Origin of the sequence: Aeromonas sp. ASNIH7, from assembly GCF_002903485.1 — a bacterium.
In the GTDB taxonomy this organism is placed as follows: Bacteria; Pseudomonadota; Gammaproteobacteria; order Enterobacterales; family Aeromonadaceae; genus Aeromonas; species Aeromonas caviae.
In genome coordinates this window covers 2,207,501-2,264,148 of sequence record NZ_CP026226.1, presented here as the reverse complement: position 1 = coordinate 2,264,148, position 56,648 = coordinate 2,207,501, and the positions used below count along the sequence as shown (strand labels likewise).

Here is a 56,648-nt window from a genome sequence, read left to right as displayed (position 1 = left end):
GCCGCGCTTCTTGAGGGCCTTGGACATGGCATCCGACTCTGGTGAGGTCGCCGGAATGTCGCCGTTGCCCTGACGCTGGTTGACGATGGGGGCGCCGCCCACGAAGCCCCACAGATAATCGACGAAGTCGATGCCTTCCGCCTCCAGCGCCAGATAGGCGCGGGCATTTTTGATGATCGATTGCACCTTGAGCCGGTTGCGGATGATGCCGGTATCCTGCATCAGCCGTTCCACATCCTGCTCGTCGAACTGCACGATGCGCACCGGATCAAAATCCGCATAGGCGCGATGGTAGCTCTCGGTGCGCTTGAGGATGGTGATCCACGACAGCCCCGCCTGTTGACCATCGAGGCAGAGCTTGGCAAACAACTCGCGGGCGTCATACACCGGCCTGCCCCACTGCTTGTCATGGTATTCGATGTATTCCGGGTCTCTGGTCACCCAGGCGCAGCGCAGTTCCATTTCCTCTCCCCTGTTTTTCATCGGCCATCGGCAGGCCGCTTGCGTCGGTGACATCATAGGGCAAGCGGCAACATAGCCCCACTAATCCCCTGTAATTTCGCCTATTATCCGACCATGCCAGACGGTATACTCCCTCGGTTCACATTCAGCAAATCTTGCTCTGATTTCATTTCGCGCGAAAAACACTATGCAAAAATTCGATGTCAAAACCTTTCAGGGCCTGATCCTGCAGTTGCAGGACTATTGGTCCCGCCAGGGCTGTACCATCATTCAGCCGCTGGATATGGAAGTGGGTGCCGGTACCTCCCACCCCATGACCTGCCTGCGCGCCCTGGGCCCGGAGCCCATCGCCTGCGCCTACGTACAACCGTCCCGCCGTCCGACTGACGGCCGCTACGGTGAGAACCCGAACCGCCTGCAGCACTACTACCAGTTCCAGGTGATCATCAAGCCCTCCCCAGACAACATTCAGGAACTCTATCTGGGCTCCCTGAAAGAGCTGGGCATGGATCCCGAGATCCACGACATCCGCTTCGTGGAAGACAACTGGGAAAACCCGACGCTGGGTGCCTGGGGCCTGGGTTGGGAAGTGTGGCTGAACGGCATGGAAGTGACCCAGTTCACCTACTTCCAGCAGGTTGGCGGCCTCGAGTGCAAGCCGGTCACCGGCGAGATCACCTACGGTCTCGAGCGTCTGGCCATGTACATCCAGGGTGTGGACAGCGTCTACGACCTGGTCTGGTCTGACGGCCCGCTGGGCAAGACCACCTACGGCGACGTGTTCCACCAGAACGAAGTGGAGCAATCCACCTACAACTTCGAACACGCCGACGTGGAGTTCCTGTTCCACTGCTTCGAGCAGTACGAGAAGGAAGCCCAGAATCTGCTGGCACTGGAAAAACCGCTGCCGCTGCCTGCCTACGAGCGCATCCTCAAGGCCGCTCACTCCTTCAACCTGCTGGATGCCCGCAAGGCCATCTCGGTCACCGAGCGTCAGCGCTACATCCTGCGCATTCGCACCCTGACCAAGGCCGTGGCAGAGGCATACTACGCCTCCCGCGAAGCGCTGGGTTTCCCCATGTGTCAGCGCACAGAGAACAAGCAAGGTTAAGGAACGGACATGGCACAACATACATTTCTGGTAGAGATCGGTACTGCTGAGCTGCCGCCCAAAGCCCTGCGCTCCCTGGCCGAAGCCTTTGCCGACAACTTCAAAGCCGAACTGACCAAGGCCGATCTGGCCTTCGGCGACGTCGAGTGGTTTGCTTCACCGCGCCGTCTGGCGCTGAAGGTAAGCGAGCTGGCTGGCGAACAGCCGAGCAAGAGCGTCGAGAAGCGCGGCCCGGCCGTCTCCCAGGCGTTCGATGCCGAAGGCAAGCCGACCAAGGCTGCCGAAGGCTGGGCCCGTGGCAACGGCATCACCGTTGAGCAGGCCGAGCGTCTGGTCACCGACAAGGGCGAGTGGCTGGTTCACACCGCCAAGGTCGAAGGCCGTCCGGCCGTCGATCTGCTGGGCGAACTGGTTAGCCAGGCACTGGCCAAACTGCCGATCCCGAAGATGATGCGCTGGGGCGACAAGACCATCCAGTTCGTGCGTCCGGTCTTCACCGTGACCCTGCTGCTGGATGGGGATCTGGTTCCCGCTCACATTCTGGGTATCGACTCTGCCCGCACCATCCGCGGCCACCGCTTTATGGGCGAGAGCGAGTTCACCATCGACAACGCCAGCCAGTACCCGCAGATCCTGCAGGAGCGCGGCATGGTGATTGCCGACTTTATGGCGCGCAAGGCCAAGATCAAGGCTGACGCCGAAGCGGCCGCTGCCGCCTTCGGTGGCGTAGCCGATCTGGATGACGCCCTGCTGGAAGAAGTCACCGCACTGGTCGAGTGGCCGGTGGTGCTGACCGCCAACTTCGAAGAGAAGTTCCTGGCCGTTCCGGCTGAAGCGCTGGTTCACACCATGAAGGGTGACCAGAAGTACTTCCCGGTCTACGACAAGAACGGCAAGCTGCTGCCGAAGTTCATCTTCGTCACCAACATCGAGTCCAAAGACCCGAGCCAGATCATCAGCGGCAACGAGAAGGTGGTTCGCCCCCGTCTCTCTGACGCCGAGTTCTTCTTCAAGACCGACCTCAAGCAGACCCTGGCCTCCCGCCTGCCGCGCCTTGAAACCGTGCTGTTCCAGCAACAGCTGGGCACCGTCAAGGCCAAGGTCGAGCGCATCGAGACCGTCGCCGGCTTTATCGCCGAGCGTATCGGCGCCGATGTGGCTCAGGCCAAGCGTGCCGGTCTGCTCTCCAAGTGTGATCTGATGACCAACATGGTCGGCGAGTTCACCGACACCCAGGGTGTCATGGGGATGCACTACGCCCGTCACGATGGCGAAGACGAAGCGGTTGCAGTGGCCCTCAACGAGCAGTACATGCCGCGCTTTGCCGGCGATGCCCTGCCGTCCGGTCTGGTTGCCTGCGCCGTCGCGCTGGCCGACAAGTTCGACACCCTGGCCGGTATCTTCGGCATCGGCATGCTGCCCAAGGGTGACAAGGACCCGTTCGCCCTGCGTCGCGCCGCTCTCGGCATTATCCGCATTATTGTGGAGAAAGAGCTCAAACTAGACCTGCATGAAGTGATCTCTAAAGCGCTATCACTTTATGACGGAAAAGTTGAGCAGTGTGCAGACCAAATTCAGACCTTTATTCTTGAACGCTTGCGCCCTTGGTACCAAGGACAGGGGTTCAGCCCTGATGTAATTCAAGCTGTTCTGGCTGGCAGAGGGGTTGATGACGCACATATCGTTATCTATACCAACCTGTTAGATGTAGACCGTCGAATCAAAGCCGTCAGCCACTTCCGCACGCTGGATGCCGCACTGGCACTGGCTGCCGCCAACAAGCGCGTGAGCAACATTCTGGCCAAGGTCGAGGTTCCACTGCCCACAACCGTCAAACCGGAACTGCTGGTCGATGCCGCCGAGAAGGCACTGGCCACCCAGGTTGCCGGACTGCAAGCCGAACTGGCCCCGCTGTTCGCTGCCGGTGACTATCAGGCTGCCCTCACCCGTCTGGCCGCCCTGCGCGAGCCGGTCGACACCTTCTTCAACGAGGTGATGGTGATGGCCGACGACGAAGCCCTCAAGGCCAACCGTCTGGCACTGCTGAACAACCTGCGCAACCTGTTCCTGCAAGTCGCGGATATCTCCCTGCTGCAGTGATTGAGGTTTGTTGGCTAGATCAAAAAACGGCGCCGAAAGGCGCCGTTTTTATAAAACAAACGGAGATGAACAAAAAAACATTTTAACTCCATCTACCCCATATGAAGTTAATAATATCAATCAAACTTTATAATACTAGCTATCTATTGGTCGATAAGTACATTGACTGAGATCAGCAAGTTCTTTCTTCGTACTTTGTGGCGTTGGATTAAAACTGGCCATCATTTTGTCATTTACATATATATCGAAGTTACTTGCAGTGTTAATGACATGGATAAATTGCTCCCATGCAATGTCTCCACTTCTGAACCCAACGCCTTCTGGGATAAGGTATGAATTCCCATCAACAACAATTTCCACTTTATTGTTAGATGATGGAGATAAATCATTTCCATTTCCTAGTCTAAAGCTAGCCGATGTTTTTTCACCTGTTTCTGTATAACCAAGATCACACATAATGGTGAACTCATCCCCTGATTCATTATTAATGTTAAGCGCTAAAAAGCCCTGTCCAAATTCGCCTTTCCATATATTAGGAACTGCATATGCAGGGGAAATAATCAAACTTGCGGTCATTAAAAGCACTGAAAACCGAACCATTACATAGCTCCTTCTAAAATGGTTAACTCTAATAGCTGCAGATGAGGTATCATCTATTGCTATTAAACACGGAAAGACAAAAAGATCAATTATATGATTAAAAAACATTGAACTGACCCACACTAACTCGTAGGTTAAATTAGTAGCCGAGCGTAATATGACGTTTGCGTTGTCGTAATCATGAAAAAGTAAATTCTTGATCAAGAACACATTAAAGCTATATTAGCCTTCCTTTTTACAAAGCCAGCAGTAAAATGTTTTTCTAGCGACTAAAAATACATGCTGCTTAAGTGAAATTAAAAATTAACTAGCGAGGGTTATTTTCATGGCAAGATATTTTGACTTTATCAAGTGATGAATATGAATTTTACAGTTTGGGGGAGTTAAGAGAAATCTGGCAAAAACTTCCTAACCAAGATGCAATAAATGCCGTTGCAGAAGCACATCAATACTATGATTTTCTAAATGATATGATCGTTGGAAGAGTTCAAAGTTGGTCACACCCATTAGCCCAAAGAGAAACTTGGTTCACCCCATCTAAACTAGTATTGTCTGCACGAGCAGGAGCCATTTCCAGTTGTATTTCGGTTGGTTCATCAATTATTGAATGCGCAATGAGATCGCATGCTGAGAATAGAAAAATCAGGTCTTTAATGAAAAAAGACCCCAAACATAGAACCTTCGGCAAAGTTGTTCACTCGTGGAAAAACCATGGTGTTTTCTCAAATGAAATTTCTGGTGTAGTGGCAGATTTAGACCGTCTCCTAGTAAAAAGAAATAACATTCACCTTTACGCAAGTTTTGGTGAGTCATGGGAAGATAAAGTTAATCAGGAGACCCAAATTCTTGATTCAATTGAAAGGCTATTCAACTTCTTCCAAAATCTGGATCCTGTTAATCCGTAATTATTTATTAGCCGGTAGACGTAATTGGATGTTTGCATAAATTAATTATCCAGCCATAACGACCAGCCGCATTTCTCCCTCCGGCTGACCGCTCCTGTTGCACGGCAACAACCACTATCAACACCTCTCGTTCGTCCGATGACGCTGCGCTAATCGAACCTACGGGGCGACGGAGGCCTACGGGGTATGCTGCTTGGTATTGATCGGTCATTGTCGAATCCATCATGGCCCCGACTTTGCCACACAATCCTCTACCCGATACCCGCCAGCTCCAATGAATAACCTCTGCCGGCGAGATATGAGCTGTTATCCTTTGAGGCAATCTCTCGCGACCCCACGCCTTGAAAGGAACGTCATGGACATACCTGCCGCCCCGTCCTCCCCCCTCTGCCAGCAGTGTCATGAGCAGGTGGATCTCGACTTCGATTTCACCATGGCCTTCCAGCCCATCGTCGATTGCAGCCAGCGCACCCTCTTCGGCTACGAGGCGCTGGTGCGGGGGCTCAACAACGAGCCAGCGCAGAGCGTGATTGATCGGGTCAACGACGACAACCGCTACCGCTTCGATCAGCTGTGCCGGATCAAGGCCATCGCGCTGGCCGCCCGCCTCGATATGCGGGGCATGCTGAGCATCAACTTCCTGCCCAATGCGGTCTATCGCCCGGAGCGCTGCATCCGCACCACATTGCAGGCGGCGCGCGAGCATCTCTTTCCCATCGAACAGATCATGTTCGAGTTCACCGAGGTGGAGCAGGTGCAGGACAACCGCCATATTCGCGGCATCGTGGATCACTATCAGGCCCTTGGCTTCAAGACGGCGATCGACGACTTTGGCGCCGGTTACTCGGGCCTGAGCCTGCTGGCCGATTTTCGCCCCGACATCATCAAACTCGATATGCACCTGCTGCGCGGCATCGATCAGGACCCGATCCGTCAGGCCATCGTTCGCCACTGTCTGGCGCTGTTCACGGAGTTGCAGATCACCCCGCTGGCGGAAGGGGTCGAGACCCGCGACGAGATGGCCTGCCTGCGGGAGATGGGCGTCAGCCTGATGCAGGGCTATCTGTTTGCCCGCCCCGGCTTCGAAACCCTGCCCGAAGTGGATTTCGCCAGCCTGTGAGCGACGCTGGCTATCTCCCTTGGTTGGCGTTCATTCGGGCAAGGCGGGACGGGAGGCGGCCCGGAGGGTATCCACGGGCGGGCGGCAGAAAGCGCTGGACCGGGCAACCCCCTGGGCTAGGATAGGACTGTCACCCTTTGCAACCACCGCTCTGACAGGGACACCATGGCGCAGGTTTCAGGATACCGCTTCTTCGCTCTTTCACTGCTCTTGCTGCTGGCCTTCCAGGTATGGGGGGCGCAAGGCAGGGGCAACATCACACTGGTGAGCTCCCTTGAAACCAGGGAGTCCCCCTATGGTCGCTGGCTCGATCTCATCTATCGGGATGCGTTCGCCCGCCTGGGCTATGCATTCCAGTACCAGGGCTACCCCGGGGGACGGGCCCCCCTGCTGGCAGAGCAGGGACAGGTCGATGGCGAGATCCACCGCGCCGCCAGCTACCAGCAGCAGACCCGCACCCTCCAGCGCGTGCCCGAGCCCCATTTCGCCGTCTCCTATCAGGCCTATGCCCACCAGCCCGGGATCCAGCTGCAGGGGTGGCACAGCCTGCAGGGCACCGGTTATCGGGTCGAGTTTCGCCGTGGCGCCAAGCTGCCGGAGATGATGCTGGGCAAGGTGGTGGCACCGGACCGGCTCTTTGCCATCGCCACCGCCGAGCAGGGGATGGGCAAGCTGCTCAAGGGGCGCAGTGACCTCTATGTGGAGCAGACCCTGATTGCCAGCCAGACCCTGGCCGCCCTGACGCGCCAGGACCCGGGCTATGCCGGCATCTACTCCGCCGGGGTGATGGAGCTGGCCGATTCTTACGTCTATCTGCACGAACGGCATCAGGATCTGCTGGCCCCCCTTGCCGGCGTGATCCGGCAAATGAAGCAGGACGGCACGGTAGCGCGCTATGAGCAGCAGGCCATGGCGGCTGAGGGCACCAGCCAGCCATGACGTCCTCTTTTTCCGCAAGCCCTCCCGCGCCCTGACCATGCAGGAGACCCGGGGCGATCAATTCTGTCGCAGAGTCATGGCCGCAGCGGGCACCCTGTTCGTCAACACCACGTTGACAAAAACGCCCCCTGTATCAGGGAACTCGCCATATAAAACCCCATCGACCTTGTGTTCATCTGGCTTGCGGCCAAAAGGCACCATGTCCGTCTGTGCATACCCCAAATCTTGCAACATCCCCCACTCCGACCGCCCCATCATTTCGATGGAGTCGCGTCATCGTTCCGGCATATCTTCCCCTCGAGGCCCGTGCCAGGGCCCGATCACAGGAGCAATAGATAATGAAAAAAGCAGTAACGGCCGCCTTGCTGGCCATGATGATGGCGGCCTCGGTTCAGGCGGCAGACAAGGTGACCACGGTGCCGGTGCACTTCGCCAAAGGCGCGCACAGCGCCAAGGTTGACGGCACCTTCTCCGGTTATGACACCATCAACTACACCCTGGGCGCCAAAGAAGGCCAGACCATGACGGTCGCCATCACCGGCAGCACCAATGCCAACTTCAACGTCTTCGCGCCGGGCGCCATCCCGGGTCAGGCCGAGGCACTGGGCGGCGGCAACGTGGACACAAAATGGCAAGGCACCCTGCCCAAGTCGGGCAAGTACCTGATCCAGGTCTACCAGATGCGCGCCACCGCCCGTAAAGGCGCCAAGGTCCCCCACTCCCTGTCGGTCGGCATTCAGTAACCGACGCCAATATTGCCTGTGTGACAAGCAAGAAGGAGCCCATGAGGCTCCTTCTTTGTCATTGTGTGCTGGCACTGCGACCCGGGTAACGGCTCAGCCCTTGTAGGCGGGCAGCAGGTCCACCATGTTGAGCAGGTGGAAGGCGGCGGTCAGCACGCCGAACAGGATCACCAGGACGATCATGAAGAGGCCGCCGGGGGCGCGGAAACCCTCGCCACCTTCTTCGCGCCGGGCCGCCCGCACCTTCCAGGCCAGCAGGGGCGGGATGATGCAGGTCCACAGGGTCGCCACGGCGCCCGCATAGCCGATGGCCACCAGGAAGCCGAACGGGAACAGCAAGGAGAGCACCAGGGGCGGCAGGAAGGTCACCGCCCAGGACTTGGCGCGGCCACCCCGGCTGTTGTCGAACTTGAACAGATCCGCCAGGTAGTCGAACACCCCGAGCCCCACCCCGATGAAGGAGGAGAGGATGGCCGCCATGGAGAAGGCGTTGAGGGCGCTGGCCACCGCCTTGGACTCGATCACCGAACCGAGAGCCTTGAGCAGGGCATCCACGTTGCCCCCCTCTGCGATCACCGGGCCGAACTCGCTGCGGGGCAGGTTGCCAAAGACGCTCACCAGCCAGATGAGGTAAAACGCGAGCGCGATCAGGGTGCCCCCCAGAATGGCGCGGCTGGCACGGCGCTCTTCACCGTAGTAGGCGCGCATGGAGGAGACCGAATGGTGGTAGCCGAACGAGGTGAGCGCCACCGGCAGCATCACCAGGGCATAGGGGGCGTAGCTCACTTCGCTGCCCACCCGGTCGAGCAGCAGATCGAGGCGCACGTTCATCGACAGGCCCGAGATGCCGAAGGCAAAGCTCAGCCCCATCAGGATCACCAGCAACACCGAGATGCGGTCCACCGCCCGGGTGGAGTGCCACACCAGCAGGGAGAAGGCCAGGGTAAAGAGCACGGACGCCCACTGGCTGCCCATCCCCGTCATGCCGTTGATGATGAGACCGGCCGAGGTGATGTAGGCATAGAGCAGGATGCCGCCGACGAAATAAACGCTGAGATTGTTGAGGGCGTTGACCTTCTCCCCCAGCAGATCCCGGGTCACGGTATCGAAGGAGACGCGCAGGGGATAGCCCCGATAGGACTCCAGCAGCATCCAGCCGGAGACCGTCATCACCACCATGGTCAGTGCCACCGCGAGCATGGACCAGAGGGTCCAGGCGCCCGCCCCCGCACTCGGCAGCCCCAGCATGCCGGCCCCCACACAGACGCCGGCAATGATGCATGCCCCGCCCACCAACGATGGTTTCTGTTCCATTACTCCCCCAAACGGATTGTCGACTGGTCACGGCACACCGCCGTGCTTCTCCTGCGTTCGCCACTGCTGGCGCCGGGGGACTTTACCCTGCATGCCTTCGGGTATCAAATCCGGAGGGGAAATGGGGGGAAACGGGCCGGATCCTGCGCCCCATCCGTGGAATATGTTCGGGATGGGGCCAGGTTCAGCACACCAGGATCAGCCGGTGTAGACGGGCAGCAGACCCGCCATGGCCATCAGGTGGAAGATGGCGGTAAGCACCCCGAAGACGATGACGGCCACCACCATGGGCTGGCCACCGGGGGCCTTGAACCCCGCCTCGTCCGGGGCCAGCTCCCGGGACTTCTTCGCCAGCAGGGCCGGGATGATGCAGGCCCAGACGGTCGCCGCGGCCCCGGCATAGCCGATGGCCACCACGAAGCCGAACGGGAACATCAGGGAGAGCGCCAGGGGGGGCAGGAAGGTCACCGCCCAGGATTTGGCCCGCCCCCGGCGACTGTTGTCGAACCGGAACAGATCCGCCAGATAGTCGAACACCCCGAGCCCCACCCCGATGAAGGAGGAGAGGATGGCCGCCATGGAGAAGAGGTTGATGGCCTGGGAGACCTGCCTGGACTCGATCACCGAGGCCAGCGCCCCCAGCAGCACATCCACGTCACCCCCCTTGGCGATGACGGGGCCGAAGGCGGGACGAGGCAGGTTGCCGAAGATGCTGAGCAGCCACAGCAGATAGAGCGCCAGGGCGATCAGGGTCCCCCCCAGGATCGCCTGCCTGGCTTTCTGCTCCTCGCCGTAATAGGCGCGCATCGATGCCACCGAGTGGTGGTAGCCAAACGAGGTGAGCGCCACCGGCAACATGGCCAGGGCGTAAGGGGCGCGGCCCAGCTCCTCGGCAAAGGAGTTGAACAGCTTGGCGGTGTCGACCTTGCTGGCAAGCCCGGAGACCCCGAACACGAAGCTCAGCACCATAAAAACGATCAGGACGACCGAAATCCTGTCCACCGCCCGGGTCGAATGCCAGACGAACCAGGAGAACACCAGCACGAACAACACCGAGGCCAGCTGGCTATTGATGCCCAGCAGGCCGCCCAGGATGAGACCCGACGAGGTGATGTAGGCATAGAGCAAAATGCCGCCCACGAAATAGACGGTGAGGTTGTTGAAGAGATTGATCCTGCGACCGAGCAGATCCTTGGTCACCGAGTTGAAGGAGGCAGTCAATGCGTAGGGTTTCAGGGCTTCCAGCAGCATCCAGCCTGAAACCGTCATGACGACCATGGTAAGAATGATGGCGAGGGTTGACCAGCTGGTCCAGGCCCCGGCTCCCGCGCTCGGCAGCCCCAGCATGCCGGCACCGACACAGACGCTGGCAATGATGCAGGCCCCTCCAATGACGGACGGTGTTGATGTCATGTGTGTCACTCCAAATCTTTCACAGAGCAGTGAAAAAAAAGGGCACAGAAAAATCTGTGCCCCTGACTCGTTATGCTTCTATCAATTTTTTCTGCGTCTTGCCGGCTGACGAGTCGTTATGCTCGACCTCTTTCAGTCTGGCGGTGAAGTGGCGCAGCACGGCCGGCTCGTAAATGAAGTCCAGCCCCTTCACCCGGTGGGCGTTCTTCTTCACCTCGCCGAAGGCCTCGATGACAAAGTCCATGTGGGTCTGGGTATAGGTGGCACGGGGGATGGTCAGGCGCAGCAGCTCCGCCGGGCAGGGGTGCTGCTTGCCGGTGGCGGGGTCGCGCCCCAGCAGCAGGGAACCTATCTCCACCGCCCGGATGCCGGCGACCTTGTAGAGCTCGCAGGCCAGGGCGTGGGCCGGGAACTGATCCGCCGGGATGTGGGGCAGCAGCTTGCCCGCATCCACGAAGGCCGCATGGCCCCCTGCCTGCTGGCACACCACGCCGATGGCCTCCAGCCCGTCCACCAGGTACTGCACCTGGCCGATGCGATAGGCCAGCCAGTCCTGGCGCATGCCGTCCCGCAGGCCCACCGCCAGGCGCTCCATGGCGCCCCCTTCCAGGCCGCCATAGGTCGGGAAGCCCTCCTGCACCACGCACAGGGTGCGGCACTCGGTGTAGACGTCCAGCATGCTGTCATCCTTGAAGCACAGCAGCCCCCCCATCTGCACCATGGCATCCTTCTTCGCCGACATGGCGAGGCCGTCCGCGTACTTGTAGGACTCTCTGGTGATCTCCTCGATGGTCCAGTTCGCGTAGCCGGGCTCCCGCTGCTGGATGAAGTAGGCGTTCTCGGCGAAGCGGGCGGAGTCCATGATGACGGGGATGTCGTACTTTCTGGCGATCTCGTACACCGCCTTCAGGTTGGCAATGGAGACCGGCTGCCCCCCGGCGGAGTTGCAGGTGATGGTGCTGACGATGTAGGGCACGTTGGCGGGGCCCGCCTCCAGGATGGCCTCTTCCAGCTTCACCAGATCGAAGTTGCCTTTGAAGTCGGCGGTGACCGAGGTATCGAACGCCTCCCTGGTGTAGACGTTCTTCGCCACGCAGCAGTTGATCTGGGTGTGGCCCTGGGTGGTGTCGAAGAAGTAGTTGGAGAGGGCCACCATCTTCTTGCGATCCAGCCCCTTCTCCTGCTCCCGCTTCTTGATGAGCACGGGGATGTAAATCTGCTCGGCGCCGCGCCCCTGGTGAGTGGGGATGGTCAGGGAGTAGCCGAAGATCTCCTGCACCGCCTGTTGCAGGGCATAGTAGCTGCGGCTGCCGCTGTAGGCCTCGTCACCGCGCAGCATGGCGGCCTGCATGTCCTGAGTGATGGCGCCGGTGCCGCTGTCGGTCAGCAGGTCGATGAAGACGTCTTCGCTGTCCAGCAGGAAGGGGTTCATGCCCGCCCGGACAATGGCCTCTTCCCGATAGGCACGGGTGGTGCGCTTGACCGGCTCGATGACACGAATACGGAAGGGTTCGGGCAGATGCTTGAAGTTTTCCATAATATAAACACCCCAGATTTAAATATTCAAAATGAGTCTCTTCCCCCGCCGAAAATAGAATGTCCGGCAGGTGGGAAATATTGGGAAATGGATGCACGACATCGCCTCGCCAGAATAAACAGGCGAAGACAGGTGCAGCTATTTCAGTTCAGGAATGGAGGCGGGCTTGTGGCATGGCAGGCATGCTGCGCCGCCGCGGGGAATTACAGCGGGAAGAAGAACGCGATCTTATGGTCCAGGGTAAACCACTTGGGATAGCTGACCTTGATATTCATGTTGTTGCTCATCCAATTGAAATTAACAACGCCAAATAACAGCACCCATTATGGTGGGGAGCGCTATATGATCAATTGCAATATGAGCAAAGTGGGATGGCGCTAACAATTTGGCGGGGGATTTTTATACAGCTTATTATCGCCAATCCGAAAGATCCTCCCATCATCCACCTTTTGCCCTTTCCCCCCTCAGTGGCTCAGCCAGGGCAGCCGCTGCAACAGCTCGTAGCGGTCAGGGATCGGTGTCTGGCTGACCCAGAGATCCAGCAAGCCATAGGAGAGCAGCGGCAACACCAGCAGCAACAGACAGAGCAGCCCCAGCAGTTGGCGGGGGGCGAGTCGCTGCCCTTGCGTGCCAAGATGCAGGGCATCGGCCCGCTTGGGGCAGGCGGCCACGCAGCTCTGGCAACTGGTGCACTCGAGACTGCGCACCGCGATAAGCTGGTGTACCTGGATGCGCGAGGGGCAGGCCCGGCTGCACTTGTCGCAGTCGTGGCCCAGGCTTCGCAGGCAGCGGGCCGGGTCGCGGCGAATGCGCAATGGGGTCAGCAGGCCGAGCAGGGCGAACCAGGCGCCATAGGGGCAGAGATAGCGACAGAACCCTTGCCGAAAGGTGGCGGTGAGCAGCAGCACCCAGCCAAGGCACAGGCCCGAGATCAGGGTCAGGTTGAAGAAGAAGGCCCCCATCTTCATGTCCGCTGCCTGATGGTAGGGGCTGGCGAGGTAGCCGGACAGGGCGGCGGCGGGTACCGCCAGCAATATGATGAAGAGCAGAAAACCGAGCACCAGAAACTTCTGGCCGCGCAACACGGCATCGAGCCAGCGCGGCGGGGTCCACTCCCCCGGCAACAGGCGCGAGCGCAGGCCGTGCAGCCACTCCCCCACCAGCCCGAGCGGGCAGAACCAGGCGCAGAACGCCCGACCCAGCAGCAGGGCCGACAGGGAGAGCACCAGCACGGTGACGGTGGCCGCCGGGTGATGGGGGTCCGTCAGCCCCTGCCCGAGCCAGGCCCGCAGCCCGAGACCACCGGCGATGGGCAGGAAACCGTCCACCACGTCGGGGCGCACCAGCCAGGGAACCGTCCCCCGTGCCAGCAGCCAGATATAGACCCCATATTGCACCGACACCAGCAACCAGCAGAGCAGCAGCAGATGACGCGCCCACTCCCGCAGCGGCTGACTGCCCAGCTCGTCCAGTGCGGGGAAGGGCTGGATGCGATGAAGCAGGCTGAGACTGCCGACCACCAGCCCCAGGCCAAGCCAGAGGCTGACATCTGCCGCCGCCAGCCAGGCAATGACCAGCACTCCGAGGGAGAGTCGAGATGACCAGCCCGGCCCCGTTTTCAACACCAACAGGACCAGATAGACCAGTCCGGCCACCATGGTCATCGCCTCAATCACGCTCATGCATCCTCCACTGCGTACACCCGATCTGGCGGCAAGGATAACCAACATCTGAGTTGATTATTTTGATCTGCATAGGCACAGGGGGAGATTCGGGCCAGTGCCCCTGCCCGCGATTGAGCCTTATGCCTTGCGGCTGTGGAACAGCGGCTGGTCGGATTCGGCCTGCTCGGCCCAGAAGTGGATGTTGAAGCGGGCATCCTCCGACAACTCGACCCTGTGCCAGTATCGAGGCGGGCTGGTGGCAAACTCCCCGGCCCGGATCACCAGGCTCACCTCAGGCTCTTCGGCCTGCTCATCGGCAAAGCCGTGATAGGTGACGGTGCCCTCCATCACGCAGAGCTGGCCGAACACCCCGGCCGCGGTGTTGTGATGGGTGAGCAGGGCCTGGGGCACATTCTCGCGGGTAAAGAAGGGAGTGGAGCGGCGCACCACCCAGTGAGACGGGATCAGTTGCATGGCCATATCGGTTCTCCTCGAGTGGCCGGGTCGACCCGGCCGGTGCAATGAAAGGGGTTAACGGGGCAGCTGACGCAGCAGCGGGAAGGCGGCGCTCATCTGATCTCCACCCACCACGAAGCCGCACAGATCGCCTGCTTGGTCGCGGGCCTCGGCCACCATGCCGTGGCTGTTCCAGCGGCACTGCCAGGCGAGATCCTCGCCCCGGGTGCGACCGGCCAGTTGCAGCGGGTAGCGCGGCGTCTTCACCTTCACCAGCATGGGCGGCAGGGTCAGCGGGGTCGGTGTGCCGAGCAGGGTGCGCGCCAGCGCATTGGCCCCCAGCACGATGGGTTGCAGGAAGGGGAGCAACTGACCTTGCCACTGCACGCAATCCCCCAGGGCGAAGATGTGGGGATCGCTGGTCTGCAGCCGATCATCGACCAGGATGCCGCGCTCCACTGCCAGCCCGGCCCCCCGGGCCAGGGCCAGATTCGGCCGCAGGCCGATCGCGGCGATCACCAGATCCTGCTCGCTGACGCGCCCGTCACTCAGGGTGACGCGCCAGCCATCCCCCGGCTGGGCATCTATCCTGGCGAGACCTGTCCCGAACTGCAGGCTGACCCCCTGGCTGCGCAGCGCCTGTTGCAGCGGCTGGGTCAGAGTGGCGGGCAGCAGGGCGCTTAAGGGGCTGTCGGCCAGATCCACCAGCGTCACCTCTTTTCCTGCGCTCGCCATGTCCATCGCCAGCTCGCAGCCGATGAGCCCCGCCCCCAGCACCAGGATGCGGCGGGCCTGGCGCAGTTGCGCCTCGATGGCGGCGAACTCCTGCTGGCTGTTGAGGGTGACCAGGGATTCGCTGCCCGGCAGATCGGGGCGCGCCGCGCTCGCCCCGGTGGCCAGCACCAGCTGGCCGTAGGGGAATTCCCCTCGTTCGGTCAGCACCAACCGCCGGGCAGGGTCGATGCCATGCACCGGGCAGTGGGGCAGCAGCGCGATGCGCTGCTGCTCGGCAAAATCGCTGCCGCTCTGGCGGGTCATAGCCGCGGCAGGGCAGCCCCGACTCACCACGTGGCTCAAGTCGGGCTTGTTGTACTCGTCACCGCTGTCGGCGGTGATGAGGCGGATGGGCTGCTCGGCATCCAGCTTGCGCAGGCTCTTGACCAGCTGCTGGGCAGCGAAGCCGCTGCCGATCACCACTATCTCCCGGCTGATGCCAGCGTCAGTTTGAATTGCCGCGCTCATACACAGGCCTCCACGGAGCAGGGTTCGAATACCTCCTTGCCGATGCCGCAGCCGGGGCAAAGGAAACTGTCCGGCACCTGGGCCCAGGGGGTGCCCGGCGCCACCAGCTGATCCGGCTCGCCCTGGGCCGGGTCATAGACCCACTGGCAGACGGTGCAGAGCATGGCCTGGTCATCGTCCCATTCGGCGGCGGCCGCTGCGGCTTGCGGCTCAACAGCAGGCATCGCGGGGACGGGCGTCACGGTTACCTGGGTTGTGGTGATCGGGCGGGGTGCGTCCAGCGGGTGCAACGCCCACTGACGGGCGAGCTGGCGGCCATGCTCGCGGCATTCGGCCAGCGCCGAACCATCCGGGCGCCACTTGGCCTTGAGGGAGATGCTGATGTCAAAGCCTGCGTCCATCAATCGGGTCTGGATCCGGTCCACCGCACCGCCGGTCCAGCCGTAGCTGCCGAAGGCCGAGGCACGCTTGTTGCGAAAACGCAGACCGGTGATCTCCTCGAGCATGCCCGCCACCTTGGGCATCATGACGTTGTTCATGGTGGAGGAGCCCACCAGTATCCCCTTGGAGCGGAACACCTGGGTCAGGATCTCGTTCTTGTCGTGGCGGGCCACGTTGTAGATCTTCACCGCCACGCCCGGGTCCACCTCGTGGATGCCCTGGGCGATGGCGTCGGCCATCATGCGGGTGTTGTTGGACATGGAGTCGTAGAACAAGGTGATGCGGTCTTCCTGATAGTGGTCGGCCCACTCCAGGTATTTCAGGATGATCTGGGTGGGGTCCTCGCGCCAGACGATGCCGTGGGAGGTGGCCACCATGCTCACTGGCAGGTTGAAGCCCAGCACCTCCTTGATCTTGGCGGTCACCAGGGGGCTGAAGGGGGTGAGGATGTTGGCGTAGTAGCGCTGGCACTGCTCCATCAGCTCGCTCTGATCCACCTCGTCGTTGAACAGGTGTTCGTCGCAGTAGTGCTGGCCGAAGGCGTCGTTGGAGAAGAGCACCGCGTCCTCGGTCATGTAGGTCATCATGCTGTCGGGCCAGTGCAGCATGGGGGTCTCGATGAACACCAGCTGCTTGCCGTTGCCGATGTCCAGGCTGTCACCGGTCTTGACCGGGTGGAAGTTCCACTCCGGGTGGTGATGATGGCCGGTGATGGAGTCGATGGCGTTGTGGGTGCAGTAGATGGGGGTGCCGGGAATGCGGGTCATCAGCTCGGTCAGGGCGCCGGCGTGATCCTCCTCGGCGTGGTTGATCACCACGTAGTCGATGGCGGCGAGATCGATCTCGGCCGCCAGGTTCTGCACGAACTCCCGGCTGAACTTGTGATCGACGGTGTCGATCAGCACGTTTTTCCCTTCGCGGATGAGGTAGCTGTTGTAGCTGGTGCCCTTGTGGGTCTTGTACTCGGTGCCGTGGAAGTCGCGTACCTCCCAGTCCCGTTGGCCGACCCAGTGGATGTTGTTCTTGACGTGAATGCTCATCAGGAGTTCCTCGAATGCAATAGTGTATGTTCGACTGAACCAGCTATTGCAGCGGACGTGCCAAATTGTAAACCATTGTTTTTAATGGCTTCGCATATCACTCGTTGTCATTAAGACACCACACCTTTATAGTCAAAATCACAAACATACTGTCATTTGGACAATTATCGTGATCTCGACCGACAGCCTGGCGCGCATCGCCCTCGACCTGCAACTCGGCATCTCCCATCAGGACCGCTTCCACCGCCTGATCCAGAGCGTGCGCAGCCTGCTGAACTCGGATGCCTCGGCCCTGCTGCGCTACGAGGGGGGCCAGTTCATCCCGCTGGCCATCGACGGCCTGATGCAGGACGTGCTGGGGCGCCGCTTCGCCGTCAAGGATCACCCGCGCCTCGAGGCCATCGCCCGCGCCGGGGATGTGGTGCGCTTCCCTGCCGACAGCGCCCTGCCCGACCCCTATGACGGCCTGCTGCCGGATCACGACGACTTCAAGGTACACGCCTGCGTCGGCCTGCCGCTCTTCTCGGATCAGGCGCTGATCGGCGCCCTGACCATAGACGGCATGAACCCGACCCAGTTCGACGGCATCAGCGACGAGGAGCTGCGGCTGGTGGGGGCTCTGGCCGCCGCCGCCCTCGACAACGCCCTGCTGCTGGAGCGGCTCGCCCGCCAGAGCAGCGAACCCCTCGCTCCCTCCACCCAGAATGGGCCGGGCCAGCCCGAGATGATTGGCCGCTCCCCCGCCATGGCCCGGTTGCGCCACGAGATAGACGTGGTGGCAAGCTCCGAGCTGAATGTGCTGATTTTGGGGGAGACCGGGGTCGGCAAGGAGCTGATCGCCAAGGCGGTGCATGGCGGCTCGCCCCGCGCCCATGCCCCCCTGGTCTACCTCAACTGCGCCGCCCTGCCCGAATCCGTGGCCGAGAGCGAGCTGTTCGGCCACGTGAAGGGGGCCTTCACCGGCGCCATCCACAATCGGGCGGGCAAGTTCGAGCTCGCGGACAAGGGCACTCTGTTTCTCGACGAGATAGGGGAGCTCTCCCTGGCGCTGCAGGCCAAGCTGCTGCGGGTGCTGCAATACGGCGATCTGCAGCGGATCGGTGACGACACCCCGCTCAAGGTGAATGTGCGCATCCTGGCGGCCACCAACCGGGATCTGAAACAGGCGGTGGTCGAGGGGCAGTTTCGGGCCGACCTCTACCACCGGCTGAGCGTCTTCCCGATCCACGCCCCGGCACTGCGGGAACGTCCGGGCGACATTCCCCTGCTGGCCGGTTACTTTTGCGAGCGCTGCCGGCTCGGCCTGGGGCTGGAGCAGCTGCGTATCCAGCCACAGGCGCTGCAACTGCTCGAGCGCCACGACTGGCCCGGCAACGTGCGGGAGCTGGAGCACGCCATCCACCGCGCCGCCGTGCTGGCCAGGGCCGAACAGGGCAGCCCCTCGCCGACCCTGAAACCCCACCACTTCAACCTGGGACCGACGGGCTCATCCCTTCCCGCCGACACCGTCAGCCAGCCCGCCTCTCCGGCCATTGCCGGCCTGGGCCTGCGCGCCGCCACCGATCTGTTCCAGCGCCAGCTCATCGAGCAGACCCTGACGGCCCATGACGGCAACTGGGCCGCCACCGCCCGGGCGCTGGATCTGGACGGCGGCAACCTGCACCGCCTCGCCAGGCGGCTCGGCCTCAAGGCCTGACGCCCCAGATACGAGAGGGGCCCAAAAACAGAAACCCCCTCGCTGGCGAGGGGGTTTCTTGTTCATGGCACCCGTGGCGCCGTCAGCGCAGGGACTTGACCGAGCGGCGGACAATGAGCTCGGGCTGCACCGTCATGGACTCCACTTCCAGCTCCTTGTTGCGGATCCGGCTCACCAGTTGCTGCACCGCCAGCAGACCGAGCTCGGCCTTGGGGTGGCGGATGGTGGTGAGCGGCGGGCTGGAGAAGCGCGCCATCTCCACGTCGTCATAGCCGATCATGGAGATATCGTCCGGCACCTTGACCCCGGCCTCCCAGGCGGCGCAGATGGCACCGATGGCCATGGGATCGTCGAAGGCAAAGACCGCGGTCGGGCGAGGGGTGAGGGCCAGGATGCGCTGCATGGCATCGAAGCCGCTCTGGCTCTCGTAGTCCCCTTCGAAGATCTGCTCTTCTTTCAGGGTCATCCCCTGTTCAGCCAAGGCATCGCGCACCCCGTCCAGCCGTTGCTGGGTAGTCGGCTTGGCGAGATGGCCGGTGATGCAGACGATGTTGGTGTGGCCCTGCTCCAGCAGATGACGCACCGCCAGACGCGCGCCGATGCGGGCGTTGTCGTTGATCACGTTGGCGAAATCGCACTCGTTGCCCCAGTCCAGCACCACTTGCGGCACGTTTTTGTGGATACGCAGCATGTCCCTGAACTGGGTGTCGATATCGGTCCCCAGCACCAGCAGACCGTCGACCCGCTTCTCCATCAGCATGCGCAGATAGTGCTGCTGGCGTGGCGGCTGGTTCTCGGTGTTGCACAGGATCAGGCTGTAACCCTGCTCGAAGCAGTAGGCTTCCACCCCCTGTACCACTTCCGCGAAGAAGGGGTTGGCACTGGTGGTCACCAGCATGCCAATGGTCTTGGTCGAATTGATCTTGAGACTGCGCGCCACCGAGTTGGGCGCGTAGTTCAGCTCTGCCACCGCCTCAAGCACTTTCTGGGTTGCGTCTTCGCTGACCCGACGGGTGTGATTGAGTACATGTGAGACGGTGGAGATGGATACGCCTGCGCGCGAGGCGACATCCTTGATAGTTGCCATCTCTGTCTCCTGAATAACAAAGGCGGAACAGTAGCAGATTTCCCGAATAAAGGCTTGGTTTTAACGGGCGCTGCCAGTGAATTATCAATGCTGGCTAATCTATGCGGTCATTTCTTTTTGCGCAAACGGATTTTGGTCAAAATGAGAGCGGACGCAGAATGAAATATCGTCAGTTTTTTACTCTGGAAATTGTCACCATGACAATTTGTTATCTGTATGTTGCACCATCGCGGCGACATTAAACTCCAATAAACAGCAATAAACTGCGTGTTAGTTTCACAAAACCCCTCTCGCGCCTGCTCCGGTTAGTATCTTTAACATCTTGTTATTGCCCGGCGAGGAATGATAGAACCTTATCTATCGCCGGGCTGGCGGGACACAGGCTCGGAATGACGTGCATAAAATGAAACAATTCACTGATTAAGGGACGAATCAATGCATAACTTCAGCAAAATGGCAGTCAGAGCAGCGGTTTCTTTGGCTCTGTTTGGATCAGTTTCCATGGCCAATGCGGCCGACACCATCAAGATCGGCATCGCCGGCCCCCTGACCGGCCCGGTCGCCCAGTACGGTGACATGCAGTTCACCGGCGGCAAGATGGCGGTCGAGCAGATCAACAAGGCGGGCGGCATCAAGGGCAAGCAGATCGAAGCCGTCATCTATGACGATGCCTGCGATCCCAAGCAGGCCGTGGCCATCGCCAACAAGGTGATCAACGACGGCGTCAAGTTCGTGGTCGGCCACCTCTGCTCCGACAACACCCTGCCCGCCTCCGACATCTATGAAGATGAAGGGGTCCTGATGGTCACCCCCGCCTCCACCAACCCCAAGATCACCGAGCGCGGTTACCAGCTGACCCTGCGTACCATCGGTCTGGACAGCGACCAGGGCCCGACCGCTGCCAAGTACATCATCGAGCAGGTCAAACCCCAGCGCGTGGCCGTCATCCACGACAAGAAACAGTACGGTGAAGGCATCGCCTCCAGCGTGAAAGCCGCGCTGGACAAGGCCGGCGTCAAGGTCGTTGCCTATGAGGGCATCACCGCAGGCGACAAGGACTTCTCCGCCCTGATCGCCAAGCTGCAGAAAGAGAACGTCGACTTCGTCTACTACGGCGGCTACCACCCCGAGCTGGGTCTGATCCTGCGCCAGGCTGGCGAGAAGGGTCTGAAGGCCAAGTTCATGGGTCCGGAAGGCGTGGGCAACAAGGACATCTCCGCCATCGGCGGCCCGGCTTCCGAAGGCCTGCTGGTGACCCTGCCAAACAAATATGACTTGGTGCCGGCCAACGCCCCCATCGTAGAAGCGTTCAAGGCCAAGGGTCAGGACTCCTCCGGTCCGTTCGTGTGGACCACCTACGCCGCCATGCAGGCCCTGGCGGCCGGTATCGCCAAGGCGGGCGAGGATGATCCGGCTGCCGTCGCTGCCGCCATCAAGGCCGCACCGATCGACACCGTGATGGGCCCCCTGACCTGGGCACCGAACGGTGACCTGAAAGGCTTCGAATTCGGTGTCTTCCAGTGGCACGCCGACGGTACCTCCACTCAACTCAAATAATCTGCCGGTCGGGGTGACGTGAGTCACCCCTCCTTTCTTTGCGGGCAAGTACACAGGGAACGCGGTATGTCCGAACACCTTCTTTATCTGGTTCAGCAGTTGCTGAACGGATTGACCATAGGCAGCACCTATGCGTTGATCGCCATCGGCTACACCATGGTCTACGGCATCATCGGCATGATCAACTTCGCCCACGGCGAGGTCTACATGATCGGCTCCTATGTCGCCTTCATGGTGATGGCCGGGCTCATGATGATGGGCATCGACAGCACCGTGCTGCTGCTGGGGGGCGCCTTCCTGGTCAGCATCATCATCACCGGCAGCTATGGCTGGTCCATAGAACGGGTGGCCTATCGTCCACTGCGGGGCGGCAACCGCCTGATCCCCCTCATCTCAGCCATCGGCATGTCGATCTTCCTGCAGAACATGATGCGGATGGCCCAGGGCTCGCGTGACATCGCCATGCCCACTCTGATCTCCGGGGGCTGGACCCTCGGCGGCGAGGATGGCTTCCAGGCCAGCCTCTCCTACATGCAGCTCATCATCTTCGTGGTGACCTTCGTCACCATGCTGGCGTTGACCCAGTTCATCGGCCGCTCCCGCATGGGGCGTGCCTGCCGAGCCTGTTCCGAAGACATCAAGATGGCCAACCTGTTAGGGATAGACACCCACGTGGTCATCTCCATCACCTTCGTGCTGGGGGCCGCCCTGGCCGCCGTCGCGGGGGTGCTGCTCGGCATGTACTACGGTGTCATCAACCCCTATCTCGGCTTCATGGCGGGCTTGAAGGCCTTCACCGCCGCGGTATTGGGCGGCATCGGCAGCATTCCCGGCGCCGTGCTGGGCGGCCTGCTGCTCGGCGTGGTGGAAGCGCTCACCGCGGGCTATCTCAGCACCGAGTACAAGGATGTGATGGCGTTCGCCCTGCTCATCTTCGTGTTGCTCTTCATGCCCACCGGCATCCTGGGTCGTCCGGAGGTCGAGAAGGTATGAAAAACCAATCTATGCATGCCCTCGTGCTGCTGTTCATGACCATCACTGGCATTCTCGGCCGTCCGGAAGTGGAGAAAGTCTGATGAAACGTCAATTTATCCATGCCTGCATCGCCAGCCTGGTGCTGCTGGTGCTCTCCTTCTGGCTGCTCGGCTTCAAGCTGGAGACCGATGGCTCCCGCCTGCTGGTGGTGAGCCGCCTCGATGTATCGCTGGCCTGGCTGCTGGGGGGCGCCACCATCGTCTTCTGGTTCCAGATGCTGCGCGGCCAGATAAGCCGGCTGTTCCAGGCCTCCATCAGCGGCTTCTCCGTCGGCTTCACCAAGCTGGTGCTGCCAAGCCCCGAAGAGGCCCCCAAGCTCTATAACCTCACCGCCGTGCTGGTGCTGCTGTTTGCGGTGAGCTGGCCCTTCATGGCCTCTCGCGGCGCCATCGATCTGGCCACCCTCACCCTGATTTACATCATGCTGGGGCTGGGACTGAACGTGGTGGTGGGCCTCGCCGGTCTGCTCGACCTCGGCTACGTCGGCTTCTATGCGGTCGGCGCCTACAGCTACGCCCTGCTCAACACCTACTTCGGTCTGAGCTTCTGGGAGTGTCTGCCCATCGCCGGTCTGCTGGCGGCCACCTTCGGCTTCCTGCTCGGGTTCCCGGTGCTGCGGCTGCGGGGGGACTACCTGGCCATCGTCACCCTGGGCTTTGGCGAGATCATCCGCATCCTGCTCAACAACATGACCACCCTGACCGGCGGTCCGAACGGGATCTCCGGCATTCCGAAACCGACCCTGGGGGGGCTCGAGTTCAACCGCACCGTCAAGGATGGGGGCTTTGGCACCTTCCACGACTTCTTCGGCATCGCCTACAACGCCAACCACAAGGTGATCTTCCTCTACCTGATGGCCCTGGTGCTGGTAGTGGCGACCCTGTTCGTCATCAACCGCCTGCTGCGCATGCCGCTCGGCCGTGCCTGGGAGGCGCTGCGGGAAGACGAGATCGCTTGCAAGTCCCTGGGGCTCAACCCCACCATCATCAAGCTGACCGCCTTCACCATAGGCGCCTGCTTCGCGGGTTTTGCCGGCAGCTTCTTCGCCTCGCGCCAGGGCTTCATCAGCCCGGAATCCTTCGTCTTCATCGAGTCGGCCATCGTCCTTGCGATTGTGGTGCTGGGAGGCATGGGATCCCAGATCGGGGTCGTGCTGGCGGCCATCGTGATGACGGTGCTGCCGGAGCTCGCCCGCGAGTTCAACGAATATCGCATGCTGATGTTCGGTCTCTTGATGGTATTCATGATGATCTGGCGGCCGCAGGGACTGCTGCCCATGAGTCGACCCCATATGGAGCTGCGTAAATGAGCAACAATCAACCATTGTTGGATGTCTCAGATCTGTCGATGCGCTTTGGCGGCCTGCTCGCAGTCAACGGCGTCAAGCTGGATGTGGAAAAGGGGGAGGTGATCTCCATCATCGGCCCCAACGGGGCGGGCAAGACCACCATCTTCAACTGCCTGACCGGCTTCTATCGCCCGAGTGGCGGTGTCATTCGCTACAAGGGTGAGGAGATCCAGGGGTTGCCCGGCCACCTCATCGCCCGCAAGGGCATAGTGCGGACTTTCCAGCACGTGCGCCTGTTCAAGGAGATGACGGCGGTGGAAAACCTGCTGGTGGCCCAGCACAGGCATCTCAATACCGGCTTCATCGCCGGCCTGTTCAAGACCCCCTCCTTCCGCCGCGCCGAGAAAGAGGGGCTGGAGCAGTCCGCCTTCTGGCTGGAGAAGGTGGGCCTCAAGGATCTCGCCAACCGCGCCGCGGGCAACCTGGCTTACGGCCAGCAGCGCCGCCTCGAGATCGCCCGCTGCATGGCGACCCGGCCCGAACTGCTGATGCTCGATGAACCGGCCGCAGGTCTCAATCCCAAGGAGACCGACGAGCTCAACGAGCTCATCTCCAACCTGCGAGACGAGTTCGGGGTCTCGGTGCTGCTGATCGAGCACGATATGAAGCTGGTGATGGAGATCTCCAACCGCATCTTCGTGGTCAACCAGGGCACCCCGCTGGCCCACGGCAAACCGGACGAAATCCGCAGCAATCCGGCGGTGATCAAGGCCTATCTGGGCGAGTCGTAAGGACAAAAAGATGTTAGAACTTCGCAACGTATCGACCCACTACGGCAAAATTCAGGCGCTGCACGACGTCAGCGTCGAGGTGAAAGAGGGGGAAATCGTCACCCTGATCGGCGCCAACGGCGCCGGCAAGACCACTCTGCTGATGACCCTGTGTGGCGAGCCCAAGCCCAGCAGCGGTTCCATCTGGTTCGAGGGGGAGCAGATAGACTCTCTCACCACCGCCCGCATCATGCGCAAGGACATCGCCGTGGTGCCGGAGGGGCGCCGCATCTTCGCCCGCCTCACGGTGGAGGAGAACCTGCTGATGGGGGCCTTCTTCGTCGACAAGGCGGAGCAGCGCGGCCTGCTGGATCAGATATTTACCTTGTTCCCCCGCCTGCACGAGCGGCTGGAGCAGCGGGCAGGCACCATGTCCGGCGGCGAGCAGCAGATGCTGGCCATCGGCCGCGCCCTGATGAGCAAGCCGCGCCTGCTGCTGCTGGATGAACCCTCCCTGGGACTCGCGCCCATCGTCATCCAGCAGATCTTCGACACCATAGAGCAACTGCGCCAGAAGGGGATGACCATCTTCCTGGTGGAGCAGAACGCGAACCAGGCGCTCAAGCTGGCGGATCGCGGCTATGTGCTGGAGAACGGCCGGGTGGTGCTGCAAGACACGGGAGAGGCCCTGCTGGCCAACCCCGCCGTCCGCCAGGCCTATCTCGGCGGCTGAGGATGCAGCAACCATCGTCACCCTTCCCCTGCCGCGCTCCCCGAGCCCGGCAGGGGAACAGCCCCCCGCCGAGGAGCACATTGTGAGCCGTGCGCGGGCGACGCAGGATCAGCACCACTTCTGGCACGATCCCGCCCTGCCCTTCATCGAGGCGCGGGCGGTGCAGGATGGCCGGCGCGTCTGCTATGACAAGCACAGCCACCCCCACTTCTCCATCGGTGCCATCACCGGCGGCCACAGCCACTACCTCAACCAGCGCAGCCTGCAAGAGGTCGGCCGCGGCAGCCTGGTGCTGATGAACCCGGAAGAGGTGCACGCCTGCAATCCCGTCGCTGACCAGCCCTGGTCCTATCTGATGTTCTACATCGACAACCTCTGGTTGCAGCGCCAGCAGGAGGAGGCCGGGCTCGGCAACGCGTTTCGCCCCTTCGACATGACCGCAAGCCGGGATCCCCTGCTCTACCAGGGGCTCTGCCGGCTTCATCGGCAACTGGTGGCGGAGCCGGATCCCCTGGCTCGCGAAGTGGCCTGCCACCTCTTCAGCCGCCAGCTTCTGGCCAGGCTCACCCCGGCCAAGTGGGATGACCGCCCTCCCCGGCACCTGCAGCAAGCCGCCGAGCTGATGCAGGACGAGAGTGCCTGCGCCCTCACCCTGGCACAGCTGAGTGCGGTGGCCGGGCTTACCCCTTCCTACTTCGTGCGTACCTTCAGCCGCCACTACGGCATGACGCCCCACGCCTACCTGCTCGATCAGCGCATTCGCCACGCCCGCACCCTGCTGCGCCAGGGGCAGCCCCTGGCGGAAGTGGCCCTTGCCAGCGGTTTTGCCGATCAGGCCCACTTCCAGCGCCAGTTCAAACGCCGGGTGGCCGCCACCCCGGGCCAGTACAGAGCGCAGCTCGCCCCTCAGGACGAGCGCACCAGATAGGCGGCGCTGAGCAGCAGCAAGAGCGCCATGGCCCGATTGAACCAGCGCAACCGGCGGGGAGAGACCAGCCACCCCTGCAATCGGCTGCCCGCATAGGCCCAGCAGGCGATGGAGCCGAGGCAGATCACCAGATAGATGCCGGTAAAGAGGGCGATCTGGCTCATGCCGCCCGCGATCCCATAGGCTCCCATCCCCATGCTGGCGGCGAGCCAGGCCTTGGGATTGAGCCACTGCATCAAGGCCCCGTACCAGAAAGCGGGGGGTACGCCCTCCACTTCCTCCACCTCGCCGCTGTCCACCAGCAACTGCCAGGCCATCCAGCCGAGAAAGAGCACGCCGCCCCAGTGAATGGCCCCCAGCGCCACAGGCCAGCGGGACAGGGCGCCGCCAAGACCCAGCCCCATCAGCAGGAGCAGCAGGATGAAGCCGAGGGTGGCCCCCACCACGTGGCGCAGGCTGGCCGTGAAACCGTACCGGGCGCCGGTGCCAAGGGCGACCAGATTGACCGGCCCCGGGGAGATGGACATGGCCAGGGCAAACCCGGCCATGGATAACAGCAGACTGAATTCCATGGATGATGCTCGTTCAATTGAGGGAAGCCCGAGCCTACCCGGCCCGGGCGGCCCGATATTGAAGAAAATTGCGATCCCCTGGATGCCGCCCCCATTGCACACTTAGCGCAAACCGCCGCTTGCGGTAAACTGCCCTTCAACCCTCCATTTTCAGGACATCTCAATGGACCAGTTTGCCCATATCAGCGCCCATGATGCCCACCAGAAGCTGAGCGCAGGCGAAGCCCGTCTCGTGGACATTCGCGATCCCCAATCCTTCGAGACGGCCCACGCGGTCGGCGCCTTCCACCTCACCAACGGCACCCTGGTTCGCTTTATGAACGAGGTGGACTTCGATACCCCCGTCATCGTGATGTGCTATCACGGCAACAGCAGCCAGGGGGCGGCCCAGTACCTGCTGCAACAGGGCTATGACGAGGTCTATAGCCTGGATGGCGGTTTCGAGGCCTGGCGCAGGGAGTTCCCCATCCAGGCGGGGGACGCATGACAGAGGCGGGTCGCTCCTCCTCGACCGGCATGATCCAACTGCTGGTGCTGGGCGACGCCCGCATGGCCCAGGCGCTGGTGGATTATCTCGCTACCCTGGGCATTCCGTGCGAGCTGACCCAGTCCGAGCTCGGCGTCTCGGTCTGGCTGGCGGACGAACGGCGCCTCGCCCAGGCCCAGCAGGAGGTCAAACGCTTCCTGAGCGAACCCAATCATCCCCGCTACATGGAGGCCTCCTGGCAATCCGGCCATGCCGATGCCCGGATCGACTACAGCAAGGGGATGACGGATCCGGTCACCGACTTCCTCCACCAGGCGGGCCCTCTGACCCTGGTGGTCATCATCGCCTGCCTGGCCATCTACGCTCTGGATGCCATCGGCCTGCCCATCTTCGACGAGCTCGCCTTCCACCCCACCCTGGCCCAGTTCACCGACTGGCAGGCCTGGCGCTACGTCACTCCGGCCTTCATCCACTTCTCGGTGCTGCACCTGGTGTTCAACCTGTTGTGGTGGTGGTATCTCGGTGGTCAGATCGAGCAGCGCCTTGGCAGCGGCAAGCTGTTCATCCTGCTCATCGTCGGGGCTGCCCTGCCCAATATCGCCGAGTTCTTTGCCAGCGGCCCGCGCTTTGGCGGCCTCTCCGGGGTGGTCTATGCCCTGCTCGGCTACAGCTGGCTGCGAACCAGGCTGCAACCGGATTGCGGCCTCGCCATGCCGCCAGCCCTGATGGGCTTCATGCTGGTCTGGCTGGTGCTCGGCTTCCTGGACATGCTCGGCACCCCCACCGCCAACATGGCCCATTTGGTCGGCCTGCTGGTCGGTCTTGCCCAAGGCTGGCTGGACAGGCACCACAGGCCGGGGTGAGGCCTGGTTGCCGGCAACTGCTCGGCAACCAAAGCGACCACCAACATAGCTCACCTGGCGGGCCTGCTGGTCGGCCTTGCCCAAGGCTGGCTGGACAGACACCACAGGCCGGGGTGACGCCTGGTTCCGGCAACGGCTCGGCAACCATAGCGACCACCAACATAGCTCACCGGCGGGCCTGCTGGTCGGCCTTGCCCAGGGCTGGCTGGACAGACACCACAGGCCGGGGTGAGGCCTGGTTGCCGGCAACGGCTCGGCAACCAAAGCGACCACCAACATGGCTCACCTGGCGGGCCTGCTGATCGGTCTTGCCCAAGGCTGGCTGGACAGGCGCCACAGGCCAGCCTGAGCCGATTTGCCATAAAAAAACGCCGCCCCAAGGGGCGGCGTTTTTATTGGTCGGCCGGCTTACTGCTTGAGCAGGCTGCCGTCGGTCACCTTGACCGCGGTACCGCCGCTTGCGAAGAAGCTGCCGAACTGGGTCTGCATCTCGGTGGTGACGGCGCCGGTCGGATCGAAGTTCTCGTCCGGTGCCAGCAGCGAGCTGTGACCCCCGGCCACGAAGCGGGCCGCTCTGTGGTTGGCGGCGCCGGTGGCGGTCAGCGGTTGCAGGGCCAGGACCTTGAACAGCGGCTCTGTGCCACCCAGGGGGGCGGTGGCGATGCTGTTCGGGATCACTCGATCCGACAGGCTCAGGGCGCCGTCGCCGACGATTTCGGTGGCAAACAGCGGGAAGTCCGCCGCGATACCGCTCCCCAGGTTGATGGGGTCTGCCGAATCCAGCACCGACTGCGCCGCGAAGCTGTAGCTCTGCAGGGTGCTGGCCGCCGTGGCCTGGGTGGCCGCATCCTGGCTCGGCAGGAACTCGTTGACGAAGCAGGTCGGCACCGCCGTCTTGCAGTTCGGGGCGTAGGCGGTGAAGGCTGCCTTCAGGGCCGCACTGCCAGCGGTCAGCACGCTCATCTGGATGGTCGGGCCGAAAGTCGGCGAGTTCAGCAACAGCGGCGCTATGCCGCCACCCGGCATGGCCAGGCCGCCAGTGTCGAACTTGAACAGGGCGTCTGCCGTCGGGTTGCCAACAGACTGGTTGGCCACCGCCAGCAGGTTGGCCCCCGCGATGGCACCCAGAGAGTGACCCAGGAAGTGTACCTTGAGGCTGCCAGCAGTGCCGATAGCCCCCTTGGCATTTGCCAGCCCCACCGCCAGACGCAGGCCCAGCAGATCCGCCACGCTCTGTTTCAGGTTGTCGCGGGCCACGGTCAGGTAGCTCAGGTTCAGGTAGGGGGTCGGGTTGTCGGAGGTGGTCACCGAGTCCATGCTGCCGGTCAGGGCGAAGCCGCGTTCACCGTGCAACGGATGATCGATCACCACCACGGCCACGTTCTTGCTCGCCTGGGCACCGGCACCAATCTGGCCAAGGGCCAGGGCGTAGGCGTTCTCCTTCACGGAGGTGACGCCGTGCTGATAGATGATCACGTCGGTGATGTTCGCCAGCGGTGCGGCGGCGAAGATCCGCATCGGGACGGACTGCACCTCTTCCAATGCCGGCAGCGGGTTGAAGCGCCCGATATTCATCTCGGGATCCAGCGCCTTGCCGCCGGAGGTGAGGGTCACCCCGATCAACTTGCTCGCCTCCGCCAGCAGCTCGGCCTGGCGGCTCGGATCGGCGATGAGTTCGCCCAGCAGGGCCGGATCCACACCCGCCCCCACCAGGCCGCCGATCACTTCGGCATCCTGGGCCTTCAGGGCGTTCGCGATGGCGTAGAGGCTGGGGATGGCACCGTGCCAGGACTGGGTCTTCGCCTTGTCCCAGGAGCCGGCGGTGGCCGGGGAGGAGAGGAAGTAGGGCAGCTTGACGGTGCCGCTGTAGACGGTGGTGCCCAAGGCCAGATTGTGGAGTGGAGTGCCGTCACCAAAAGCGGCGGCAATCGCATCCTTCTGCTCCTGGGGCAGGAAGTTCTCGGCGTCCAGCTGGGTCAGGAAGGGGCTGCCGCCGCTCACCGACAGGGTATAGGTGCCAGGCAGGCTGGTATTGCCCAGGGCGTCCTGCTTCCACAGAGCGGCGGCGTCCAGGGTCGGGCTCTTGAGCACGGATGCGGCCGCCCCTTTCACCGCCACCAGCACGTCGGCGCCGGACTGGGTACCGAACCAGTCGGAGAAGATCACGTGATCGCTGGTGATGCCGGTGGCAGCCTTGAACAGCCCTTCCTGCAGCGCAATCAGGCCGCTGATGGTCTGCTCCTGGGCGTTGCTGCCGGTGCTGGTCTTGTAGTTGCTGTAGTCGCTCCCCGGTCGCAGGGGGGCACCCGTGCTGTCTTTGAGGGTATCGGTCGCCACTATCATGTAGTAGGAAGAGGGGTTGAGCGGCTTGAGCGGCACCAGATTCAGCTTGCCGGTCGTCTCAGCCACCACGAAGTCCACTCCGTAGGTCAGCACCTTTTTCACGCCGCTCGGACGCAGGGCCGCACTGTCAAACTCCAGCTCCATCAGGTAGAGGGGTGCCACGGAGGCTGCGAATTCAGCAGCGGCCGGCGCCTTGACCTGGATGCCGGAGGCCGTCACCGGCACTATCTGGATCGCCTGGGTAGTCGACCAGCCATCCAGGGTGGAGAGGGCGGACACCGGGTTGGAGAGATCCGCCGTTTCCGTGGAGAATTTCAGGGTACCGTCGGTCGCACGGGCTGCCAGGGCGCTGGGTCGGACTGCATTGGAGCCGCTCAGCAGATAATCGAGATAGCTTGAGGTATCGCCTGTGTTGTCGTCACTGCCACCACAACCGCTCAGCAGCGCACTGACGACGGCCGCGTAAATTAGCTTTTTCTTCATATCCTTATCTCTTTTATGTTGTTATCCATGATGAGCCTGACGGGGTAGGGTTCAAACCCGACCGAATCATATTAACAGCAACGCAACAATTAATAAGCCTCTGGTCAGTCATCTGATCTGATTTTTTTGTGTACACCATCAAGGAATTGGAATTGATTCCCGGTGTCACAGGGTAGCAGCCAGGGTGCATCAACCAGACCCGACCAGAGCCCGATGGGATCCATGGCGCAAAAAGCCGCCCCGATCTCGGCAAAGGGGACGATTTGTCGGTAGAATGGCGCCATTGCTTAAGGAGACCCCCATGATCGACCCGAAAAAACTGGAAGAGATCGCCAAACAGATACACAACGCCCTGCCCCCCGGCATTCGCAGCATGGGTGAAGAGGTGGAGAAAAAGACCCGTCAGGTCTTGCAGGCCCAGCTCAACAAGCTGGATCTGGTGAGCCGCGAGGAGTTCGACGTGCAGACCAAGGTGCTGCTGCGCACCCGGGAGAAGCTGACCGCCCTCGAGGCCAAGCTGGCCCAGCTCGAGCAGCAGCTCGCTGCCAAGGGCGAATGATCCGGCGTGACCCGCCGTAGATAGCACAAACCCCAGCCAGGCTGGGGTTTGTCGTTTTTATGGGGACAACGAGTTTCTCATCCCCCCTTCTCTCGCAAGACGATAAGGGGGCAGATCGACGCTCTGCGGTTGGCCGTGGTCAGATAAACTCGTAGGCATCGCCGAAGATGCGCTCGGGCTCGGCGCCCAGCACCTTGAACTCTTCCCGCGCGGCACCGGCCATCTCGAAGCGGCCCGCCACATAGATGTCGTAGTCATGCAGGCTGACGAAGTCATCCATGATGGCCTTGTGCACCAGCCCGGTCCTGCCGGTCCAGTCGCTCTCGGGCTCCTGCACCACGGGAATGAAGGTCAGCGGCGCATAGTCGCGCTCCCACTGCTGCATCTGCTCCAGCTCGTAGAGCCAGTGCGCCTGGCGTACCCCCCAGTAGAGGAACACCGGACGCTTGCTGCCGCTGCCGATCAGGTATTCCAGGATGGCGCGGGCATAGGAGAAGCCGGTGCCTCCCGCCATCAGGATCAGCGGTCGGGGGGATTCGTCGCGCAGGAACGCCTTGCCGGCGGCCAGCTCGACCTCGATCTCTCCCTGCTCGCGCATGCGGGCCAGCACCTGACCGGCATAGGCATTCTCGGGAGTGGCACCGATCTGCAGCTCCAGCACGCCGGAGCGGGTCGGCGAGTTGGCGATGGAGAAGGGGCGCTTGTCCGAATCGCTCATCACCACCAGCAGATACTGGCCCGGCTTGAAGCTCACCTCCTGCTGCGGCGCCAGCGCCACGTGCCAGATGGTGTCGACATATTCGCGCAGTTCCTCTACGCGGCACTTGATACGTTGCATTCTTGTCCTTGTGAGGGGCCTGCCCGGCCCGCTTCGCTCATGGTTTCACTGTTTTTATGGCGACCAGTTGGTGGTCAGGTCCGTCGAGCATACCCAATTCGGCACGGCAATACCGCACTTTTGCGTCACAATGGCCGCGCCGCATCGGGGATCCCTCAGTCGAGGATCTTCAGCTCGTCCCAGATGGCATCGATCTTCTGCTTTACCGCCTCGTCCTGGACGATGGGCTGACCCCACTCCCGGTTGCTCTCCCCCGGCCACTTGTTGGTGGCATCCAGCCCCATCTTGGAGCCGAGCCCGGAGACCGGCGAGGCGAAGTCCAGGTAGTCGATGGGGGTGTGCTCGATCAGGGTGGTGTCCCGAGCCGGGTCCATCCGGGTGGTGATGGCCCAGATCACGTCCTTCCAGTCGCGGGCGTTGATGTCGTCATCGCAGACGATCACGAACTTGGTGTACATGAACTGGCGCAGGAAGGACCAGACTCCCAGCATCACCCGCTTGGCGTGGCCAGGGTAACGCTTCTTGATGGTCACCACCGCCATCCGGTAGGAGCACCCCTCCGGCGGCAGGTAGAAATCCACTATCTCGGGGAACTGCTTCTGCAACAGCGGCACGAACACCTCGTTGAGCGCCACCCCGAGCACCGCCGGCTCATCGGGCGGACGGCCGGTGTAGGTGCTGTGGTAGATGGCATCCCGGCGCATGGTCATGTGGGTGATGGTGAAGACCGGGAACTCGTCCACTTCGTTGTAGTAGCCGGTGTGATCGCCGTAAGGCCCTTCGGGGGCCATCTCCCCCGGCTCCAGATAGCCTTCCAGCACGATCTCGGCGCTGGCGGGCACTTCCAGATCGCAGCTCAGCGCCTTCACCACCTCGGTACGGCTACCCCGCAGCAGACCGGCAAAGGCGTATTCGGAGAGGCTGTCCGGCACCGGCGTCACCGCGCCCAGGATGGTCGCCGGATCGGCGCCCAGCGCCACCGCCACCGGGAAGCGTTCGCCCGGGTGGGCCTCCTGCCACTCGCGAAAATCGATGGCGCCACCCCGGTGATCCAGCCAGCGCATGATCAGCTTGTTCTTGCCGATCTTTTGCTGGCGATAGATGCCGAGGTTCTGTCGCTTCTTGTAGGGACCGCGGGTGATGGTCAGACCCCAGGTGACCAGGGGCGCCACATCCCCGGGCCAGCAGTGCTGGATGGGGATCTGATCCAGATCCACCGCGTCCCCTTCCAGCACCACCTGCTGACAGGGGGCCGAAGAGAGCCGCTTGGTCGGCATGTTGAGCACCTGCTTGAAGATGGGCAGCTTCTCCATCAGCTCCTTGAGCCCGCGAGGCGGCTCCGGCTCTTTCAGGTAGGAGAGCCAGGTCCCCACCTGGCGCAGGGCGCTGACGTTGGGCTGGCCCATGCCCATGGCAACCCGGTCCGGCGTACCGAACAGGTTGGTCAACACCGGCATGGTGTAGCCCTTGGGATTTTCAAACAGCAGGGCAGGCCCGCCCGCCCGCAGGGTGCGGTCGCTGATCTCGGTCATCTCCAGATAGGGGTCTATCTCGTGACTGATGCGCCTGAGCTGTCCGTTTTGTTCCAACTGCGCGATAAAATCACGCAAGTCCTTGTATTTCATGCAAGTACCCCAGCGGGATCAGGTGGTCCCGCATTATAACCCTGGCGGCGTATCCGGTGTACCCGTATCGAACCTCATGACGGACGAGGCGTGTCGCCGCTCCTGAAGCGTCAGCCGGTTTGCCAATTGACCCAGGAGCCTGGGCTCGTCCATCTGCAACAACAGGCCGGCCACCAGCCCGCCATACTGGTGCTTGCCGAGTTCGGCCAGGAGGAACTGCTGGGCCCCGTCCGGCAAGGGGGAGAGGCGGCTGAGCTGGTGCAGGGCGGGGACCATCAGGCGGCTGTTCTGGCTGGCGGCGATCAGCAGATCGCTCGCCTCCTGCCCTGAATAAAAGCGGGAAATGGTGTGCAGTGCAGTCAGGCTATCGTGATCCACTGGCTGACGCCACAGCTTGAGGTAGAGTGCCGTCTCCCCGGTCTGTTCGATGAAGTGCAGCAGCAACTGGTTGTCCGGCAGGAAGAGATTGAGGGCGGCAAGCCGCTGCGCCTCCCGACGCAGCACGGATACCGGCTGCCGATCGAGCACCGCCAGCAGGGCCTGCTGCTGCTGTGCCAGCTCGGGATTGCGGCTGTAGTAGACCTGCTTGAAGTCGAAGCGATCCTGCTCCAGCAACTGGCGATAGTTGTCCTGCCAAGCCAGCTGCTGCCAGTGGCTCAGCACCAGCCGGGCCTCGGCGGGGAAGTCATAGGCGGGTAGCTGCACCAGGAAACCGTCCACCTTCCCTTCCACCAGCCATTGTGGCGCCTTGGCCGCTTGTGCCCGCACCCAGGCCAGCAGCGCCGGGCTCGGTGCGCCCGATGACTTGAGCTCACCCAGCAACTGGAACAACAGGAACTCCCGCTGCCCCATCGACAGGGTCTCGAGCAACGAGTCCATGGCATCAAACTGCCCGAGCGCCATGCGGCCGTCCAGGTACGCCCGATGCCCCTCCAGTCCCTCGTCCGCCACCAGGGGAGCCTGCAATTGCGGCGGGGAATCGGCATGCACCGGGGCCGCCAGCCACAACCAACCCATCCATATGAACAACACCAGCTTCATGACGTCCCTTTCCTTGTGACATCGAGGCTTCATACTACTAAGCCAGCCGTGAAATAGATAAACAAAAACCGCGACCTGGGCCGCGGTTTTGTCATTGAAGAGGCTGTTACTTCTGTTGACGCTTCATGGAGTCGAAAAACTCGTCGTTGGTCTTGGTCGCAGCCAGCTTGTCGATGAGGAACTCGATGCTGTCGATCTCGCCCATGGGGTGAATGATCTTGCGCAGGATCCACATCTTCTGCAGCTCGTCCGGTGCGGTCAGCAGCTCTTCCTTGCGGGTGCCGGAGCGGGTGATGTCGATGGCCGGGTAGACGCGCTTCTCGGCAATCTTGCGCGAGAGGTGCAGTTCCATGTTGCCGGTACCCTTGAACTCTTCGTAGATGACTTCATCCATCTTGGAGCCGGTATCGATCAGCGCGGTGGCGATGATGGTCAGGCTGCCGCCCTCTTCGACGTTGCGCGCCGCACCGAAGAAACGCTTCGGACGGTGCAGGGCGTTGGCGTCCACACCACCGGTCAGCACCTTGCCGGAAGACGGGATGACGGTGTTGTAGGCGCGGGCCAGACGGGTGATGGAGTCCAGCAGGATCACCACGTCCTTCTTGTGCTCGACCAGACGCTTGGCCTTCTCGATCACCATTTCGGCGACCTGGACGTGACGGGAGGCCGGCTCGTCGAAGGTGGAGGCGATCACTTCGCCCTTCACCATCCGCTGCATCTCGGTCACTTCTTCCGGACGCTCGTCAATCAGCAGCACGATCAGCTCACAATCCGGGTGGTTGTAGGCGATGCTCTGGGCGATGTTCTGCAGCAGCATGGTCTTACCGGCCTTGGGCGGTGCAACGATGAGACCGCGCTGGCCCTTGCCGATCGGGGATGCCAGATCCAGTACACGGGCGGTGATGTCCTCGGTGGAACCGTTGCCACGCTCCATGCGCAGACGCTCGTTGGCGTGCAGGGGAGTGAGGTTTTCAAACAGGATCTTGTTGCGGGAGTTTTCCGGACGGTCGTAGTTGACGTCGTTGACCTTGAGCAGGGCGAAATAGCGCTCGCCCTCTTTCGGCGGCCGGATCTTGCCGGAAATGGTATCGCCGGTACGCAGGTTGAAGCGGCGGATCTGGCTCGGGGAGACATAGATGTCATCCGGACCAGCGAGATAAGAGCCGTCTGCACTGCGCAGGAAACCGAAACCGTCGGTCAGGATTTCCAGCACACCGTCGCCAAAGATATCCTCGCCGCCCTTGGCGTGCGCCTTGAGGATTGCAAAGATAATGTCTTTCTTGTGCGCCCGAGCCAGATTTTCCAACCCCATGGATTCGCCAAGCTGGACCAGCTCGGACACAGGAGTGTTCTTAAGTTCAGTCAGATTCATAGTGGTGAAAGTCTGTAAGCAAGGATTGAAATGAGGAGACAGTCTGCTGGATTGATGCTGATCGGATTTGACTTGCCAGGCTGGTAGTTAAGCAAAGAGTCAGGCAAAAAGGTTAGCAAACGAGCGATAAACTAGCACCAATCAGGGTGAGCGTCTAGGTGATAAAACACAAGGAGCGCATTATTGCAATGCGCTCCTTCTTGATTATTACAGGTTGCCGTCCAGGAACTCTTTCAGTTGGGTCTTGGACAGGGCGCCGACCTTGGTCGCTGCCACTTCACCATTCTTGAACAGCAGCAGGGTCGGGATACCACGAATGCCGTACTTGGGCGGAGTGTCGGCGTTATGATCGATGTTCAATTTCGCCACGGTCACGCGACCTTCATATTCCTGAGCAACTTCGTTCAGGATCGGGGCAATCATCTTGCACGGTCCACACCATTCGGCCCAGAAATCGACCAGAACAGGGCTGTCGGCGTTGATTACATCGGCCTCGAAGCTGGCATCGCTCAGCTGAACAATCTTGTCACTCATCTCCAACTCCAGTCAGTAATTAAGGCTTTATTGATGGTTCAACAAAGGCAATAGTTGCCCTATTTGAAATGATCCTGTTTATTATTGCAAGCCTAACCTGATAACCTACCGCCATGAGCAAAACACATCTAACGACCGAAAAATTCGCCCAAATGGGCCTCGAACCCGAAGTTCTGGCTGGTCTGGAATCAAAGGGATTTCACTATTGTACGCCCATCCAGGCACTGTCCCTTCCCCTGCTGGTTGAAGGTCATGACCTCGCCGGTCAGGCTCAGACGGGGACCGGCAAAACCCTGGCTTTCCTGGCGGCGACATTCAACTATTTGCTGACCCATCCGCTGACCAGGCCGCGCCTCATCAACCAGCCCCGCGCCATCATCATGGCCCCGACCCGGGAGCTGGCGGTCCAGATCTACAACGATGCAGAGAGCATGTCAGCCTCTACCGGGCTCAAGCTCGGTCTCGCCTATGGTGGCGAAGGCTACGACAAGCAGCTGGCCGTGCTGGAACAGGGCGTCGACATCCTGATCGGCACCACGGGTCGCATCATCGACTACTTCAAGTCCAAGGTCATCGATCTCGGCAACATCCAGGTCGTGGTACTGGACGAAGCGGATCGCATGTTCGATCTCGGCTTCATCAAGGACATCCGCTTCCTGTTCCGCCGCATGCCGCCCGCCACCGAGCGTCTGAGCATGCTGTTCTCCGCCACCCTCTCCCTGCGCGTGCAGGAGCTGGCCTATGAACACATGAACCACCCGGAACATGTGCAGGTCGAACCGGAACAGATGACCGGCGTGCGGATCAAGGAGGAGCTCTTCTACCCCTCCAACGAAGACAAGATGTTGCTGCTGCTCTCCCTGATGGAAGAGGAGTGGCCCGAGAAAGCCATCGTCTTCGCCAACACCAAGCACGTCTGTGAAGACGTTCACGCCTGGCTGGAGAACGACGGCCACCGCGTCGGCCTGCTGACCGGCGACGTGCCGCAGAAGAAGCGGATGAAGATCCTGGAAGAGTTCACCAAGGGCACCCTGGATATCCTGGTCGCCACCGACGTGGCTGCCCGTGGTCTGCACATCCCCGACGTGACCCACGTCTTCAACTACGACCTGCCCGACGATGCCGAAGACTATGTCCACCGCATCGGTCGTACCGGCCGCGCCGGCAGAAGCGGTCATTCCATCAGCCTGGCCTGTGAAGACTATGCCTTCAACCTGCCGGCCATCGAGGAGTACATCCACCACCCCATCCCGGTCAGCAAGTATGACCGCGAGGCGCTGCTGGATGACGTCACCGCGCCGAAACGGGTGTTCCGCAACCGCCAGCCGGTGAACCGCAACATGCGGGATCGCCAGGGCGGTGGCAACAGCAACAACCGTCGTCGCCCCCCCCGCAAGAACTGAGGGATCGGCCAAGTTGCACAACTCGCCTCTCTATGCCGCCATCGACCTCGGCTCCAACAGCTTTCACATGCTGGTGGTGCGCGAGGTCGCCGGTGCCCTGCGCACCGTCACCAAGGTCAAGCGCAAGGTACGCCTCGCCGCGGGCCTCGATGCCGATTTTCGCCTCAACCGTGCCGCCATGGAGCGGGGCTGGGATTGTCTGCGCCTCTTCTCCGAGCAGTTGCAGGACATCCCGTCCGACAACATCCGGGTAGTGGGCACCGCCACCCTGCGCCTGGCCACCAACGTCGACGAATTCATCAGCGAAGCGGAACGGGTGCTCAACCACAGTATCGAGATCATCTCGGGCGAGGAAGAAGCCAAGACCATCTATGAAGGAGTCTCCTGGACGTCGGCAGGGGAAGGCAATCGGCTGGTGATCGACATCGGCGGCGCCAGCACCGAGCTGGTGATCGGCGAGCAGAGCGAAGCCAAGCTGCTCAACAGCCTACACATGGGCTGCGTCACCTGGCTCAACAACCACTTCGGTGATGGCGAGCTCTCCGAGGCGCGCTTCAACCAGGCCATTGCCGCCGCCAAGGCGGTACTGGAGAAAGTGGCTGCGGACTACCGTGTCCTCGGCTGGCGCACCTGCGTCGGCGCCTCCGGCACCGTCCAGGCGCTGCAGGAGATCATGCTGGCCCAGGGCAAGAGCGAGCGGGTCACCCTGCCCAAGTTGCAAGAGCTGATGGGTCAGGCCATCGCCTGCGGCAGACTCGATCAGTTGCAGCTCGAAGGGCTGGCGGCCGAACGGCTGACCGTGTTCCCCTCCGGTCTCGCCATCCTGATCGCCATCTTCGAGACCCTCGACATCGAGAGCATGACCCTGGCGGGCGGTGCCCTGCGTGAAGGGCTCATCTACGGCCTGCTCGGCAACAATCACGACTGTGATGCCCGGGATCGCACCGCCGACAGCCTGATCAGCCGCTACCAGCTCGACAAGGAGCACGCCGAGCGGGTCCGCGACACTGCCATCGAGGCGTTCACCCAGTTGCAGCCGGCCTGGCGCCTCTCCAAGCGCTACGGCCGCCCGATCCTGCGCTACGCGGCCCTGCTGCACGAAATTGGTCTGTGCATCGAGTACAAGAAGGCGCCGCAGCACGCCGCCTACATCATCGACAACATCGACATGCCGGGCTTCACCCCCGCGCAGAAGAAGCTGCTGTCGGCCCTGCTGTTCAACCAGCGGGATGAATTCAAGCTGGAGCCGCTGGAGAAACAGGGTGCCGTCACCGGTCGCCAGGCGATCCGGCTGGCCCGCATCCTGCGCATCTCCCTCATCCTCTGCATGCGCCGGACCCAGGGCACTGTGCCCAGGTTCATGCTGCAAGCCGATGAAGATGCCCTGACCCTGACCCTGCCCAAGGGGTGGCTGGACGAGCACTACCTGCGCGCCAGCGAGCTGCGCCTCGAGGTGGAACGCCAGCAGAAGATGGGCTGGTCCACCCGGCTGCTGGAAGCCTGAGGCGCACACCCCATGGCCGATTACCAACCCGTCAGCTGTGACCTGTACGACTGGCTGGAGATCGCCGCAAGCTGGCAACTGCCCGTCACGATCACCGACCGGGATGGACGAACCTGGGCGGACAGGATCCGCACCATAGAAGCCAGCGACGGAGTGGAATATCTGCTGCTGGAGCGCGCTGAGCGCCTCAGCCTGGCGGACCTGGCAACCCTGGAACTCGTCTGGCAAGGGGAAGAAAAGCGGATCCACTTCGCCCCACCCCGCAGCCAATGAATAGCAAGAGGGCCAACCTGATCAGGTTGGCCCTCTTCGTTTGACGCTCAGACTCCCTGCCAGTCGCCACTCAACTCGCCAGCGCCGCCATCACATAGACGTCGAAGCGGTTGCTCTTGGTCTCGATGGCCATGCTGGGCTTGTGCTCGTTGAGCCAGCCCGCATAGTCGGGCCGCTTCACCACCACCCGCTTGTCAGCCATCCTGAGCGCCGCCGGCAGCAGGGCATCCGCGTCGAGATCCGCCCCCACCAGGGACTGGAACACCCGCATCTCTTTTTTCACCAGCGCCGACTTCTGCTTGTGGGGGAACATGGGATCCAGGTAGATGACCTCCGGCCGCTCGGTCAGCGCCAGCAGGGTCTCCACCGCCGGGCCTTGCAGCAGTTGCATCCGCTCGCGCACCCAGGGGCCTATCTCGGGATCCTGCGCCGCCCGGGTCAGACCGTCCTGGAGCAGGGCCGCCACCACGGGGCTGCGTTCGATCAGGGTCACCTTGCAGCCGAGGGAGGCGAGCACGAAGGCATCGCGCCCGAGCCCGGCGGTGGCATCCACCACGGTCGGCATGGCTCCCGACTTCAATCCCACCGCCTTGGCGATGGACTGGCCGCGCCCGCCACCGAACTTGCGCCTATGGGCCACCGCCCCTTCCACGAAGTCCACATAGACGGCCCCCAGCTTGGGTTCGTCCAGCTTGCGCAGCTCCAACCGCGATTCGGTCAGCACCAGGGCGAAGGGAGCGGGAAACGCCACGTCGGCAAGGCGCTGGCGCAGGGCGTCGAGCTCGCCATCGCGGGCGGGCACTTCACTGAAAACCTGAATATGGGGCATAACATGGACTCATCACGGCGCAGAAGCCGGCATGATAGCAGAAGCGGGGGGTCAGCTCACCGTGGTCAGATTCGCCAAGTTCATTCCCTGACGGTTGAGACTCAGGTACTCGGTCAGATCGTCGAAGGGCAGCGGGCGGCTGAGCAGATACCCCTGGGTGAAGGCGCACCCCTTCTGGCAGAGGAAGTTGAGCTGCTCCCGTGTCTCCACCCCTTCGATCACCACCTGCATGCCGAGGTTGTGCACGATGTTGATGATGCCGTCGAGCAGCAGGCGGTCCTGCTCGTTGAAGGGAATATGGCGCACGAAGGAGCGATCGATCTTCACCAGATCCACCGGGAAGGTACGCAGGTAGTTCAGTGCCGAGTAGCCGGTGCCGAAGTCGTCGATGGCCAGCTTGCAGCCCGCCTCGCGCAGAGCATCGATCCGCACCCTGTGCTGATCGCTGGTCTCCATCAGCAGAGATTCGGTGATCTCGATGATGATGTCCGCCGGATCCAGCTCGAAGTGGCGGATCACCCTGAGCCACTCGTTGGCCTCCGGGTCTATGGTCTGGAACTCCAGGGTGGAGCGGTTGATGGACATCTGCAGATCCGGGAAGCCGGACTGCTGCAATCTGGCCAGATCCCGGCAAGACTGCCACAGCACCAGGGCACCCAGCCCCTGGATGAGCCCCGCCTCTTCCGCCAGCGGGATGAAATCCGCCGGTGAGACCTGACCCCAGTGGGGGTGATACCAGCGCACCAGGGCCTCCAGCTTGGCGACCCGGCCGCTGCGGTTGTCCCAGATGGGCTGGTAGGCCATGGTCAGCTGGCCCAGCTTGATGGCCTCCGCCAGATCGTGCTGCATCTGGTGGCGCTGGCTCACCTCTTCCCGCATGGAGGCGTTGTAGGTGCCGAGGGGGCGTCCCTGGCGCTTGGCGACGAACAGGGCCTGCTCGGCATTGCGCAAGAGCTCGTCGCTATCGCCGCCGTCATTGGGACAGAGGGTGATCCCCAGGGTGGCGGTCACATAGAGGTGCTGGTTGGCCAGCATGAAGGGGCGGGCAAAGCCGCCGATCACCTGCTTGGCAAACACCTCGGCCTGACGGCGGTTGACGATGCCGGGCACCAGGAAGGCAAACTCGTCGCCGCCGATGCGGGCCACCAGGTCCTCGGTGCGCACCCGGCTCACCAGCCGATCCGATACTTCCCGCAGCAGGGCGTCGCCCACATGGTGATCCATGCTGTTGTTGACCGCCTTGAAGTTGTTGAGGTCGAGCACCATGAGGGCGAAGCGCTCCCCCCGCTCGCAGAAGCGGGCCAGACAGCGACCGAACAGCCAGCGGTTGGGCAGGCCGGTGAGGTTGTCGTAGTTGGCCTGGGCGGCGATCTTCTGCTCCGCCAGCTTGGTCTGGGAAAGATCGCTGAAGATGGCGATGTACTGACTGATCTTGCCCCCTTCCCGCACGGCGCTGATCATCAGCTGCTGGGGATAAAGCTTGCCGTTCTTGCGCTTGTTCCACACCTCCCCACGCCAGATCCCCACCCGCTCCAGGGCGTGGTACATGTCCGCATAGAAGGTCTGATCGTGCAGTCCGGACTTGAGCATGCTGGGCCGCTGGCCACACGCCTCCTCCTCGCTGTAACCGGTGATCTTCTCGAAGGCCGGATTGACCGAGATGATGCGACTGTCGGCATCGCACACCAGAATGGCTTCGGAGAGGTTGTCATAGACCCGGTGGGAGAGCTTGAGCTGCTCCGCATGGCGCCTGATGGGATCGATGTTCTCCAGCACCACCATGAGATAGTCGGGGTGCATCTGCTCGTTGCGGATCAGGGTCACCGTCACCCGCCCCCACAGGACGGTCCCATCCCGATGGAGATAACGCTTCTCCTGAGTAAACGCGGGACGCTCTCCCCGCTTGAGGGCGTCGTAGAGCGCAATGCTGGTCTGCCAGTCGTCCGGATGGTTGATTTCGGCGACGGTGAGCTGTTGCAGCTCTTCCTGGCTGTAGCCGAGCATCTTCTCGATGGCCGGGTTCGCCCAGAGGATCTTGCCGCCCAGATCCACCTTGCCGATGCCCACGGGCGCATGGGACATCATGGTGTCCAGGAAGTGGTGATGTTCCGGTTGCGCCGGCTGCTCCTGGCTCTGGCGCTGCTGATACATCAGCGCCAGTTCACGACCGGCGAGCGGGGCCAGCAGACGCAGCAGGCCCACTATCTTCTCCATTCTCGGCATGGCCCGCTTGAACATGACGCTGCACAGGCCGATGGTCTCTCCCTCGGCGTTCTTGAGCGCGACGCCGGCATAGGCTCTCACCTCGCAGCGCTCCAGCACGGCGGCGTGGGGGAACAGCTGGCGGGTGCGATCACTGAACCAGGCTTCACCCTGTTGCATGGCGATCTCGCCCGGAGTGTCGGCGAGGGGGAAGCTGTAGGAGTTGATGTCGAGGGAGGCGGGATAGGCGGCATGCACGGTAAAGAACAGACCCGCCTGATCCTTGCCGGACACCAGGACGAAGTCAGCCCCCACCGCGTTGGCGATTTCACTCACAAAGGCATCAAAATATCCCTGACCACTCGAATGAGACAGGCTGGAGATGATTTGATAGACAGACTCGAGTGCTCGCCTCATGGCAAGGTTCTTTCTCTCCCTGGAAGGTAGAACCCGACTCTACTGAAGAGGCGGGGACAGTGCAAACATGCACTCGGCAAGATATTAAAAAGGCTTGGAAAAAGGGACCAAAAGGTCCCTTTTTCTATCAAAAATCACGTTTCGATCCCACTATGCCGCAAATGTGTACCTGCTTGAAGCTCCCGCAGTGGCGCGGCAGCTCATCCAATCGAGGCTCACTGTGGCGGCGGGACCTCACGCGGCGATACCGCTGTGACGCAGCAGCGCATCCACCTGGGGCTCCCTGCCACGGAAGGCACGGAACAGCTCCATCGGCTCCCTGGAGCCGCCCTTTTCCAGAATGTTCTTCAGGAAGGAGTGGCCCGTGGCCGGGTTGAAGATCCCCTCCTCCTCGAAGCGGGAGAAGGCGTCGGCAGAGAGTACCTCGGCCCACTTGTAGCTGTAGTAGCCCGCCGCGTAGCCGCCCGCGAAGATGTGGGAGAAGCTGTGCTGGAAGCGGTTGAACGCCGGAGGCGTCATCACGGCGACCTGGCTGCGCACCTCATCCAGCAGCGCAGGGATCTGATCCGCTCTGGTCGGGTCAAAGGTCTGGTGCAGACGGAAGTCGAACAGGGCGAACTCCAGCTGGCGCAGCATCTGCATCGCCGCCTGGAAGTTGCGGGCGGTCAGCATCTTCTCCAGCAGATCGGCGGGCAGCGGCTCCCCGGTCTCGTAATGGCCGGAGATGAAGGCCAGCGCCTCGGATTCCCAGCACCAGTTCTCGAGGAACTGGCTCGGCAGCTCCACCGCATCCCAGGCCACGCCGTTGATGCCGGCCACGCCGGCCACATCGATGCGGGTCAGCATGTGGTGAATGCCGTGGCCGAACTCGTGGAACAGGGTGACCACTTCGTTGTGGGTGAACAGGGCCGGTTTGCCGTCCACCGGGCCGTTGAAGTTGCAGGTCAGGTAGGCCACCGGCTTTTGCAGGGAGCCGTCCTGACGGTAGCGGCGACCCAGGCAGACATCCATCCAGGCGCCGCCCTGCTTGTGCTCGCGGGCGTAGAGATCCAGGTAGAAGCTGCCGCGCAGCTCGTCATCGGCGTCAAAGATGTCGTAGAAGCGCACGTCCGGGTGCCAGGTGTCGATGCCGAGACGCTCGCGCACCTTCATGCCGAACACCCGCTTGACCACCTCGAACAGCCCCTTCACGACCCGACCGGCGGGGAAATAAGGACGCAACTGCTCATCAGAGACCGAAAACTTGTGCTGTTTGAGCTTTTCTGCGTAATAGGCAAGATCCCAGGCCGCCAGTTCGTCCTGACCGTGCTGCTCGGCGGCAAAGGCGCGGATCTCCTCCAGCTCCGCCTTGCCTTGGGGCAGGGACTTGGCAGCCAGGTCGGTGAGGAACTCCACCACCTGCTCCGGCTTGTCCGCCATCTTGGTCGCGAGGGAGAGTTCGGCATAGTTGGCAAAGCCCAGCAGTCGGGCCAGCTCCCGGCGCAGGGTGAGCAACTCGGTCATGATGGCGGAGTTGTCCCACTTGCCAGCGTTGGGGCCCTGGTCGGAGGCGCGGGTGGTGAAGGCCTCATACAGCTCGGCACGCAGGGCGCGGCTGTCGGCATACATCATCACCGGCAGGTAGGAGGGGATGTCCAGGGTGAACAGCCACCCCTCCTTGCCCTTGAGTTCGGCCATCTGGCGCGCGGCAGCCTGGGCGCTCGCGGGCAGACCAGCCAGCTCGGCCTCGTCGGTCACCAGCTTGTGCCAGCCCTGGGTCGCGTCCAGCACGTTGTTGCTGAAACGGGAGGCAAGCTCCGAGAGGCGGGCCTGGATCTCGCCGTAACGCTGCTGCGCCTCGGCAGGCAGACCGATGCCGGAGAGGCGGAAATCGCGCAGGGTGTTCAGGATCTCCTTGCGCTGGGCATCATCCAGCCGGGGGAAGTCATCGCTCTCGGAGAGGGCCAGATAGGCTTGATAGAGCCCTTCATGCTGACCGACATAGGTCTGGAATTCGGAAAGCAGCGGCAGGCAAGCATCGTGAGCCGCCCGCAGCGCCTCGCTGTTCTGCACGGCGTTGAGGTGGCTGATGGGGGACCAGATCCGGGAGAGGCGGTCGTTGACCTCTTCCAGCGGGGCGATCAGGCTGTCCCAGGTGTGAGGCTCCTTCTGGGCCAGCACATCCTCAATCTTCTGTTTGCAATCGGCGATGGCCTGCGTCACGGCAGGTTGCACCTGATCGGGCTGGATCTGGCTGAAGGGAGGCAGCGAGTCCATTGTCAGCAAAGGGTTAGTCATCTGCGGTACCTCTAAATGCTCTGCAGCCCCTGCCGTCCAGAAGCCTGCTTGGACCATCTAAGATGTAGGCAGAAACCCCATTTATCAAGCCTTTGCCGCCAAGAGACGGGCTTGTTGCCCACTTTTTCAGGCATTTTGTTCATAAAACCAGCACTTCATCTGCCAGAGACGACAATGCCGGCCCGAGGGCCGGCATTGTGAGGGCATGGACACTCCCCGCCTCAGCGTCGGGCGTCCTCTTTCAACCACTGGGCGACCCGCTTGGCGAAGTAGGTGAGGATGCCATCGGCCCCGGCCCGCTTGAAGCAGAGCAGGGATTCCATCACGCACTCTTTCTCCTTGAGCCAGCCATTCTGGATCGCCGCCATGTGCATGGCGTACTCGCCGCTCACCTGATAGGCGAAGGTTGGCACGCCGAACTGATCCTTCACCCGGCGGATGATGTCCAGATAGGGCATGCCCGGCTTGACCATCACGCTGTCCGCCCCTTCGGCGATGTCGAGGGCCACCTCGTGCAGGGCTTCGTTGCCGTTGGCCGGGTCCATCTGGTAGGTGGCCTTGTTGCTCTTGCCGAGGTTGGCGGCGGAGCCCACCGCATCGCGGAACGGGCCGTAGTAGTGGGAGGCGTACTTGGCGGAGTAGGCCATGATCTGCACGTTGACGAAGCCATTCTCCTCCAGCGCCGCGCGGATGGCACCGATGCGGCCGTCCATCATGTCGGACGGTGCCACCATGTCGGCCCCGGCGGCGGCATGGGAGAGCGCCTGCTTCACCAGGATCTCGGTGGTGATGTCGTTCTGCACATAGCCTTCGTCATCGATGATGCCGTCCTGGCCATGGGTGGTGAAGGGGTCGAGCGCCACATCGGTGATGACCCCGAGCTCCGGGAAGCGAGCCTTGAGGGCACGGGTCGCCCGCTGGGCCAGGGCATCCGGGTTGTAAGCCTCTTCCGCCATCAGACTCTTTCTCTCCAGCGGCGTCACCGGGAACAGGGCCACCGCCGGCACACCCAGGGCCACCAGTTCGGCGGCCTCTTCGAGCAGCAGATCGATGGAGAGCCTGTCCACCCCCGGCATGGAGGCAACGGCCTCTCGCTGACCCTCCCCCTCCAGCACGAACACGGGATAGATGAGATCGTCGACGGTCAGTACGTTCTCGCGCACCAGGCGGCGGCTGAAGTCATGTTTGCGCACCCGGCGCAGGCGACGGCCCGGGAAGGCCCCCGGAAGAGTTGTGGCCATGAATCACTCCAAAAGCGGAAGTTGGAAGAATGCGGCGGAGGTGGCCCGGGTATGGGCCAGCAAGGCCTCGGGCGCTTCACCACGGCAGGCCGCCACCACCTGGGCGATGTGCGGCAAAAAAGCGGGTTCGTTGCGTTTGGGCCTGGGTTTCAGATCCCGCGGCACTAGGTAGGGGGCGTCCGTCTCTATCATCAGGCGACCCGCCGGAATGCGGGCCACCTGCTCGCGCAGCAGCTGGCCACGGCGCTCGTCACAGAGCCAGCCGGTCACCCCGATATGCAGCCCCAGCGCCAGGCACTCGTCCAGCTCGGCGTCGGAGCCGGTGAAGCAGTGCAGCACGGCCCCCGGCAGGCGGGGCAACCAGGGGCGCAGGATCTCGACGAATTTGTCATGGGCATCGCGGCAGTGCAGAAACACCGGCATCCCGAGCTCGGCGGCGAGCGCCAGCTGGGCGTCAAACACCGCATCCTGCACCGGGCGGGGGGAGAAATCCCGGTTGTAGTCGAGACCGCACTCGCCGATAGCCACCACCTGGGGCAGGGCCGCCAGTTCCCGCAGGGCGGGCAGGGTCGCCTCATTGACGCTTTTGGCATCATGGGGATGTACCCCGGCGGTGGAGAAGCAGTAACCGGGCCAGCGGGCGGCCAATGCGGCACTTTCGCGGCTGCCGGCCAGATCGGTGCCGGTCAGGATCAGGGCTTCCACCCCGGCGGCGCGCGCGCGTTCCACCAGGTCGGCTTGTTCGCCTGCGAACTGGCTGCTGGTCAGGTTCAAACCGATGTCGATCATGGAGTCAGGGGTTCCGGACAAACGAGGTGCATATCAGGCATTTGAAAACCATCTACTCGATGGAGCCTTACCATACGCCTCGAACGGATGCATGAAAAGAGGAAGGGAGCCTCAGCTCCCCTCTTCCGTTTGTTGCTGCTCTTCGTCCTCTTTCTTCACGTAGAAGCGGGCGAAGAACAGACCTATCTCCCACAGGCCCCACATGGGGATCGCGAGCAGGGTCTGGGAGAAGACATCGGGCGGCGTCAGCAACATGCCGACCACGAAGACCCCGACGATGACGTAGGGGCGCTTCTCCTTCAGGCTCCTGGGGGTGGTCACCCCGGTCCAGCAGAGCAGTATGGTGGCCACCGGGATCTCGAACGCCACCCCGAACGCGAAGAACAGGGTCAGCACGAAGTCCAGGTAGCTGGCGATGTCGGTCGCCACCGTCACCCCGGCGGGGGCGGTACTGGTGAAGAAGCCGAACACCAGGGGGAACACCACGTAGTAGGCGAACGCCATCCCCGCGTAGAACAGCACTGCGCTGGAGGCCACCAGGGGCAGGATCAGCCGCCGTTCGTGCTGGTACAGACCGGGTGCGATGAAAGCCCAGGCCTGATAGAGCAGATAGGGGATCGCCACGAAGAAGGAGACCACCAGGGTCAGCTTGATGGGCGTGATGAAGGGCGTCGCCACATCCGTCGCTATCATGCTGGTGCCTGCCGGCAACTGGCTGAGCAGCGGCTGGGCCACGAAGTCGTAGATGTTGTTGGAGAAGTAGATGAGCGCGATGAACACCAGCAGGATGGCGGAGATGGCGCGCAGCAGACGGGTTCTCAGCTCCACCAGATGGCTGATGAGGGGTTGTTCTGCCTGACTCATGGCTTCACCTCCCCTCTGGCTGCGGACTCGCTGGCAAGCACAGGCTCGCTCTCTCGCTGGCTGTTGACCGGTGGCACCTCTGGGGTCGCGGGCACCGAGGCCGCCACCGGAATGGCTGGCTCAGCCTGGGCGGGCTCCCGAGGCGGGCGGATCTCGTTCTCCCCCTGATAGGGACGATTCACCGACTGGGCGGCCGCTTTCAACTGCTCGATGGACTCCTGCAACTCGGGGCTCAGGTTGTTCATCTGCAACCGTTCGGCCTTCTTCAGATCGTTGTGCAGATCCTGCAACTTGAGCTCCTGCTCAAGCTCGGCCTTGACCGAGTTGGCGGTGCTGCGGATCAGCCTTATCCAGTGGCTGGCGGTGCGGATCGCGACCGGCAACCGCTCGGGGCCCAGCACCACCAGGGCGACGACGCCGATGACGACCAGCTCCCAAAAACCGATGTCGAACATGGCTTAGGCCTGATCTTTGTCTTTCTGCTTGGCGGCTTCGGCGTTGCTGGCCGTCTCGTTCAACTGCTTGGTCGGAAACTCGGCATCTTTCTGCTCGGGTTTGGTGTCGGCCGGCTCATCGGAGAGCGCCTTCTTGAACCCCTTGACCGCCGCGCCCAGATCGCCGCCGATACCGCGCAATTTCTTGGTGCCGAACAACAGCACGACGATGACTGCGATGATCAACAACTGCCAAATACTGATACCACCCATGACTTTCTCTCCGGATAGGCGCCCGATGGCGCAGGTTATTTAATGGGAACGGGTTCGCAACCAACCCAGCAGCCAGCATAACCCGGCGCCGGCGAGGCTGATTTGTCCCCACTCAATGTGTTGTTTCTGGGTCAGCAAGAATACACCCGCGAGCAGCAGGCTGGCTCCAACCCCTAAGAGGTAGCGGGCCTGCCCCTGACGGCGACTGTGGCGACGGAAATCGGCAAACATCTGGTCGAAGTGGTGCTGCTGATGGCGGGCCTGACGCAGGGTCTCATAGACCAGCTCCGGCAGCTCCGGCAGTTTCTCCGCCCAGAACGGCGCCTTCTCCTTGATGGCATTCCACACCGCCTTGGGGCCGACCTGCTCGTGCATCCAGTTCTCCAGATAGGGCTTGGCGGTCTGCCACAAATCCAGCTGGGGATAGAGCTGGCGACCCAGCCCTTCCACATAGAGCAGGGTCTTTTGCAGCAGCACCAGCTGCGGCTGCACCTGCATGTTGAAGCGACGGGCGGTGTTGAACAGATTGAGCAGCACGTGGCCGAAGGAGATCTCGGAGAGCGGTTTCTCGAAGATGGGCTCCAGCACGGTGCGGATGGCGAACTCGAACTCGTCCACCTTGGTATCGGGCGGTACCCAGCCTGACTCCACGTGCAGCTCGGCCACACGGCGGTAGTCGCGATTGAAGAAGGCGAGGAAGTTCTCCGCCAGGTAGCGCTTGTCTTCCCGGTTGAGGGTGCCGACGATGCCGCAGTCGATGCCGATCCAGAGCGGATTCTCCGGGTGTTCGAAAGAGACGAAGATGTTACCCGGGTGCATGTCGGCGTGGAAGAAGCTGTCGCGGAACACCTGGGTGAAGAACACCTCCACCCCGCGCTCGGCCAGCAGCTTCATGTTGGTGCCGTTGGCTTCCAGCGCGGCAATGTCGGAGACCGGAATGCCGTAGATACGCTCCATCACCAGCACCTGCTCACGGCAATGGTCCGTGAACACCTCGGGCACATAGAGCGCCTCGGAGCCGGTGAAGTTGCGGCGCAGCTGGATGGCGTTGGCCGCTTCGCGCATCAGGTTGAGCTCGTCGAGTATGGTCTTGCGATACTCCTCCACCACCTCGACGGGGCGCAGTCGTCCGCTCTGGGGCACGAAACGGGCCACCAGACGGGCCAGGGCCTGCATCAGGCGCAGGTCGGCCTCGATGACCGGCTCGATATCGGGACGGATCACCTTGATGACGATCTCGCGGCCGTTCTCCTTCAACCGGGCGGTGTGCACCTGGGCGATGGAGGCGGATGCCAGCGGCGTCTCGTCGAAGTCATCGAACAGAGTCTCGACGGGGCAACCCAGGCTCTCTTCTATCTGGCGACGGGCGGCCTGACCACAGAAGGGAGGCACCCTGTCCTGCAGCAGGGCCAGCTCTTCGGCAATGTCAGGAGGCAGCAGGTCTCGGCGGGTCGAGAGCATCTGGCCGAACTTGATGAAGATGGGGCCCAGGGCCTCGAAGGCGAGGCGAATGCGGGCGCCACGGCTCATGCCTTGTTGCTTGTTCTTGAGCCAGAACAGACTGCGACGGGCCAGACGGCCAGGCCAGGGCTGATAACGGGCGGGCACCAGCTCGTCGATGCCCTGTTCCAGCAGGATGCTGACGATGCGATAGAGGCGTTTGAACTCCTTCGGGGTCATCAGCTCACCTGCTGTTCGAGGCGGGCAAGCCGCAACTCGATCGCCTTCATCTGTTGGGCCAGCTCTTCGACATCGTCATTGAAGCTCGCCACTTCCAGCGGACCCGGGGCAAGCCTCGCCTCCTCGGTCAAATACTCGGCCACTTGACGCTGGGAACGGCACAACTCTCGCCCCACAAAACGGCGAGCCTGACGGGCACCACTGCACAGGGTGTGGGCCACCACATCGCCGGTGTAGCGGGACAGCTCCTCTTCCCAGTCGATATCGAGCTCGCCAAGCAGGGCGCTGAATGCCTGCACCAGCTGGGGGTCACCGCTCAGGTCCAGCTTCTCCTCGCGGATATAGCGGGTCAGGGCGGAAGGCTCTTTGAGCAGGCCGAGGGCGGTCAGGGAGAGGCTCAGCACCGCATCCGCCTCCCCTTCAAACCTGGCCAGCACATCCAGACGGCGCTCCGAGAAGACAAACCAGAGCGGCTTGAGCTCGCGCAGCTCCAGTTTGAGTACCTTGCCCGTCAGCTTGCGCAGCCGCTCCGGGCTCTGTTTGTCCAGGGCCAGCAACTGGTTGAGGCTGGTTTCGATCACTGCGGTGACCATGGCATCCATCGGCATAGGCGACCTTAAAACTTGTAACCGCGGTGCAGGGCAACCACGCCCTGGGTCAGGTTGTAGAACTCAACCTGTTCGAACCCGACATTCTCCATCATGCCTGCCAGGGTCTGCTGATCCGGGTGCATGCGGATGGATTCCGCCAGGTATTTGTAACTTTCGCTGTCATTCGCGACGATTTCGCCCATTTTCGGCAGCAATTTGAAGGAGTAGAGATCATACAGCTTGGCGATCACTTCGCTCACCGGCTTGGAGAACTCCAGCACCAGCAGGCGGCCACCCGGCTTGAGCACCCGGAACATGGAGGCAAGCGCCTTGTCCTTGTCGGTGACGTTGCGCAGGCCGAAGCCGATGGTGATGACGTCGAAGTGGTTGTCCGGGAAGGGGAGCGCCTCGGCATTGGCCTGTACGTAGGAGACGTTGTTGGCCACCCCCAGGTTGCGCAGCTTGTCGCGGCCCACTTTCAGCATGGAGTCGTTGATGTCCGCCAGGACCACCTGACCGGTCTCGCCCACGATGCGGGAGAACTTGGCGGTCAAATCCCCTGTGCCGCCAGCCAGATCCAGCACCTTCTGTCCTTTGCGGACACCGGAGCAGTCGATGGTAAAGCGCTTCCAGAGGCGATGGATGCCGAACGACATCAGATCGTTCATCAGATCGTACTTGGCCGCTACCGAATGAAAGACACCGGCGACCAGGGTTTCCTTCTCGGTCGCTGCCACGGTTTTATAGCCAAAATGCGTAGTAGTAGTCTGTTCCGACATCCCTCAAATACCCATAGAGCAAAGAATGGCCGCCAGTTTACCAGAGCCGATGGCGTGCGGACACCTCAAACCCGGCTTGCGACCAACTGCATACCCAGCACGACCATGGCCAGACAGAGGAACAGATTGAGACCGATATTGAGCAGCGCCTTCAGATAGGCCCCTTGCTGGGCCAGCACGACCGTGTCGAGGGCAAAGGAGGAGAAGGTGGTCAAGGCGCCGAGGATACCCACCATCAGCAATGGCTTCATCGGGTGTTCCACCACGTGACCATGGCTGATCAGGGCATAGGCAATCCCCATGATGAAGGAACCCACCACGTTGACCACCAGGGTGCCATAGGGAAAGTGGCGTCCCAGCAGCCATGCCATCAGCTCGGCGATGCCAAAGCGCAGGCAGGCACCGAAGGCGCCCCCGACAGCGACAAATAACCAGGTTTGCATCAAGCAGTCTCCAAGATTGTCAGGTTGGCATTATGCAAAATCTCGACAGCAGGGGACAGCCGGGCAATTAATCGACCCGGCAAGACCCTAGCGGCGAAAGTCTACCCGTTCTGGATTCACAAGATGGAGGGTCGTCTCGGCCGGGCGAGTATCGGCGATGACTCTGCCATGACGGATGGAATAACATACCGGCACCTGGCGGCGCACCGCATCGAAACCATTCTCTGCAGGAAGGATCAGCAGGTTGGCGGGCTTGCCCACCTCGATGCCGTAGCGATCCTGCACGTTCAGGGTGCGGGCACTGTGACAGCTGATCAGCTTGAGACTGTCGTTGATCTGTTCGTAGCCCATGATCTGGCAGACATGCAGCCCCATATGCAGCACCTGCAACATGTTGGCCGTGCCCATGGGATACCAGGGATCGAACACGTCGTCGTGGCCGAAGCAGACGTTGATGTTCGCCTCCAGCATCTCCTTCACCCGGGTGATGCCACGACGCTTGGGATAGGTATCGAAGCGCCCCTGCAGGTGAATGTTTACCAGCGGATTGGCGACGAAGTTGATGTCCGCCATCCTGAGCAGCCGGAACAGCCGCGAGGCATAGGCTCCGTTATAGGAGTGCATGGCGGTGGTGTGGCTGGCGGTTACCCTATGGCCAATACCGCGCTCGTAGGCCAAGGTTGCCAGCGTCTCGATAAAACGGGACTGTTCGTCATCGATTTCGTCGCAATGCACATCCACCAGAACCTGATATTTCTCCGCAAGATCGAAGACGTAGTGCAGACTCTCGACCCCGTACTCCCGGGTAAACTCGAAATGGGGGATGGCACCGATCACGTCGGCCCCCAGCTTGAGAGCCTCTTCCAGCAATGCCTTGCCGTTGGGGTAGGAGAGGATCCCCTCCTGTGGGAAGGCCACTATCTGCAGCTCCACCCACTCCTTCATCTCCTCCCGCACCTCCAGCATCGCCTTCAGGGCGACCAGATTGGGGTCGGAAACATCCACGTGAGTCCGCACGAACTGGATGCCGTTGGCAATCTGCCATTTCAGTGTCTGGATGGCGCGTTGTTTCACATCCTCATGGGTCAGCAGCGCCTTGCGCTCGGCCCAACGCTCGATCCCCTCGAACAGGGTGCCGGAGAGGTTCCAGCTCGGCTCGCCAGCCGTCTGGGTTGTATCGAGGTGAATGTGCGGTTCGATAAAGGGGGGGATGACAAGGCCTTGCTCACCATCAAGCTCGCGGGCAGAGAGCAGCTGAGTGCTCATGGGCTCGATGGCCCGGATCACGCCTCCCTGACAGAGGATTTGCCACATCCCTTCCCTGCCCGCCAGACGCACATTCCTAATCAGCATGTTCTTCCCCTTCGAAAGCGTAGTTGTCTTTGCCAATCCACAACTTAGCCCGGATCCCTTTAATAGAGAAGCGCCGCCCGGAAAGCATACGGGATAGAAAGGGAAGATATGTCAGCAACAAGAAGGTGCGACATTGCAGGACTGCAATTTGCGATGGATGGCCGAAAGGCAGATACAAAAAAGCCTCCCGATTGGGAGGCTTTCTCATTTAATGGTGCTGATACCCAGAATCGAACTGGGGACCTCATCCTTACCAAGGATGCGCTCTACCGACTGAGCCATATCAGCACACTAACCGATAAAGACCACGCTCAATGCGTAATCTAAAATTGGGTGCCTGGCAGTGTCCTACTCTCGCATGGCGAATGCCACACTACCATCGGCGCTACAGCGTTTCACTTCTGAGTTCGGCATGGGGTCAGGTGGTTCCACTGCGCTATTGCCGCCAGGCAAAATCTTAATCCAGAAAGCTGACGTGAGTAGTGATGTTGCACTTGGCTTGTCACTATCACTGAATTAGGTAAGTAGTCTCGCACTTGCTACAAGGCCAGAAACACTTCTTGGGTGTTGTATGGTTAAGCCTCACGGGTAATTAGTATGGGTTAGCTCAACGTATCGCTACGCTTACACACCCCACCTATCAACGTTGTGGTCTCCAACGGCCCTTTAGGACCCTCAAGGGGTCAGGGATGACTCATCTCAGGGCTCGCTTCCCGCTTAGATGCTTTCAGCGGTTATCGATTCCGAACTTAGCTACCGGGCAGTGCCACTGGCGTGACAACCCGAACACCAGAGGTTCGTTCACTCCGGTCCTCTCGTACTAGGAGCAACTCCCTTCAATCATCCAACGCCCACGGCAGATAGGGACCGAACTGTCTCACGACGTTCTGAACCCAGCTCGCGTACCACTTTAAATGGCGAACAGCCATACCCTTGGGACCGACTTCAGCCCCAGGATGTGATGAGCCGACATCGAGGTGCCAAACACCGCCGTCGATATGAACTCTTGGGCGGTATCAGCCTGTTATCCCCGGAGTACCTTTTATCCGTTGAGCGATGGCCCTTCCATTCAGAACCACCGGATCACTATGACCTACTTTCGTACCTGCTCGACCTGTCCGTCTCGCAGTTAAGCTGGCTTATGCCATTGCACTAACCTCCTGATGTCCGACCAGGATTAGCCAACCTTCGTGCTCCTCCGTTACTCTTTGGGAGGAGACCGCCCCAGTCAAACTACCCACCAGGCACTGTCCGCGAGCCCGATTCAGGGCCCTGCGTTAGAACATCAAACATACAAGGGTGGTATTTCAAGGACGGCTCCAGCGCAACTGGCGTCACGCCTTCAAAGCCTCCCACCTATCCTACACATGTAGGTTCAATGTTCAGTGCCAAGCTGTAGTAAAGGTTCACGGGGTCTTTCCGTCTAGCCGCGGGTACACCGCATCTTCACGGCGAATTCGATTTCACTGAGTCTCGGGTGGAGACAGCATGGCCATGGTTACACCATTCGTGCAGGTCGGAACTTACCCGACAAGGAATTTCGCTACCTTAGGACCGTTATAGTTACGGCCGCCGTTTACCGGGGCTTCGATCAAGAGCTTCGCTTGCGCTAACCCCATCAATTAACCTTCCGGCACCGGGCAGGTGTCACACCCTATACGTCCACTTTCGTGTTTGCAGAGTGCTGTGTTTTTGATAAACAGTCCCAGCCATCTGGTCACTGCGACTCCCGACAGCTCCATCCGCAAGGGACTTCACCATCAAGAGCGAACCTTCTCCCGAAGTTACGGTTCTATTTTGCCTAGTTCCTTCACCCGAGTTCTCTCAAGCGCCTTGGTATTCTCTACCCGACCACCTGTGTCGGTTTGGGGTACGATGACTTGTAATCTGAAGCTTAGAGGCTTTTCCTGGAAGCAGGGCATCAATGGCTTCCGCACCGTGGTGCGTTCGTCTCGTGTCTCAGTGTTGTGTCTCCGGATTTGCCTAGAAACACCACCTACGCACTTTCACCAGGACAACCGTCGCCTGGCCCACCTAGCCTTCTCCGTCCCCCCATCGCAATTACAAGTCGTGCAGGAATATTAACCTGCTTCCCATCGATTACGCCTTTCGGCCTCACCTTAGGGGTCGACTCACCCTGCCCCGATTAACGTTGGACAGGAACCCTTGGTCTTCCGGCGAGGAGGCTTTTCACCCCCTTTATCGTTACTTACGTCAGCATTCGCACTTCTGATATCTCCAGCATGCCTCTCGACACACCTTCGCAGACTTACAGAACGCTCCCCTACCACTCACACTTAGTGTGAATCCGCGGCTTCGGTGCCTGGTTTGAGCCCCGTTACATCTTCCGCGCAGGCCGACTCGACTAGTGAGCTATTACGCTTTCTTTAAATGATGGC

52 protein-coding genes, 1 tRNA gene and 2 rRNA genes (2 of these 55 running past the window's edge) are annotated in these 56,648 nt (G+C 61.6%); 19 read left to right on the top strand and 36 right to left on the bottom strand.

Annotated elements, in window-relative coordinates; all coding sequences use genetic code 11:
• Nucleotides 1-462: the 5' portion of a DNA-3-methyladenine glycosylase I gene (locus C2U47_RS10645; protein WP_041214140.1), read on the bottom strand. Its footprint begins 117 nt before the window's first position; 462 of the gene's 579 nt are visible here — the first part of the coding sequence; it begins with the start codon at nt 460-462; its stop codon lies off the left edge, out of view.
• 187 nt (nt 463-649) lie between these two features.
• Here C2U47_RS10645 and glyQ point away from each other — a divergent pair, with 187 nt between their 5' ends.
• Both glyQ and glyS read left to right on the top strand, forming a co-directional pair.
• Nucleotides 650-1,573: a glycine--tRNA ligase subunit alpha gene (gene glyQ / locus C2U47_RS10640; protein ID WP_041212022.1), complete on the top strand. Its 924-nt coding sequence runs from the start codon at nt 650-652 to the stop codon at nt 1,571-1,573.
• Between the two features lie 9 nt (nt 1,574-1,582).
• Entirely contained in the window at nt 1,583-3,673 is a 2,091-nt protein-coding gene (gene glyS, locus C2U47_RS10635; RefSeq protein WP_049636375.1) for a glycine--tRNA ligase subunit beta, read from the top strand.
• A gap of 135 nt (nt 3,674-3,808) precedes the next feature.
• Here the strand turns inward: glyS and C2U47_RS22880 are convergent, their stop codons facing one another.
• Nucleotides 3,809-4,273, bottom strand: a complete 465-nt coding sequence (locus C2U47_RS22880; protein ID WP_125117531.1) for a hypothetical protein — start codon at nt 4,271-4,273, stop codon at nt 3,809-3,811.
• A 338-nt stretch (nt 4,274-4,611) separates the two neighbouring features.
• Between C2U47_RS22880 and C2U47_RS22875 the strand changes: the two genes are divergently transcribed.
• The 3 genes from C2U47_RS22875 (at nt 4,612) to C2U47_RS10625 (ending at nt 7,237) form a co-directional block, all read left to right on the top strand.
• Nucleotides 4,612-5,178 (top strand): hypothetical protein, encoded by a 567-nt coding sequence (locus C2U47_RS22875; protein ID WP_125117532.1) that lies wholly within the window; start codon nt 4,612-4,614, stop codon nt 5,176-5,178.
• A gap of 355 nt (nt 5,179-5,533) precedes the next feature.
• Complete coding sequence (locus C2U47_RS10630; RefSeq protein WP_049636374.1) at nt 5,534-6,298, top strand: EAL domain-containing protein; 765 nt, start codon at nt 5,534-5,536, stop codon at nt 6,296-6,298.
• A 165-nt stretch (nt 6,299-6,463) separates the two neighbouring features.
• The gene (locus C2U47_RS10625) at nt 6,464-7,237 is read left to right on the top strand and encodes a hypothetical protein (RefSeq protein WP_049636373.1); all 774 of its coding nucleotides are present in this window, start codon (nt 6,464-6,466) and stop codon (nt 7,235-7,237) included.
• Between the two features lie 57 nt (nt 7,238-7,294).
• Here C2U47_RS10625 and C2U47_RS10620 read toward each other — a convergent pair whose 3' ends face one another.
• Nucleotides 7,295-7,471: a hypothetical protein gene (locus tag C2U47_RS10620; RefSeq protein ID WP_154670450.1), complete on the bottom strand. Its 177-nt coding sequence runs from the start codon at nt 7,469-7,471 to the stop codon at nt 7,295-7,297.
• A gap of 104 nt (nt 7,472-7,575) precedes the next feature.
• On the opposite strand from C2U47_RS10620, the gene C2U47_RS10615 reads away from it, so the two are divergent.
• A complete protein-coding gene (locus C2U47_RS10615; RefSeq protein WP_010672394.1) occupies nt 7,576-7,980 on the top strand; it encodes a hypothetical protein in 405 nt (134 codons plus the stop codon).
• A 93-nt stretch (nt 7,981-8,073) separates the two neighbouring features.
• On the opposite strand, the gene C2U47_RS10610 is transcribed toward C2U47_RS10615, so the two are convergent.
• The 8 genes from C2U47_RS10610 to norV form a co-directional block, all read right to left on the bottom strand.
• Nucleotides 8,074-9,294: an aromatic amino acid transporter gene (locus C2U47_RS10610; RefSeq protein WP_049636371.1), complete on the bottom strand. Its 1,221-nt coding sequence runs from the start codon at nt 9,292-9,294 to the stop codon at nt 8,074-8,076.
• 198 nt (nt 9,295-9,492) lie between these two features.
• Nucleotides 9,493-10,707: an aromatic amino acid transporter gene (locus tag C2U47_RS10605; RefSeq protein ID WP_045522579.1), complete on the bottom strand. Its 1,215-nt coding sequence runs from the start codon at nt 10,705-10,707 to the stop codon at nt 9,493-9,495.
• 70 nt (nt 10,708-10,777) lie between these two features.
• Nucleotides 10,778-12,244 carry a tryptophanase gene (gene tnaA / locus C2U47_RS10600; RefSeq protein WP_049636370.1) on the bottom strand — a complete coding sequence of 489 codons (1,467 nt, stop codon included), beginning with the start codon at nt 12,242-12,244 and terminating at the stop codon, nt 10,778-10,780.
• Nucleotides 12,245-12,447: 203 nt separating this feature from the next.
• Nucleotides 12,448-12,519 (bottom strand): tryptophanase leader peptide, encoded by a 72-nt coding sequence (gene tnaC, locus C2U47_RS23755; protein WP_223302601.1) that lies wholly within the window; start codon nt 12,517-12,519, stop codon nt 12,448-12,450.
• Nucleotides 12,520-12,708: 189 nt separating this feature from the next.
• Complete coding sequence (locus C2U47_RS10590) at nt 12,709-13,926, bottom strand: 4Fe-4S binding protein (RefSeq protein ID WP_102948970.1); 1,218 nt, start codon at nt 13,924-13,926, stop codon at nt 12,709-12,711.
• Between the two features lie 120 nt (nt 13,927-14,046).
• Nucleotides 14,047-14,388: a DUF1971 domain-containing protein gene (locus C2U47_RS10585; protein ID WP_049636368.1), complete on the bottom strand. Its 342-nt coding sequence runs from the start codon at nt 14,386-14,388 to the stop codon at nt 14,047-14,049.
• A gap of 51 nt (nt 14,389-14,439) precedes the next feature.
• Nucleotides 14,440-15,606: an NADH:flavorubredoxin reductase NorW gene (gene norW, locus C2U47_RS10580; RefSeq protein WP_049636367.1), complete on the bottom strand. Its 1,167-nt coding sequence runs from the start codon at nt 15,604-15,606 to the stop codon at nt 14,440-14,442.
• Complete coding sequence (norV, locus tag C2U47_RS10575) at nt 15,603-17,087, bottom strand: anaerobic nitric oxide reductase flavorubredoxin (protein WP_049636366.1); 1,485 nt, start codon at nt 17,085-17,087, stop codon at nt 15,603-15,605. Before norV ends, norW begins: the two co-directional genes overlap by 4 nt.
• Nucleotides 17,088-17,256: 169 nt before the next feature.
• On the opposite strand from norV, the gene norR reads away from it, so the two are divergent.
• The gene (gene norR / locus C2U47_RS10570; RefSeq protein WP_049636365.1) at nt 17,257-18,783 is read left to right on the top strand and encodes a nitric oxide reductase transcriptional regulator NorR; all 1,527 of its coding nucleotides are present in this window, start codon (nt 17,257-17,259) and stop codon (nt 18,781-18,783) included.
• Between the two features lie 82 nt (nt 18,784-18,865).
• Here the strand turns inward: norR and C2U47_RS10565 are convergent, their stop codons facing one another.
• Nucleotides 18,866-19,870, bottom strand: coding sequence for a substrate-binding domain-containing protein (locus tag C2U47_RS10565; protein ID WP_010672385.1), 1,005 nt, complete (start codon nt 19,868-19,870; stop codon nt 18,866-18,868).
• A gap of 435 nt (nt 19,871-20,305) precedes the next feature.
• Here C2U47_RS10565 and C2U47_RS10560 point away from each other — a divergent pair, with 435 nt between their 5' ends.
• The 6 genes from C2U47_RS10560 to C2U47_RS10535 all read left to right on the top strand — a co-directional run bounded on the left by C2U47_RS10560 (nt 20,306) and on the right by C2U47_RS10535 (nt 26,181).
• The gene (locus tag C2U47_RS10560) at nt 20,306-21,427 is read left to right on the top strand and encodes a branched-chain amino acid ABC transporter substrate-binding protein (RefSeq protein WP_039041003.1); all 1,122 of its coding nucleotides are present in this window, start codon (nt 20,306-20,308) and stop codon (nt 21,425-21,427) included.
• A 66-nt stretch (nt 21,428-21,493) separates the two neighbouring features.
• On the top strand, nt 21,494-22,420 hold the full coding sequence (livH, locus tag C2U47_RS10555; protein ID WP_010672383.1) for a high-affinity branched-chain amino acid ABC transporter permease LivH: 927 nt from the start codon (nt 21,494-21,496) through the stop codon (nt 22,418-22,420).
• An 82-nt stretch (nt 22,421-22,502) separates the two neighbouring features.
• A complete protein-coding gene (locus tag C2U47_RS10550) occupies nt 22,503-23,771 on the top strand; it encodes a high-affinity branched-chain amino acid ABC transporter permease LivM (protein WP_039041002.1) in 1,269 nt (422 codons plus the stop codon).
• The gene (gene livG, locus C2U47_RS10545) at nt 23,768-24,541 is read left to right on the top strand and encodes a high-affinity branched-chain amino acid ABC transporter ATP-binding protein LivG (protein ID WP_010672381.1); all 774 of its coding nucleotides are present in this window, start codon (nt 23,768-23,770) and stop codon (nt 24,539-24,541) included. Before C2U47_RS10550 ends, livG begins: the two co-directional genes overlap by 4 nt.
• Before the next feature lie 10 nt (nt 24,542-24,551).
• A complete protein-coding gene (locus C2U47_RS10540) occupies nt 24,552-25,253 on the top strand; it encodes an ABC transporter ATP-binding protein (RefSeq protein WP_010672380.1) in 702 nt (233 codons plus the stop codon).
• A gap of 82 nt (nt 25,254-25,335) precedes the next feature.
• Entirely contained in the window at nt 25,336-26,181 is an 846-nt protein-coding gene (locus C2U47_RS10535; RefSeq protein ID WP_049636364.1) for a helix-turn-helix transcriptional regulator, read from the top strand.
• On the opposite strand, the gene C2U47_RS10530 is transcribed toward C2U47_RS10535, so the two are convergent.
• Nucleotides 26,160-26,753 (bottom strand): LysE family translocator, encoded by a 594-nt coding sequence (locus tag C2U47_RS10530; protein ID WP_010672378.1) that lies wholly within the window; start codon nt 26,751-26,753, stop codon nt 26,160-26,162. The two genes, C2U47_RS10535 and C2U47_RS10530, sit on opposite strands and share 22 nt — an antisense overlap.
• A gap of 163 nt (nt 26,754-26,916) precedes the next feature.
• Here C2U47_RS10530 and glpE point away from each other — a divergent pair, with 163 nt between their 5' ends.
• Both glpE and glpG read left to right on the top strand, forming a co-directional pair.
• On the top strand, nt 26,917-27,240 hold the full coding sequence (gene glpE / locus C2U47_RS10525; protein WP_005307320.1) for a thiosulfate sulfurtransferase GlpE: 324 nt from the start codon (nt 26,917-26,919) through the stop codon (nt 27,238-27,240).
• Nucleotides 27,241-27,269: 29 nt separating this feature from the next.
• Nucleotides 27,270-28,103, top strand: coding sequence for a rhomboid family intramembrane serine protease GlpG (gene glpG / locus C2U47_RS10520; protein WP_049636383.1), 834 nt, complete (start codon nt 27,270-27,272; stop codon nt 28,101-28,103).
• 166 nt (nt 28,104-28,269) lie between these two features.
• Here the strand turns inward: glpG and C2U47_RS22870 are convergent, their stop codons facing one another.
• Both C2U47_RS22870 and C2U47_RS10515 read right to left on the bottom strand, forming a co-directional pair.
• Nucleotides 28,270-28,440 (bottom strand): hypothetical protein, encoded by a 171-nt coding sequence (locus tag C2U47_RS22870; protein WP_154670451.1) that lies wholly within the window; start codon nt 28,438-28,440, stop codon nt 28,270-28,272.
• A gap of 71 nt (nt 28,441-28,511) precedes the next feature.
• Nucleotides 28,512-30,929, bottom strand: coding sequence for a VolA/Pla-1 family phospholipase (locus tag C2U47_RS10515; protein WP_042864705.1), 2,418 nt, complete (start codon nt 30,927-30,929; stop codon nt 28,512-28,514).
• Between the two features lie 301 nt (nt 30,930-31,230).
• Between C2U47_RS10515 and ubiK the strand changes: the two genes are divergently transcribed.
• A complete protein-coding gene (gene ubiK, locus C2U47_RS10510; protein WP_010672374.1) occupies nt 31,231-31,488 on the top strand; it encodes a ubiquinone biosynthesis accessory factor UbiK in 258 nt (85 codons plus the stop codon).
• A gap of 139 nt (nt 31,489-31,627) precedes the next feature.
• On the opposite strand, the gene fre is transcribed toward ubiK, so the two are convergent.
• The 5 genes from fre to trxA form a co-directional block, all read right to left on the bottom strand.
• Nucleotides 31,628-32,326, bottom strand: coding sequence for an NAD(P)H-flavin reductase (gene fre, locus C2U47_RS10505; RefSeq protein ID WP_010672373.1), 699 nt, complete (start codon nt 32,324-32,326; stop codon nt 31,628-31,630).
• A gap of 155 nt (nt 32,327-32,481) precedes the next feature.
• The gene (gene ubiD, locus C2U47_RS10500) at nt 32,482-33,951 is read right to left on the bottom strand and encodes a 4-hydroxy-3-polyprenylbenzoate decarboxylase (RefSeq protein ID WP_049636363.1); all 1,470 of its coding nucleotides are present in this window, start codon (nt 33,949-33,951) and stop codon (nt 32,482-32,484) included.
• 33 nt (nt 33,952-33,984) lie between these two features.
• Nucleotides 33,985-34,992 carry a hypothetical protein gene (locus C2U47_RS10495; RefSeq protein ID WP_049636362.1) on the bottom strand — a complete coding sequence of 336 codons (1,008 nt, stop codon included), beginning with the start codon at nt 34,990-34,992 and terminating at the stop codon, nt 33,985-33,987.
• A gap of 106 nt (nt 34,993-35,098) precedes the next feature.
• On the bottom strand, nt 35,099-36,364 hold the full coding sequence (gene rho, locus C2U47_RS10490) for a transcription termination factor Rho (RefSeq protein ID WP_010672370.1): 1,266 nt from the start codon (nt 36,362-36,364) through the stop codon (nt 35,099-35,101).
• Nucleotides 36,365-36,571: 207 nt separating this feature from the next.
• Nucleotides 36,572-36,898, bottom strand: a complete 327-nt coding sequence (trxA, locus tag C2U47_RS10485) for a thioredoxin TrxA (protein ID WP_010672369.1) — start codon at nt 36,896-36,898, stop codon at nt 36,572-36,574.
• A 113-nt stretch (nt 36,899-37,011) separates the two neighbouring features.
• Between trxA and rhlB the strand changes: the two genes are divergently transcribed.
• From rhlB to C2U47_RS10470, 3 genes are read left to right on the top strand one after another with little or no spacing between them, the layout of a single operon-like run.
• Nucleotides 37,012-38,301, top strand: a complete 1,290-nt coding sequence (rhlB, locus tag C2U47_RS10480; RefSeq protein ID WP_049636361.1) for an ATP-dependent RNA helicase RhlB — start codon at nt 37,012-37,014, stop codon at nt 38,299-38,301.
• A 13-nt stretch (nt 38,302-38,314) separates the two neighbouring features.
• Nucleotides 38,315-39,805 carry a guanosine-5'-triphosphate,3'-diphosphate diphosphatase gene (gene gppA / locus C2U47_RS10475; RefSeq protein ID WP_049636360.1) on the top strand — a complete coding sequence of 497 codons (1,491 nt, stop codon included), beginning with the start codon at nt 38,315-38,317 and terminating at the stop codon, nt 39,803-39,805.
• 12 nt (nt 39,806-39,817) lie between these two features.
• On the top strand, nt 39,818-40,078 hold the full coding sequence (locus tag C2U47_RS10470) for a Rho-binding antiterminator (RefSeq protein ID WP_041214156.1): 261 nt from the start codon (nt 39,818-39,820) through the stop codon (nt 40,076-40,078).
• Between the two features lie 70 nt (nt 40,079-40,148).
• On the opposite strand, the gene C2U47_RS10465 is transcribed toward C2U47_RS10470, so the two are convergent.
• The 16 genes from C2U47_RS10465 to C2U47_RS10390 form a co-directional block, all read right to left on the bottom strand.
• Complete coding sequence (locus tag C2U47_RS10465; protein WP_202605911.1) at nt 40,149-40,907, bottom strand: class I SAM-dependent methyltransferase; 759 nt, start codon at nt 40,905-40,907, stop codon at nt 40,149-40,151.
• Nucleotides 40,908-40,958: 51 nt separating this feature from the next.
• Nucleotides 40,959-43,526: a putative bifunctional diguanylate cyclase/phosphodiesterase gene (locus tag C2U47_RS10460; protein WP_043155406.1), complete on the bottom strand. Its 2,568-nt coding sequence runs from the start codon at nt 43,524-43,526 to the stop codon at nt 40,959-40,961.
• 234 nt (nt 43,527-43,760) lie between these two features.
• On the bottom strand, nt 43,761-45,803 hold the full coding sequence (gene prlC, locus C2U47_RS10455) for an oligopeptidase A (RefSeq protein ID WP_043155404.1): 2,043 nt from the start codon (nt 45,801-45,803) through the stop codon (nt 43,761-43,763).
• A gap of 221 nt (nt 45,804-46,024) precedes the next feature.
• Nucleotides 46,025-47,044 carry a porphobilinogen synthase gene (gene hemB / locus C2U47_RS10450; protein ID WP_039041081.1) on the bottom strand — a complete coding sequence of 340 codons (1,020 nt, stop codon included), beginning with the start codon at nt 47,042-47,044 and terminating at the stop codon, nt 46,025-46,027.
• A gap of 3 nt (nt 47,045-47,047) precedes the next feature.
• The gene (locus C2U47_RS10445; protein ID WP_049636359.1) at nt 47,048-47,833 is read right to left on the bottom strand and encodes a TatD family hydrolase; all 786 of its coding nucleotides are present in this window, start codon (nt 47,831-47,833) and stop codon (nt 47,048-47,050) included.
• A 111-nt stretch (nt 47,834-47,944) separates the two neighbouring features.
• Nucleotides 47,945-48,697 carry a twin-arginine translocase subunit TatC gene (gene tatC / locus C2U47_RS10440; RefSeq protein ID WP_010672360.1) on the bottom strand — a complete coding sequence of 251 codons (753 nt, stop codon included), beginning with the start codon at nt 48,695-48,697 and terminating at the stop codon, nt 47,945-47,947.
• On the bottom strand, nt 48,694-49,152 hold the full coding sequence (gene tatB, locus C2U47_RS10435; protein WP_049636358.1) for a Sec-independent protein translocase protein TatB: 459 nt from the start codon (nt 49,150-49,152) through the stop codon (nt 48,694-48,696). The genes tatC and tatB overlap by 4 nt, the downstream gene beginning before the upstream one ends.
• Nucleotides 49,153-49,155: 3 nt before the next feature.
• Nucleotides 49,156-49,404 carry a Sec-independent protein translocase subunit TatA gene (gene tatA, locus C2U47_RS10430; RefSeq protein ID WP_010672358.1) on the bottom strand — a complete coding sequence of 83 codons (249 nt, stop codon included), beginning with the start codon at nt 49,402-49,404 and terminating at the stop codon, nt 49,156-49,158.
• Nucleotides 49,405-49,443: 39 nt separating this feature from the next.
• Nucleotides 49,444-51,084, bottom strand: coding sequence for a ubiquinone biosynthesis regulatory protein kinase UbiB (gene ubiB / locus C2U47_RS10425; RefSeq protein ID WP_010672357.1), 1,641 nt, complete (start codon nt 51,082-51,084; stop codon nt 49,444-49,446).
• A complete protein-coding gene (locus C2U47_RS10420; protein WP_029313421.1) occupies nt 51,084-51,692 on the bottom strand; it encodes a ubiquinone biosynthesis accessory factor UbiJ in 609 nt (202 codons plus the stop codon). Before C2U47_RS10420 ends, ubiB begins: the two co-directional genes overlap by 1 nt.
• 8 nt (nt 51,693-51,700) lie before the next feature.
• Nucleotides 51,701-52,453 carry a bifunctional demethylmenaquinone methyltransferase/2-methoxy-6-polyprenyl-1,4-benzoquinol methylase UbiE gene (gene ubiE / locus C2U47_RS10415; protein WP_039041078.1) on the bottom strand — a complete coding sequence of 251 codons (753 nt, stop codon included), beginning with the start codon at nt 52,451-52,453 and terminating at the stop codon, nt 51,701-51,703.
• 65 nt (nt 52,454-52,518) lie between these two features.
• Nucleotides 52,519-52,896, bottom strand: coding sequence for a fluoride efflux transporter CrcB (crcB, locus tag C2U47_RS10410; protein ID WP_039041077.1), 378 nt, complete (start codon nt 52,894-52,896; stop codon nt 52,519-52,521).
• Nucleotides 52,897-52,983: 87 nt separating this feature from the next.
• The gene (locus C2U47_RS10405) at nt 52,984-54,249 is read right to left on the bottom strand and encodes a cytosine deaminase (RefSeq protein ID WP_049636357.1); all 1,266 of its coding nucleotides are present in this window, start codon (nt 54,247-54,249) and stop codon (nt 52,984-52,986) included.
• A gap of 212 nt (nt 54,250-54,461) precedes the next feature.
• Nucleotides 54,462-54,537, bottom strand: a tRNA-Thr gene (locus tag C2U47_RS10400).
• Between the two features lie 47 nt (nt 54,538-54,584).
• Nucleotides 54,585-54,699: ribosomal RNA gene (gene rrf / locus C2U47_RS10395) — 5S ribosomal RNA — on the bottom strand.
• A 121-nt stretch (nt 54,700-54,820) separates the two neighbouring features.
• Nucleotides 54,821-56,648 (bottom strand): 23S ribosomal RNA (locus tag C2U47_RS10390) (it continues 1,061 nt past the right edge of the window).

Excerpts from the sequence above, each read along its gene's own strand:
- glyQ (WP_041212022.1), top strand. The coding sequence starts at position 650 with ATGCAAAAATTCGATGTCAAAACCTTTCAGGGCCTGATCCTGCAGTTG.
- glyS (WP_049636375.1), top strand. The coding sequence starts at position 1,583 with ATGGCACAACATACATTTCTGGTAGAGATCGGTACTGCTGAGCTGCCG.
- C2U47_RS22880 (WP_125117531.1), bottom strand. The coding sequence starts at position 4,273 with ATGGTTCGGTTTTCAGTGCTTTTAATGACCGCAAGTTTGATTATTTCC.
- C2U47_RS10630 (WP_049636374.1), top strand. The coding sequence starts at position 5,534 with ATGGACATACCTGCCGCCCCGTCCTCCCCCCTCTGCCAGCAGTGTCAT.
- C2U47_RS10625 (WP_049636373.1), top strand. The coding sequence starts at position 6,464 with ATGGCGCAGGTTTCAGGATACCGCTTCTTCGCTCTTTCACTGCTCTTG.
- C2U47_RS10620 (WP_154670450.1), bottom strand. The coding sequence starts at position 7,471 with ATGTTGCAAGATTTGGGGTATGCACAGACGGACATGGTGCCTTTTGGC.
- C2U47_RS10615 (WP_010672394.1), top strand. The coding sequence starts at position 7,576 with ATGAAAAAAGCAGTAACGGCCGCCTTGCTGGCCATGATGATGGCGGCC.
- C2U47_RS10610 (WP_049636371.1), bottom strand. The coding sequence starts at position 9,294 with ATGGAACAGAAACCATCGTTGGTGGGCGGGGCATGCATCATTGCCGGC.
- C2U47_RS10605 (WP_045522579.1), bottom strand. The coding sequence starts at position 10,707 with ATGACATCAACACCGTCCGTCATTGGAGGGGCCTGCATCATTGCCAGC.
- tnaA (WP_049636370.1), bottom strand. The coding sequence starts at position 12,244 with ATGGAAAACTTCAAGCATCTGCCCGAACCCTTCCGTATTCGTGTCATC.
- C2U47_RS10590 (WP_102948970.1), bottom strand. The coding sequence starts at position 13,926 with ATGAGCGTGATTGAGGCGATGACCATGGTGGCCGGACTGGTCTATCTG.
- C2U47_RS10585 (WP_049636368.1), bottom strand. The coding sequence starts at position 14,388 with ATGGCCATGCAACTGATCCCGTCTCACTGGGTGGTGCGCCGCTCCACT.
- norW (WP_049636367.1), bottom strand. The coding sequence starts at position 15,606 with ATGAGCGCGGCAATTCAAACTGACGCTGGCATCAGCCGGGAGATAGTG.
- norV (WP_049636366.1), bottom strand. The coding sequence starts at position 17,087 with ATGAGCATTCACGTCAAGAACAACATCCACTGGGTCGGCCAACGGGAC.
- C2U47_RS10565 (WP_010672385.1), bottom strand. The coding sequence starts at position 19,870 with ATGGCAACTATCAAGGATGTCGCCTCGCGCGCAGGCGTATCCATCTCC.
- C2U47_RS10560 (WP_039041003.1), top strand. The coding sequence starts at position 20,306 with ATGCATAACTTCAGCAAAATGGCAGTCAGAGCAGCGGTTTCTTTGGCT.
- livH (WP_010672383.1), top strand. The coding sequence starts at position 21,494 with ATGTCCGAACACCTTCTTTATCTGGTTCAGCAGTTGCTGAACGGATTG.
- C2U47_RS10550 (WP_039041002.1), top strand. The coding sequence starts at position 22,503 with ATGAAACGTCAATTTATCCATGCCTGCATCGCCAGCCTGGTGCTGCTG.
- livG (WP_010672381.1), top strand. The coding sequence starts at position 23,768 with ATGAGCAACAATCAACCATTGTTGGATGTCTCAGATCTGTCGATGCGC.
- C2U47_RS10540 (WP_010672380.1), top strand. The coding sequence starts at position 24,552 with ATGTTAGAACTTCGCAACGTATCGACCCACTACGGCAAAATTCAGGCG.
- C2U47_RS10530 (WP_010672378.1), bottom strand. The coding sequence starts at position 26,753 with ATGGAATTCAGTCTGCTGTTATCCATGGCCGGGTTTGCCCTGGCCATG.
- glpE (WP_005307320.1), top strand. The coding sequence starts at position 26,917 with ATGGACCAGTTTGCCCATATCAGCGCCCATGATGCCCACCAGAAGCTG.
- glpG (WP_049636383.1), top strand. The coding sequence starts at position 27,270 with ATGATCCAACTGCTGGTGCTGGGCGACGCCCGCATGGCCCAGGCGCTG.
- C2U47_RS10515 (WP_042864705.1), bottom strand. The coding sequence starts at position 30,929 with ATGAAGAAAAAGCTAATTTACGCGGCCGTCGTCAGTGCGCTGCTGAGC.
- ubiK (WP_010672374.1), top strand. The coding sequence starts at position 31,231 with ATGATCGACCCGAAAAAACTGGAAGAGATCGCCAAACAGATACACAAC.
- fre (WP_010672373.1), bottom strand. The coding sequence starts at position 32,326 with ATGCAACGTATCAAGTGCCGCGTAGAGGAACTGCGCGAATATGTCGAC.
- ubiD (WP_049636363.1), bottom strand. The coding sequence starts at position 33,951 with ATGAAATACAAGGACTTGCGTGATTTTATCGCGCAGTTGGAACAAAAC.
- C2U47_RS10495 (WP_049636362.1), bottom strand. The coding sequence starts at position 34,992 with ATGAAGCTGGTGTTGTTCATATGGATGGGTTGGTTGTGGCTGGCGGCC.
- rho (WP_010672370.1), bottom strand. The coding sequence starts at position 36,364 with ATGAATCTGACTGAACTTAAGAACACTCCTGTGTCCGAGCTGGTCCAG.
- trxA (WP_010672369.1), bottom strand. The coding sequence starts at position 36,898 with ATGAGTGACAAGATTGTTCAGCTGAGCGATGCCAGCTTCGAGGCCGAT.
- rhlB (WP_049636361.1), top strand. The coding sequence starts at position 37,012 with ATGAGCAAAACACATCTAACGACCGAAAAATTCGCCCAAATGGGCCTC.
- C2U47_RS10470 (WP_041214156.1), top strand. The coding sequence starts at position 39,818 with ATGGCCGATTACCAACCCGTCAGCTGTGACCTGTACGACTGGCTGGAG.
- C2U47_RS10465 (WP_202605911.1), bottom strand. The coding sequence starts at position 40,907 with ATGCCCCATATTCAGGTTTTCAGTGAAGTGCCCGCCCGCGATGGCGAG.
- C2U47_RS10460 (WP_043155406.1), bottom strand. The coding sequence starts at position 43,526 with ATGAGGCGAGCACTCGAGTCTGTCTATCAAATCATCTCCAGCCTGTCT.
- prlC (WP_043155404.1), bottom strand. The coding sequence starts at position 45,803 with ATGACTAACCCTTTGCTGACAATGGACTCGCTGCCTCCCTTCAGCCAG.
- hemB (WP_039041081.1), bottom strand. The coding sequence starts at position 47,044 with ATGGCCACAACTCTTCCGGGGGCCTTCCCGGGCCGTCGCCTGCGCCGG.
- C2U47_RS10445 (WP_049636359.1), bottom strand. The coding sequence starts at position 47,833 with ATGATCGACATCGGTTTGAACCTGACCAGCAGCCAGTTCGCAGGCGAA.
- tatC (WP_010672360.1), bottom strand. The coding sequence starts at position 48,697 with ATGAGTCAGGCAGAACAACCCCTCATCAGCCATCTGGTGGAGCTGAGA.
- tatB (WP_049636358.1), bottom strand. The coding sequence starts at position 49,152 with ATGTTCGACATCGGTTTTTGGGAGCTGGTCGTCATCGGCGTCGTCGCC.
- tatA (WP_010672358.1), bottom strand. The coding sequence starts at position 49,404 with ATGGGTGGTATCAGTATTTGGCAGTTGTTGATCATCGCAGTCATCGTC.
- ubiB (WP_010672357.1), bottom strand. The coding sequence starts at position 51,084 with ATGACCCCGAAGGAGTTCAAACGCCTCTATCGCATCGTCAGCATCCTG.
- C2U47_RS10420 (WP_029313421.1), bottom strand. The coding sequence starts at position 51,692 with ATGCCGATGGATGCCATGGTCACCGCAGTGATCGAAACCAGCCTCAAC.
- ubiE (WP_039041078.1), bottom strand. The coding sequence starts at position 52,453 with ATGTCGGAACAGACTACTACTACGCATTTTGGCTATAAAACCGTGGCA.
- crcB (WP_039041077.1), bottom strand. The coding sequence starts at position 52,896 with ATGCAAACCTGGTTATTTGTCGCTGTCGGGGGCGCCTTCGGTGCCTGC.
- C2U47_RS10405 (WP_049636357.1), bottom strand. The coding sequence starts at position 54,249 with ATGCTGATTAGGAATGTGCGTCTGGCGGGCAGGGAAGGGATGTGGCAA.